Raw genomic sequence first — 57,671 nt, 5'->3', positions numbered from 1 at the left:
GCGGGCGCGAATCCGGGCTTTTGCAGGTGCGTGCCCGCGTGCGTACGGCAGCCGATACGGATTCGCCCATTACGGACAATCCCGTTGCCGATTTGCCCGTCACCGCCGAGTCGCGCGGCATGGCCGGGAATTTTGCGCAGTTGCGGCCCAAGGGGCCCAGCAGCGATCCGCTGTTTTACTTCGTCGCGCGCCGGTGGGAGCTGATGGCCCCGGCGATGGTATGCGTGCTGGCGATGACCGCGGTGCTTTCCGGCACTCGGCCGGGGCGGGCGACCATTCTGCTGGCGCTACTGGCGATGGCCGGCTGCCTTGCCGCGCCCTTGCTGGCGCGAATCGAGGAGCGACGCCGACACGACAGCCCGATGCGCTATCCGTTGATGCTGCTGGCGATCGGCGTGCCGATGGCGCTGTTCGGCCTTGCCACCTCGCTTTGGGCGCCGGCGGTCGATGCGGGCTACACGGTCAAGGCGCACGTCCTGCTGGTGCTGCTGGCGACAGTGCTGCTCAACGGGCGGATGACCTCCATCGTGGCGGCCACGGTGGCGCTGTGGTTTGGCGCCTCGCTGCCATCGGCCTCTGTCTATTCGTTCGGCCTGCTGGCGGCGGGCTGCGGCTTGGGACTGGTGGTGGCCATGCGGCAAGTGCGCGAGGCTGCCGCCGAATCGGCGCACCGGGCCGAGCAGGACATGCGCCAGCACCGCGCCGAGGAACTTCTGGGTGAGTACGAGGATACCGGGCAGGGCTGGTTCTGGGAAAGCGACCGGCGCGGCATGGTCACTTATGTCTCGCCGCGCATTGCACAACTGCTGGGCTGCACGCAGGACGAAGTGGCGGGCCGCGCGTTCACCAGCCTGTTCCATGTCGAAGCGGACGGGCAGCCCGAAAGCGAACGCACGCTGGCCTTCCATCTCGCCACACGGTCTTCGTTTCAGGACCTGACGGTGCGGGCGGCCACGGGTGAGGCGGATGAGCGCTGGTGGTCGATCTCCGGCCGGCCGGTGCTGGACCAGTTCCATAATTTCCTGGGTTTTCGCGGTTCGGGCACGGACCTGACCGAAACCCGCAAGTCGCAGCAGCATGTTACCTTGCTGGCGCGGTTCGATTCGCTGACCTCGCTCGCCAACCGATTCCAGATGGCGGAATGGCTGGAGAAGATCCTGACCTCTCCGCGGCTGGAAAGCCGGGCCTGCGCGGTGTTCCTGCTCGATCTCGACCGTTTCAAGCAGGTCAATGACACGATGGGCCACCCGGCCGGTGACGCCCTGCTGAAGCAAGTGGCCGAACGCCTGACCACCACGGTGGGCGCGATGGGCCGCGTGGGGCGCCTGGGCGGGGACGAGTTCAAAGTGCTGCTACCCGGCCATCACCAGCACGAGGGCCTTGCCCATATCGCGCGCCGGATCATCGAAAACCTGTCGCAGCCTTACGAAATCGACGGCGTGCGGGTGACCATCGGTGCCTCCATCGGCATATCGCTCTGCCCGGAAAACGGCAGCACGGCCGAAGAGATCATCCGCAACGCCGACCTTGCGCTCTATGCCGCCAAGGGCAGCGGGCGCGGGCGGCATTACTTCTACGATGACGATCTGCATTCGGACGCCAAGGAGCGCCAGCAGCTGGAGCAGGACCTGCGCGATGCTATCGTGCTGGGAACGCTGGAACTGCACTACCAGCCGCAAATCCACACGACGACCGAGCGGATCACCGGGTTCGAGGCGCTGCTGCGCTGGAACCATCCGCGCCACGGCTACCTGTCGCCCGCCAAGTTCGTGCCGGTGGCGGAAGAGACCGGCTTGGTCGCCCAGATCGGCGAATGGGCGCTGCGCACGGCCTGTCGCGATCTTGCCGCCTGGCCGGAAGATGTGCGCGTGGCGGTCAACGTCTCGCCGTTGCAGTTCTCCAACCCGGCGCTGCCGGAGATCGTCACGCGGGCCATCGCCGATGCGGGGATTGCGGCCGGCCGGCTGGAACTGGAGATCACGGAGAGTGTGTTCCTGGGCGAAGACAAGTCCACCGAAGGCATGTTCGCGGCACTGAAGTCGGTGGGCGTGCGTCTGGCGCTGGACGATTTCGGCACCGGCTATTCCTCGCTCGGCTATCTGAAGCGCGCGCCGTTCGACAAGATCAAGATCGACCAGAGCTTCGTGCGCGGCGCTACGATCGAAGGCAGCCGCAACGGGGCGATCATCTCGTCGATCGTCAGCCTGGCCGAAGCGCTGAACATGGAAACCACGGCCGAAGGCGTGGAGACGCTTGACGAGCTGGATCTGGTGCGCCTGCTGGGATGCAGCCACATTCAGGGCTATATCTATGAAAAGCCGCTCACCGCCATCGGCGCGGCGGCAAGGCTGGCGCAGGGATTGAGCGCCGTGGCGCAAGGGCCGCGTTCGGCGCGCGCACCGCGTCAGACGATGCTGCGCAAGGTCGTGCTGGAACACGATGGCCACATCTACCACGCCACCATCCGCAACGTTTCGCAGACCGGGGCGCTGGTGGAAGGGCTGTGGAACGTGCCGGTGGAGACCTGCTTTGCGCTCCATCTGGCCGAGGATAACGTGGTTCTCGCCACCGCACGCTGGTGCCGGGACGATCACATGGGCGTGGAATTCGGCACGCCGCTGGAACTCGATGCCCACGGCGCGGTGCTGTTCACACCGTCGCGGACCCTGTTCGAGGCGAGCGAGGACGGGCCGCTGCGCAAGGTCGGCTGATAGCCGTGTGACGGGCGCCCGGAATGGCGGGCCTGAAAATGCGCGCACACCGCATTTTCAAATGGCCCAAGCGCTGCTAACGGCGCATCCATGACCGAACTCGCCCAGATCCGTAATTTCTCGATCATTGCCCACATCGACCATGGCAAGTCGACGCTTGCCGACCGTCTTATCCAGCGCACCGGGGGCCTCTCCGACCGCGAGATGAGCGCGCAGGTGCTCGATAACATGGATATCGAGAAGGAACGCGGGATCACCATCAAGGCGCAGACCGTGCGCCTGAACTATACGGCGTCCGACGGGCTCACTTATGAGCTGAACCTGATGGACACGCCGGGCCACGTCGACTTCGCCTACGAAGTCAGCCGCAGCCTTGCCGCCTGTGAAGGCGCGCTGCTGGTCGTCGACGCTGCGCAGGGCGTGGAGGCGCAGACGCTGGCCAACGTCTATCAGTCGATCGAGCATGACCACGAGATCGTGCCCGTGATCAACAAGATCGACCTGCCCGCCGCCGAACCGGAAAAGGTGCGCAACGAGATCGAGGAAGTGATCGGCATCGATGCTTCCGAAGCCGTGCTGGCCTCCGCCAAGTCCGGCATCGGCATTGACGAGATTCTCGAAGCCGTCGTCGCCAAGATCCCGGCGCCTTCGGGGGACCGCACCGCGCCGCTGAAGGCGATGCTGGTCGATTCCTGGTACGATCCGTACCTTGGCGTCGTCATTCTGGTGCGCGTGATCGACGGCGTCATCAAGAAGGGCCTCAACGTCAAGTTCATGCAGGGCGGCACCGATCACCTGGTCGACCGCGTCGGCTGCTTCACGCCCAAGCGGATCGATCTGCCCGAACTCGGCCCCGGCGAAATCGGCTTCATCACCGCGCAGATCAAGGAAGTGGAGCAGGCCAAGGTCGGTGACACGATCACCACCGTGAAGCAGGGCGCCACGCAGGCGCTGCCGGGCTACAAGGAAGTGCAGTCCGTGGTGTTCTGCGGCCTCTTCCCCGTCGACGCCAACGACTTCGAGAAGCTGCGCGAATCGATCGGCAAGCTGCGCCTGAACGACGCCTCTTTCAGCTTCGAAATGGAATCGAGCGCGGCGCTGGGCTTCGGCTTCCGCTGCGGCTTCCTGGGCCTGCTGCATCTGGAAATCATCCAGGAGCGTCTGAGCCGCGAATACGACCTCGACCTCATCACCACGGCGCCTTCGGTGGTCTATCGCCTGACGATGACCGACGGCACCGTGAAGGAACTGCACAACCCGGCCGACATGCCCGATCCGGTGAAGATCGATTTCATGGAAGAGCCGTGGATCAAGGCGGTGATCTACACGCCGGACGAATACCTCGGCTCGATCCTGAAGCTCTGTCAGGATCGTCGCGGTATCCAGAAGGACCTTACTTACGTCGGCGGCCGTGCGCAGGTGACGTACGAACTGCCGCTCAACGAAGTGGTGTTCGACTTCTACGACCGCCTCAAGTCGATCAGCCGCGGCTATGCCAGCTTCGACTACGAGCAGATCGGGCTTCAGGAGGGTGACCTCGTGATGATGAACATCCTCGTGAACAACGAGCCGGTCGATGCGCTGTCGATGGTGGTCCACCGCAGCCAGGCCGAACCGCGCGGCCGTGCACTGGTGGAGCGTTTGAAGGACTTGATCCCGCGGCACATGTTCAAGATCCCGATTCAGGCGGCGATTGGCGCCAAGGTGATCGCGCGCGAGACGATTTCGGCCATGCGCAAGGACGTTACCGCCAAGTGCTATGGTGGCGACATCACGCGTAAGAAGAAGCTTCTGGAAAAGCAGAAGGAAGGCAAGAAGCGCATGCGCGAGTACGGCAACGTGCAGATCCCGCAGGAAGCCTTCATCGCCGCGCTTCGCATGGGCGAGGAGTGAGGTTTTAGCCTCGCTGCTTTCTGGCAGATTGAGAAAAGGGCAGGGGAGCCGTGGCTCTCCTGCCCTTTTTCTTTGCTGTGTGCGTGGGAGGAAGGAAGCGGGATCCCCGCCTTCGCGGGGATGACGAAAATTGAGGTTGCTGGCGGGTGTTGAGCACCCCCGCCCCCACCACATCGTCATCCCCGCGAAGGCGGGGATCCCGCTTGTTCTTAAGCCAAGCGCGACGGCCGAAGAGCGCAAACCACTTCCCCGGCAATCACATCGTCAGAAAATCCGCCGCACAGAAAGCAGCACTGTGCGCCCCATCGGGTCCAGATAGTCCTTCTGATAGGAATAGGGCGTCGCCCCGGTGGCATCGGTCACCGTCTGACGCGTGTCGAACAGGTTCTCGATCGACAGACTGACGCGCGTACCACGCGCCCATGCCTTGCCGCGGAACCGGTTCTGCAGGTTCGCAAACAGCCGAAGGTCCAGCGTCGCCAAAGACGAGAAGTGCAAGTCCCCGGTCGAACTCGACATGGCATCGCCGGTGACCTTGGTTGCGCTCTGCCAGTTGCCTTCAAGCCGCATACCGACGCCATTGTCCACGACGCCAAGGCTGGCGGTGATCTTGTGCTGCGGCGTGGTGCTGCCGGTGACGGTGCCGCCGTGGAGCAGGTCGATCGTCTCGCCATCCTCGGTAAGCTGCACGTCCGAACGCAGCACCCAGGTGTGATAGACCGACGCCAGCAGACGCGCGCCATTGTCGCTGCCGCCGGAAAACCCGCGTCCGCCGCGTCCACCGCCGAAGCCGCCGCCCGGGCCACCAGGTCCACCACCGGGACCACCCGGTCCGCCGGGGCCACCCCCGGGAGGCGGGCCGAAGCCATCGGGTGGCGGGCCGTCGCGGAAACCTTCCGGCGGAGAGCCGTCTGGCGGGAAACCGCCGGGGGGTGGGCCGAAGCCGCCAGGGCCTTCCTGCTCGCGCTGGCCGTTGACGGTGATCTCGCCATCCGCGCCGGGCTGACCGGGCGGAGTCTGGGCGCCGGGTGCCTGCGCACCTTGTTCGCCGCCCGGTTGGCCGCCTTGCTCTCCGGTACGGCGACCGCGCCACTGCCCATTCTCACCGGGGCGCGCCCATGGCGGCCGCTCGGGACGCTTGGGCTTGCGCAACAGGGCGGAGAAATTGAAGCCCCAGCGCACTTGCTCGGTGCGCTGCATATAAACGTTCACCGGGCGCGCATCGACGCCGACCAGCGTGCCCGTGGCATCGCGAACGAAGCGATCGGGGAAGGCATCCTCCATTTCCTCGGTCACGCCGCCGATGCTCATCACGGCGTTGCGATTGCGGCTGTTGACGTAGTTGGCGCTGAAATTGAGCTTCGGCTCGTCCAGAATCTTGGCGGTCAGGCCCAGCTTGAAACTGTGCCGGTCATCCGCCTTCAGGTCGGGATTGCCGCCCGTCACCGTCGTCACCAGCACGGACTGGCCGGTCACATAGTCGTAGACGCGCTGGTTGGTGGTGGTGATCACCGGGCCGCTCAGCTGCGATACGGTGGGCGCGCTGCGGTCCTCGTTCACCGCGGCGATCACGGTCACGCCGTCCACCGGCGTCCAGGTCAGGCCATAGCCGAAGGTGCCCAGCGTGCCGTAGTCGGAGACCTGGGTGATGCCGCCGTTGAGGTTCAGGCTCAGCGATCCGATGGCGCCCAGGAAATGCTTGCTGCGGCTGGTCAGCGGAATGTCGACGGAAAGCTTGGCGTTGCCGTTGGTGCGGTTGGCGTCGCTGTCCGTCACCAGTCCATTGCGGGTAGTGCTTGACGATTGCGCAGTGAAATCACCGCCCAGCTTCAAACTGACGCCCATGTCGCCGGCCGGCAGCTTCAGCAGCTTGCCGAAGATCAGCGCGCTGGCGCTGCCGGTATCGGTGTTGGACTTCGCCCGGTTGGTCAGCATCTGGCCCAGCAGATCAGACGAAAGCGGGCCGTAAGGATCGACGGAGGGGGTGTTGGCGTCCAGCGCGGCCTGAAGCGCGTCGGTATCGTAGCCGGTCTCCGTGCGGGTGTCCGATTCGCTGTGCTCGTAACTGCCGACCACCGACAGCTTCCAGCGGCTGGACAGGTCCATGTTGAAGGTGGACCCCGCCGAAACGTCCGCCGAATTCAGCGACTTGTTCAGCGGATCGGTGGACAGGTAGCGGGTGAAGGCCGCCTCGGTTCCGTCCGAATAGGGATTGTCGGCCGGAACCGTCAGATCGCCGGTGGCCAGACCGTCCAGTGAGCGGCTGGTCTTGTAGGTGCCCTTGAGGTTGAATGAGAGGTTCGCCGATCCGCCCAGATCGTGCGCAAGGCTGGCGCCCAGCGCGTAATTGCGCGTCGATGCCTGCAGGGTGCGGTAGGCGCGATCGTCGGCGATACCGTCTGCCGGCGTGATGCCGCTGTCCGGATCGGGCACGATGTCGCGGTCGCTCTCCAGTATGGAGGCCTGGCCCGAAACTTTGCCGGTTACGTTCAGGCGGTCGTTGTCATGAATCCTGGTGTAGGCGAATGCGCCGTTGCCCTGGCCACCGCCGCCCTTGGTGGACATGCCGCCCTCCAGATTGGCGACGCGCGACTGGAAGCGACGCTTCAGGATGATGTTCACCACCTTCTGCTGTGCGTCGTAGCCGTACTTGATGGCCACTTCCTCGGGCAGGATATCGACGCGCAGCACCGATTCCACGGGCAGGTCGCCCACTTCGTTGACGCCGGAAACGCGTTTGCCGTTCACCAGAACGACCGGCCCGCTGGACGAATCGCGGCCCGAGATGCTGGCGGTCTGGTCGGCGATCTCGCTGAGCAGGTCGCTGATCGAATCGACGCCGTAGGAGGCGATCTCACCCTGATTGATCTGGTTCTCGGGCGGGATGTCGCCGATCACTGCGCCCGGCACGGCTTGCCCACGGACGACGATCTCGTCCGTACTGCCGCTGTCTTCGGCGGTGTCGGGCTGGCTGGTGGTTTTGGCCGCCGTGCCCTTTGCACTGGTTGTGGCGGCGGGCGAAGCCTGCTGCGCGCGGGCCTCTATCGGTGCGGTAATCGCCGTTGAGGCGAGTATCAGGCACAGTACGCCGTGGCAGCCCCCGGCGGAACGGGGGCTGGGCCGAGAGGCGTAAAGGGGGGCGACAGCTTCGGGCATCCTCATGATTCCCGGCTAGATCGCGGGGCGCCCGGCGGAAATCCTCGAATAGTAAGAAATTGTAATGAGCCGGGCAGAGTTGTCGCGGACGCTCCCAATTCGGCCTCAACGCGGCAGGCCATCTCCGCTAAGGTATTGGGTTTTCAAGGATAGTTAAAGCCATTGCAGGAAATGCCGGTGATCGGCAGAGCAACCATCCGAAATGAACGATTCGTGCGTGAGGAAAGCGCTCTGTCGATAGTATATGACTGGAGCGCGGGTTGATCACGAATTGGTTACCGACATATATGTAGCAATAACGACTGGCAGGGTGGAGGGTACCCTGTCGGAACGGGGATAAACGGGTCCGATGGAAATCGATTGTTGGGCACATGAACAGACACCGGCGCAGTTCCGGCGGGTTCTGGAGGTTCTGCCATCGTTGACGGAAAAGCAGCACGAAGTGCTTCGCCTCGTCGCCGAGAATCGGACGAGCAAGGAAATCGCCTGGGAACTGGGCATTTCCGAAAGCGCGGTGAACCAGCGCATCGAAGGTGTTCGCAACCGCACCGGCGCCCCGCCGCGTGCCGAACTTGCACGCGCTTACAGGCATTACCTGCGCCCCGCAGATACAGCCTATAATCCTCTACCAGACAAGAATCCTCAGGTTCCTACTGCCGCCGATGCGACCGAAGAGTGGGAGCAGGACGAGCCGGGCGATCGGCTGCGACTGTCGGATGGGGTGACCTTCAGGATTGAAGCGCCCTGGCAGGCAGAACCGGCAGACCGGCTCGTCCCCGAGGTGCTCGATGGCAACGATGCCGGTCTCAACCGCATGGCAGCCATGGTCCTGATCGCCGGCGGGCTGCTGCTCGTGGCGGTGTTCGGCCTGGATCTTGCCACGGCGTTGGGTCGGCTCTCGTGAGCCAGCCTCGATCCTGGTCATGCTTGGGCTCCCCGTTCGTGCCGGGGACGTCGAAGGAGGGTCTACATGTCGATGACGATTTCCGCAGCAACCGCCCGCATCACCCGCCAGCTTCCCGAGGCCGAAGGCTCGCTGGATTCGGCGCTGCTTGCTTCCGCCCGTCTCATGGAATCGATGCTTCTGGCACGCCAGGTGGAAGGCATTGCCAACTTCACTGGCCAGAGCGCGCTGCTGCGCCTTGCCAAATCGCAGCGGTCGCTGCTGGAATGCCAGAACGACATGATCCGTGTGCATCGCGCGCTGCTGGATGCCGGGCGCGACGTGAACGCGATCATCGACGAGCCCGAAGCCTGCCCGCCCTCCGCGGCATTGATCGAGGAAACGGGGATGGCGCTCTCCGCCTGAACCGTACGGCGGGCGCTGCGGCGCCCGCGCGTGGGACGGCATGGTACCGGGGGGTGGCCATGCCGATCCCGGCCGATCGGGGCCTGTCATGCTGATCGTCCTGGCAGCCCGGGCCTATCTGCTTCACGTCGTGCTCATTGTGCTGTTCGTTCAGGCGCTGCGTCGCGGCGCGGCGCCCGAACGCATCCTGACCACTACACTTCTGGCCATGCTGGTCGTCGATCGGATCTATCATTTGATCACCAGCCAGCACGGCGTGATCGTCATGGGAGTGAACGTTGGCCACTTTGCGATCGACACTATCGCTCTTGGTGTATTCCTCACCGTGGCGCTCTGCGCGAACCGGAGCTATCCGCTGTGGATAGGGGCGGCACAGTTGATCGCTTTTTCAAGCCATATCTATCCGATGCTGGCGCAGGATCTGCGCGGTCCGGCCTATCTGGCGATGAGCATAATGCCTTCTTACGTGCAGGCCACCGCGATGGGGCTTGGCCTGATCGCTCACATGCGGCGGCAGAAGACGCCGGGCAACTATCGGTCCTGGCGCGCGTGCTTCATCCCTACGCCGGCGAACAATCGAGAGAGGTTGCGCTCCGCCTGATCCGCGCCTTCGGCTCTTTGCGCGGTATCTACACCGCGTCATCTGATGCCCTGGCCGAAGTCATCAGTGGAGAACCCTGCAGCCAGAACCTGCTGGCCGCCGCGATCGCCGTCGCTCGCGACATCGCCATGCTGGCAGCCCGCGAAGCGCTTTATGGCGAGCCGACCGAACCCGGCAATCCACGCCTGCGCCGATACCTTGTGCGCCGGTTAAGCGCCTTGCGGGAAGAGTGCGTGCTGGTGCTGTTCCTCACCGCCGAAGGGCTGTTCATTGCTGAGGACTTCTACGCGGGGACACAGTGCAGCGTGGTCACGCTGCCGCTGCGCAGCACGGTGCGCCGTGCGTTCGATCTGAATGCGCGGCGGTTGGTGATCGCGCACAACCACCCCTCCGGCAATCCGGAGCCCAGCGCATCCGACATTCGCGCGACGCGCCATTTCATCGATGTGACCTCGGCCCTCGACTTTTCGGTGGACGACCACGTCGTCGTTGGTGCCAGCAGCGTGGTAAGCATGCGGGACAGAGGACTGATCTGACACGAAAAATCGTGTAACTGGTCCCAAAGGGGGCACAGTTGCACCGAATTGACCCGTTCGCGCATTTGACATTGGGTGCCGTGTCACCAGACTGTCGCCAGTCGCTTCCACACATCTAATGCGACGGGGAGCCGTTCCGGAGATTCCACAATCACTGGAACAGCTTGGCACTTCGTCGATTGCACACCTTCCTTCCCCACCGCTTATGGAGACCCGCGCTTTGACCCGGATCGTGACCGTTCCCACAACACCCTATGAAGGTCAGGCGCCCGGTACTTCGGGCTTGCGCAAGAAAGTCCGGGTTTTCCAACAGCCGAACTATGCCGCAAACTTCATCCAGGCCGTGTTCGATGCCGTGAAACCCGCGCCGGGTGCGGTGCTGGTGATCGGCGGGGATGGACGGTTCCATAACCGCGAGGTGATCCAGCTGGCGATTCGCATGGCGGCGGCCAATGGCTATGCGCGCGTGCTGGTGGGGCAGGGCGGTATCCTGTCGACCCCGGCGGCCAGCAACGTGATCCGCAAGTACGGCGCCAGTGGCGGGCTGATCCTTTCGGCCAGCCACAATCCCGGCGGCCCGGACGAGGATTTCGGGATCAAGTACAACATCGCCAACGGCGGGCCGGCACCCGAAACGGTGACAGCGGCGATCCACCATCGCACTACAGAGATCGACCGCCTGCTTACGGTGGAGACGCCCGACATAGAACTAGACGCGCTGGGCGAGGTCATGGTCGGGGATATGGCGGTTCAGGTGATCGATCCGGTGGCAGACTATGCCGACCTGATGGAAACGCTGTTCGATTTCGACGAGATCCGCCGCATCGTCTCCTCCGGCTTCACGATGCGCTTCGATGCGATGAGCGCGGTAACGGGCCCCTATGCGCATGAGATTCTGGAGCGCCGGCTTGGCTTCGCGCCCGGCACGGTGATCAACGGCGTGCCGCTGGAGGATTTCGGCGGCCACCATCCCGATCCCAACCTGATCCACGCCCGCGCGCTCTATGACGTGATGATGGGGCCGGACGCGCCCGATCTCGGCGCCGCGTCGGACGGGGATGGGGACCGCAACCTGATCATCGGCCGCGGCCGCTATGTTACCCCATCGGATTCGCTGGCGATGCTGGCGGCCAACATCGAGATCGCGCCCGCCTATCGCGGACGGCTGACGGGAATTGCCCGTTCGATGCCGACCAGCGGCGCGGCCGATCGCGTGGCCGAGGCTTTCGGCATTCCCTGCTATGAAACGCCCACTGGCTGGAAGTTTTTCGGCAACTTGCTGGATAGCGGCCAGGTGACGATCTGCGGAGAGGAAAGCGCGGGCACCGGATCCGACCATGTGCGGGAAAAGGATGGCCTGTGGGCCGTGCTGCTCTGGCTGAACATCCTGGCCGTGCGCGGGATCAGCGTGGACGATCTTGCCAAGGCGCACTGGGCACGTTTCGGCCGCAACTATTACGCCCGGCACGACTACGAGGCGATCGACAAGTCTGCTGCCGATGCGCTGATGGCCGAACTCAAGGCATCGCTGCCCGGCCTTGCCGGCAAGGCGTTCGGCCCGCTGACCGTCGCTCATGCCGACAACTTCGCCTACACCGACCCGGTCGACCATTCGCTGAGCGAGAACCAGGGCGTGCGCGTGCTGTTCGAGGATGGCAGCCGGGTGGTCTTCCGCCTTTCCGGCACGGGCACGCAAGGGGCGACGCTGCGGGTCTATTTGGAGCGTTACGAGCTGCCTTCCGGGCATATTCTCGCCAATACGGAAGCGATGCTGCAATCGCAGATCGATGCCGTCGATGCCATCGCCGGCATCGCCCGTCATACAGGCCGGACCTCGCCTGACGTGATTACCTGAACGTCATTCTTTGCGCGGCTTTCCACGGCAGTTCATAGGTTTTGCGCACTATTCGCACAGAATATCCACAGGGTAGTCACCAGGGCGTGCCGGCGTAACGCGGGGGCGGTATCGCCCTCGCGGCGCTGCCCGCCGCCTTGCGCGAATGTCGCTTGCGGTCGAGCATCTCCGCCACGACGCCCCGAAGGGCGCTTTGGGGAGAACGCGGATGCCTCGGATCGACGTGGGTGGAATCGGCATTGCCTTTGAGTTGCTGGGCAAGGAGGGCGATCCGGCGGTGGCCCTGACGCCGGGTGGACGTTTCACGATGGACGTGCCGGGGCTGCGCGAAATGGCGGAAGGCTTTGTGAAAGCCGGCCGCCGCGTGCTCATCTATGATCGGCCCAACTGCGGCGCATCCGATGCATGCCTGCTGGGCGAGAGCGAATCCGAAATGCAGGCGGAGGCGCTGGCCGGCCTGATCCGCAAGCTGGACCTTGGGCCAACGGTGATCGCCGGCGGATCGGGCGGCAGCCGCGTATCGATGCTGGCGGCAGCGCGCGATCCGGAGATTTGTTCGCACCTCGCGTTGTGGTGGATTTCGGGCGATCCGATCGGCCTCATGCAGCTTGCCACTTACTATTGCGGAGAGGCGGGGACGCTGGCCAGCCGGGGCGGCATGGAGGCGGTGCTGCAGGCGACCAGTTGGGCCGAGAACCTCGCCAAGAGCCCCCAAGCGCGCGACTACATATTGGCGCAGGATCCGGATCGGTTCATCGCCGTCATGCAGAAATGGGCGGCGGCTTATGTTCCCTCGCCGGTGAGCCCGGTACCGGGCATGAGCCAGCGCGATTTTGCGCGGCTGACGATGCCAACGCTAGTGTTCCGGTCGGGCACCAGCGATCTTTCGCATACCCGCGCGACATCGGAGTGGGTGCACCGCCTGATCCCGCATTCGCGCTTCATCGATCCGCCATGGGGCAACGATGAGTGGAACGATCGTTCGGTCGAGACGCATTCGGGCCAGAGTGGGCATACGCTTTTCCGTTCATGGCCGAAGCTGGTGCCGCATATCCTCGACCTCGCAGCGCAGTAAGGCCAGCGTGAGCGGCGAGAACCGCGATTAGCCGTGAGGCGAGGAGGGGGTGCTGCCGTTCCCGTCATCCCCGCGAAGGCGGGGATCCCGCTTTCTTGCGCCACTCACAGCGGCAAGCGGCCGGGCCTGCTGCTGTGGTTCCACAGGATACCCACGGGAAGTGCACAGTTCGTCCACCGGCTGTACAACATTTATCAACAGGGATGCAGCCAGTTATCCAGAAATACCCAATCCATTTCGACAGTTTCCGAACACCATATCCCATCATTACGCACAATCTTATCAACAGGCTTGCCCGCTGGTGGGCGGGAGTGCTCTAGAGCGAGAATGGACCTCTCGCGCTACTTCGCCCGCATCGGCCTGACGGCCGCGCCCGCTCTCGATCCGGAAGGGCTTGCCGCGATGCAACTGGCGCATCGGCGCGCGATCGGCTTTGAAAATCTTGCGATCCCGCTGGGCGAGGGCATCCATATCGATAGCGGCAGCGTCTTCGACAAACTCGTCGTGCGCGGGCGCGGGGGCTATTGCTTCGAGCAAAACCGCCTGTTCTCCGATGCCCTTAGCGCACTCGGGCTGGTCAATCGGCCTTTGCTGGCGCGGGTGCTGCTTGGGCTGCCGGAGCACGCTGCGCCGCCGCGCACGCATACACTGCTGCTGGTGAACATGGACGGCGCGGCGTGGATCGCTGACGCCGGTTTCGGCGGCAGTTACGTCCCGCCGCTGCCGTTGGAAGACGGCGCGCAAGTGCAGACGACGGATGGCGCGTGGCACCGGCTGTTGCGCAGCGGCGAACGCGGATCGCTGGGCGGCGAATGGCGCATCGAACGCGCAGGCCCGGCCAGCGCCACCGACGGGCGCCGCGCACCGCATGGCGACTGGCAGCCGCAATATTGCTTCGATCTGGCCGAAGTGGCGCAGGACGATCTGGAGATGGGCAATCACTGGACCTCCACGCGGCCCGACACGCGGTTCACCACGCTTTGCGTCGCCAGCGTGGCCCTCGATGGCGGTTTCGCGGCGATGACCGGTCGCCAACTGACGATCTACCGCAACGGCGCGAGCGAGACGCGCGAGATCGCCAACGCTGCCGACTACGCCCGCACTCTGCGTGGTTTCATGGGCATAGCGCTTTCGGACGAAGATGCCGCGCGCCTGCCGCTGTTCGACTGAAAGATTGGCGATGCCCGATTTGCCACCACCTCCTCTCCCCGCTCAGGAGCAGGTTGCTACGGCGCTGGTCGATTGCGGACTGAACCCCGCTGGCGTTTCTATCGTTTATGACGACGATGTCCGGTCCGATGTGGTGCGCATCAAGGTGACGGCTAAAGCGAATCAGGGGTAATTTGCCTGCATAAGCGCCGCTGCGGACAAGGATATTGTCACCTTCGAAGACGAGGCGCTGGGATTAGCTTATCGGACGTATCTTGGGGATACGATGCGTCTGGAAATGGTTGCATCCGCGCGCAAGGATCTGGCTGAAAAAGGAATGCTGGCGGGGCTGCCGCTGCTTGAGCGGTTCTCCGATCCATCGGATTTCTTGAGGGCGGTGGAGACTCATTGCGGTTGGAAAGCGGGTTCTGTTTTCGTCAAAACCGCGGAGAACGACTGGACGATAGATCCGCACGCCTTTGGGAATGGCGGAAAGTGGACGATCAAATCGAAGAGATTTGATAATCTCCAATGTCTGTTTGGGGCCCTGATGGCGCAGGATCAAAGCCTTGACACACTTGGCCTAAAAATAGGATTCATTGGTAACGCGGCGCCTGACGCGAACTGACGCCGTCCCCTTAGACTTCCCGCAGCCTCGGCATCAGTTCCACGAAATTGCAGGGGCGATTCCGGCTGTCGAGCTGTTCGGCAAGGATGCCGTCCCAGCCATCCTGCACCGCGCCGTTGGAGCCGGGCAGGGCGAAAATGTAAGTGCCCCGCGCCACTGCCGCGCAGGCGCGGGACTGGACGGTGGAGGTGCCGATCGTCTTGTAGGAGATCCAGCGGAACAGTTCGCCGAAGCCGGGAATGTCCTTGTCCTTCACCCGGTCGATCGCTTCCGGCGTCACATCTCGGCCGGTCAGGCCGGTGCCGCCGGTGACGACGATGGCGTCGATCTCGCGGTCATCGATCCAGTTGTTGAAGCGGCTGGCGAGGCGCGCCGCATCGTCCTTCTCGATCGCGCGGACGACAAGGTTGTGGCCCGCCTTGCGGATGCGGTCTTCGAGAATGTCGCCCGAGGTATCGTTCTCGGCCGTGCGGGTGTCGGAAACTGTCAGCAGGGCAATGTTGATGGGCTTGAATTGACGTTCTCGATCAATGGCCACGCACTATTGCTCCATTCGCTGCCATGCGCACGCCCTGCGAACCGGTGAGGCCCGGGAAGGTCGGCCACATGTCCTGTGCAAGCGCCATGCGGCTTTCCGAAGGGCCGCCGGCCTGACGTTCGTACATCCAGTAGTTGCGCAGCACTATGTTCACGTAGCCGCGCGTTTCCCAGTAGGGCAGCGATTCCATCCACAGCAGCGGATCGCCGCCGCAGTTCACTTCGGTGTTCCAGCGCGAGATCGGCACCAGCCCGGCGTTGTAGGCCGCCATCACCTTCAGCAGCAGGCCCTGCGTGCCCGACGAATCGCGCAGCGTCTGCAAATGCTGCTGGCCGAACGCCAGATTCACTTCAGGCTTGTTGAGATCGCTGGCGGTGCCGGAAACGCCCAAAAGCGAGGCATGGTCGCGCGCGGCGGCGGGCATGATCTGCATCAGCCCGCGCGCACCGGCAGGGCTGACGACACTGGTCTGGAAGATCGATTCCTGCAGCGTGTGCGCATAGACCAACGCCGGGTCCACCTTCCAGCCACCGGCCGGAGTCCACTTGGGCGTCGGGAAGCGGCTGGCCGGTTCAGGCCGTCCGCCCGCAGGCGCGTTGTAGGCCATCCACAACTGGGTGGAGGGCAGGCCCAGATCGCGCGCCAGACGGCTGATCGAGGCATATTGAGAAGCCGTGCCAATGCGCGCCTGATGGCGCAGCACTTCGTCGGCCAACCCGTCCTCACCGATTTCGGAAAGCTCCACGGCGGCGCGAATGTTCGGCGTGTCGCGCAGCGTCTGCCAGTCGGACGCGGTGAAGTCCGCCCCCGAATGCTGCTCGGGCAAGCGCATGCCAAGTTGCTCGGCCGCGAGCATGCCGTACAGCGTCTCATCCCGGGCGGCGGCGAGGCGCAGTTCGGTGGCGGCGGCTTCCGGCTTGCGGCAGCGCACCAGCGCGCGGCTGCGCCAATAATGCGCGGCGCTGGTTAGTTCGCTGTTCTCGGAATTCTTCGCCGTCTTGTCGAACGCGTCGGCGGCGCCGTCGCAATCGCCCAGGCGCCATGCGGCAAGCCCGGCGGTCCACCACGATTCGCCCACCCACGGGCCGCCACCCATCGCGCCCAGCTGGGCCATCTGGTAGGCGGATGCGTCCTGGTTCTCGATATAGAATGCCCAGGCGACCTTCTGGCGCCATTCGGCCTGCGAAGAGGCGCTGAGCCCGGAATCGATACCGTCCAGCAGCAGGCGCGCGCCCATCGGATCGTCGTTCTTGATGCGATCGTTGATGCCGGAGGCGATCGCGGCGGGCATCGTGCCATCGTCGATCGAGGCGGGGCGCACGCGCTTGGCCATCGTCGGCAAGCGGGCGAAAGCCTGTTCGCTGGGAACGCTGGGCACCGAAAGGGCGCCACGCTTCAGCGCCAGACGGCTGATCTGGTCCGCGCCGGGAAGCTCCGTCCCCTGCGAAAGCCAGGTCTGCAGGTCGGTAAGTTCGATCTTCGGCGATCCCGACGCCAGATAGTATTCGGCGCGAAGCTGCTGGTGCAGCGGGCCATCCGGCCGGTCCGACAGCATCTTCTGGACCGTGGCCCAGTCTTTTGCGTCGATCGCGGCGAAGGCCTGTTTGTAGTACGATCGGTCGTCCTGGCTGAGCAGCGAAGGGACCGCCGTGCTGTCTGCACGGGTGCGGAAATATTCCACCGCCGCGCTGTTGGCGAATGCCGGCGTCGTGGCCAGCGTGGCTACAGCAAGCGCTGCCACCCCCGCGGCGCGCGCTGCCATGGCAAAGTTTTTCACGTCAAAATTCCCCGCATCGTGCGACCTAACCCCGCATTTTGGTGGCCGTCCGGATGCGCCCGTCAGGGGTTCGTCCAGTCCAGCCAAGCCCTCCAGATGCCTGCCTTCGCGCGCGGATTCTGCAGCAGCGCGGCAAGCCCCCATCCGGCCAACAGAGGTATCCTCACTCCTTCATGATCAAATTGTCTTAAAACGGCAGTGCGTTGCGGCACGTCGTGGCCGATCAGCGACAGAACGTTGCCGCCGAGCACAATCAGCCGCTCCGGAGCCACCAATTTCACGTGCCGGGCGAGCGCATCGCCCACCCCGCGTTCCGCCGCGGCGCGCCAATCGGGCACCGGATCAGGGCGGGGCAGGGCACTGGCGAGGTAAATATCCTCTCGCACGATCCCGAAGGCGCTAAGCATGGCGTCCAGCAGTTTGCCTTGCGGTCCGCTCAGCAGCCGGTCGCGGTCTCCCGCCTCCGGCGTTTCCACCACCACCATCAGCTTCGCGCCGGCTTGGCCTTCGGGCGAGAGGCGGCCGATGGGGCCGCCATCATCGAGCAAGGTCTCGGTCAGCCACCAGGCGCGGAATGCATCGAGATCGGCGGGCAGCAGGGCGGGATCGATGCGCGTGGGCACCACCGGCGCCTCCACCACCACCGGCACGCGGCGCGGGGGCAGGCGATCGCCGTTTTCGTCCTGCTCGTCTTCCGGCACGATCCATTCGCGCGGTTCGTCCTGGAAGTCGCAATCGACGCCTGCATCGCGCCACCAGTCGAGCGCGGCGGTGATATCGGATTTGATATCGTCCAGAAATTGCCGATTTGGGGCCTGATCCATCGCGTGGGTCTTGACCTGTCGCATTCCACCAATCAAGGCACAACACGAATTAATCGCGCGCTTAAGTGTGTGAATCGCAATTTTTGGGGCAAAAAGGCCCACATTAGGGTCGATGACAGGGGCCAGGAGTCGGGACTGCCATGATTGAACGTGAAGAGATGCCTTACGACGTGGTGATCGTCGGTGGTGGGCCTGCCGGCCTGTCCACGGCGATCCGGCTCAAGCAGGTCGATCCCGAACTGGCTGTCTGCGTGCTGGAAAAGGGCTCGGAAGTGGGCGCGCACATCCTTTCGGGTGCGACCATCGATCCCAAGGCACTTGACGAACTGCTGCCCACCTGGCGCGAAGACGGTTGCCCGCTGGCGGAAACGCCGGTGACGGACAACCTGCACTGGCATCTGACCAAGAAGAAGAAGTTCGCGCTGCCGCACTTCATCCAGCCGCCTTTCATGTCGAACGACGGCAACTACACCGGATCGCTGGGCAACCTCTGCCGCTGGCTGGCCGAACAGGCCGAGGCGCTGGAGATCGAGATCTTCCCGGGCTTCCCCGCTGCCGAGATCCTTTACGACGACAAAGGCGCCGTGATCGGCGTGCAGACCGGCGACATGGGTGTCGACCGTGAAGGTAACCCGAAGGGTGATTTCCAGCCGGGCATGAACCTGCTGGGCAAGTACACCGTGTTCTGCGAAGGCGCGCGCGGCCACCTGACCAAGCGGCTCAAGGAAAAGTACGACCTTGAGGCGGATTGCCAGCCGCAGATCTACGGTCTGGGCATCAAGGAACTGTGGGACATCGATCCCGCCAAGCACGTTCCGGGCCGCGTGATCCACACGCAGGGCTGGCCGCTGAGCGAGAACAACGCCTGGGGTGGCGGTTTCCTCTACCATCAGGCGAACAATCAGGTCGCGCTCGGCTTCGTGACCGCGCTCGATTACAAGAATCCCTACGTCTATCCGTTCGAGGAATTCCAGCGCTGGAAGCAGCACCCGGAAATCCGCGCGATCCTGGAAGGCGGCAAGCGCGTCGCTTACGGTGCGCGTGCGATCAACGAGGGTGGCTGGCAGTCGGTGCCGCAGCTGGCCTTCCCGGGCGGCGTGCTGGCGGGTTGCTCGGCCGGTTTCGTCAACGTGCCGCGCATCAAGGGCACGCATACCGCGATGAAGAGCGGCATGCTGGCGGCCGAGGCGATTGCCGCCGCGATCAAGGCGGGCCGCGAGCAGGATGCGCTGACCGAATACGATAGTGCCGTGCGCGAAAGCTGGATCGCCAAGGAACTGAAGCTGGTCCAGAATGCCGAGCCGATGGTGGCGAAGTGGGGCGGCGAACTGGGCACGATCCTTGCCGGCGCCGACATGTGGCTGCGCACGCTGTTCGGCTTTGGCCTCGCCAAGCCGATGAAGCATCACACCGATGCCTCGTGCACCCAGCGCGCCGATCTCTATCAGCCGATTGCTTATCCCAAGCCGGATGGCGTGATCAGCTTCGATCGCCTGACCAGCGTATCCTACTCGTTCACCAATCACGAGGAAGACCAGCCCTGCCATTTGCGGCTCAAGGATCCGACGGTTCCCACGCGGGTCAACCTGCCGGTCTATGCCGGGCCTGAGGCGCGGTACTGCCCGGCGGGGGTCTACGAATTCGTCGATCCGGACGGCGCCGGCCCGCGCCTGCAGATCAACGCGCAGAACTGCGTCCATTGCAAGACTTGCGACATCAAGGATCCGACGCAGAATATCGAATGGGTCACGCCCGAAGGCGGCGGCGGTCCGAACTACCCGAATATGTAATGCAATCCTCCCCGGAACGGGGAGGGGGACCATGCGAAGCATGGTGGAGGGGATTCTCGCCACGGCGCGACGCCAGCGCAGGCAGAAAATCCCCTCCGTCAGTCCTGCGGACTGCCACCTCCCCATGCCGGGGAGGACACTTGCGCCGATGGCTCTGGCATCGCATGGACGGTGCGATGATTTCGGAAACCGCCTACGCCAAGATCAATCTCGCGCTCCATGTCCGCAAACGGCGCGAGGATGGCTATCACGAGCTGGAAACGCTGTTCGCCTTCGTCGACGCGGGGGATGAACTGACGGCGACACCCGCCCACGCGGATCGCCTGACGACTCACGGCGAGTTCGCCGCGAAGATCGACGATCCCTTCGGCAACATCGTCGCCAAGGCGCTCATCGCCTTGCCGCATGGCAAAGGCCCGGATGCGGGCTGGGCCGTCGACCTCGAAAAGCGCCTGCCGGTGGCGGCAGGGCTGGGCGGAGGCTCTGCCGACGCGGGCGCGGTATTCCGCATGGTCGAGCGCACGCACGGTTTGCCGGATGACTGGCACGCCCGCGCGGCCAAGCTTGGCGCGGACGTCCCGGCCTGCGTGCTGTCGCGGCCCTGCATCGGCACCGGAACCGGCACCGACCTTGCCGAAGTGGCCGAGAACGACCTCGCCGATTGTCCGGTCCTGCTGGTCAACCCGCGCCTGCCGGTGCCGACCGGCCCGGTGTTCAAGGCCTGGGACCGGATCGACCGTGGCCCGATGCTCACCGGAAGCTTGCGCGAAATCGCGCTGACCGGCCGCAACGACCTTGAAACGCCCGCCATCGAAATCTGCCCGGCCGTGGCCGATGTTCTGGCAGCGCTGCGCGAAACCGCACCGTTCCTCGCCCGCATGTCCGGCTCCGGCGCGACGTGCTTTGCGCTTTACGACAGTCAGCAAGCCTTAAGCGAAGCGGCGGCAAGGATCGCCGCAACCCGCCCCGACTGGTGGCAATTGTCCGGGAAACTGCGTTGATTACCGAATCTTATCAACTGCTTGGCACGCCGCGCGCCGGCGGCATCCTGATCGTCGCCGATCACGCCTCCAACCGCGTGCCCGATGGCGTGGATCTTGGCATCGACGGCGAACTGCTGAACCGCCACATCGCCATCGACATCGGCGTTGCCGGTGTTGCGGAGCGCATGGTTGATGGCGACATCGGCGCATGGCTCGCCAACGTCAGCCGCCTCGTCTGCGACTTCAACCGTGATCTCGACGCGCCCGGCCTGCTGCCCGAAGTGTCGGACGGCCACGAAATCCCCGGCAATGTGCTTTGCGCAGAAGGCCGTTCGACGCGCCTTGCCCAGTACTTCCACGCCTATCACGATGATCTGGAAGCCCAGCTTACCTCTGCCGAACCGGGACTGATTCTCTCGCTCCACAGCTTCACGCCCGCGCTGGCGACGTGCGACAAGCCGCGCCCGTGGCATGTCGGCGTGCTTTATAACGAGGACGACCGCGCCGCGCGCATCGCGATTCCGCTGTTGGAGGCGGAGGGTCTCGTTGTCGGCGACCAGCTTCCCTATTCGGGCAAAGTGCTGAACGCGACGATGAACCGCCACGCCGAAGCGCATGGCCGCCCCTACCTCGGCATCGAGATCCGGCAGGACCAGATCGGCGACGCCGCAGGGCAGGCGCTTTGGGCCGAACGCATGGCGCGTATCTGCCGCGAGGTTGCGGTCGCATTCACCTGACTTGTGAAGCAATTGCCGCAAGGATAGTCTCCCGGCCTTAAATCCGGGGGGCATCATGATCGGCTATCACTCTGTACGACTGGCGAAATTCTCTGGCCGGGAGGCGCGTGCGAAGTTCTGGCCCTGGGCCGGGATCGTCATCGGCCTGATATTTCTCGCCAGCTTCGCCGCGATCGGGCCGATGATGGCGAGCAGCATGGCGAAGATGCAGCAGTTCGCCCGCGACCACCCGGAACAGTCCACGGTGTCTGCGGGGCCGGGCCATTACGAGATCAGCATTCAAGGGCATCACCCCGAACTCATGCCCGATTTTTCGGCCGTGACCGGGGCGATGGAGGCAGTGATCGCCGTCGCTATCGTCCTGCTTGCCGCCGCCGTCACAAGGCGTCTGCACGACACGGGCAGGGCCGGCGCATGGGGGATTTTGCCGCTGCCGTTCCTGCTCATCGGCTTCACCCAGATGCCCACCCTCTTTGCCGCGCCGGATCCGGACATGCGGCTGTTCGGCCTGCTGTTCCTCAACAACCTTTGTTATCTCGGCGCTCTTGGCGTGCTCGCGCTGTTGCTCGCCCGTTCGGGAAGCAAGGGTGAGAACCGCTACGGAGCCTCACCGGAAGATTGATCTCGCACGATCCGAAAAGCAAAAAGCGCATTTCCGGAAATTTTATGCCTCGCAAAAGCCCGGCACATCGCGTAGGGGCGCGGCAAGACGGTCGCCATCGCGCACCGCACCCATGACCAATCCCGGAGTTCGCACAATGCCCGCCTATCGTTCCCGCACTTCCACCCACGGCCGCAACATGGCGGGCGCGCGTGGCCTTTGGCGCGCGACGGGCATGAAGGATGCGGACTTCGGCAAGCCGATCATCGCGGTGGTGAACTCGTTCACGCAGTTCGTGCCCGGCCACGTCCACCTCAAGGACCTGGGCCAGATGGTCGCGCGCGAGATCGAGGCGGCGGGCGGCGTCGCCAAGGAATTCAACACCATCGCGGTCGATGACGGCATCGCCATGGGCCACGACGGCATGCTCTATTCGCTGCCCAGCCGCGACCTGATCGCGGACAGCGTCGAATACATGGTCAACGCCCACTGCGCCGACGCCATGGTCTGCATCTCCAACTGCGACAAGATCACGCCGGGCATGCTGATGGCCGCGCTGCGTATCAATATTCCGGTGGTCTTCGTCTCGGGCGGACCGATGGAAGCGGGCAAGGTCGTGCTGCGCGGCAAGGAGCAGGCGCTCGATCTGGTCGACGCCATGGTCGCCGCCGCCGACGAGAGCTACACCGATGAAGAAGTGAAGGCGATCGAGCGTTCGGCCTGCCCGACCTGCGGGTCGTGCTCGGGCATGTTCACCGCCAACTCGATGAACTGCCTGACCGAAGCGCTGGGCCTCTCGCTGCCGGGCAATGGCTCGACCTTGGCGACGCACTCGGACCGCCAGCGCCTGTTCCTCGAAGCGGGCCGCCTCGCGGTTGATCTCTGCCGCCGCTATTACGAGCAGGAAGACGAGACCGCGCTGCCGCGCAATATCGCCAGCTTCAAGGCGTTCGAGAACGCCATGAGCCTGGACATCGCCATGGGCGGCTCCACCAACACCGTGCTCCACCTGCTGGCCGCCGCTGTCGAAGCCGGCGTGGACTTCACGATGGAGGATATCGACCGCCTCAGCCGCAAGGTGCCGTGCCTCTCCAAGGTCGCGCCCGCGAAGAACGACGTCCACATGGAAGACGTGCACCGCGCCGGCGGCATCATGGCGATCCTCGGCCAGCTCGACCGTGCCGGCCTGCTGCATACCGATCTGCCGACCGTTCACGCGCGCACGCTGGGCGATGCCCTGAACCACTGGGACATCTCGCGCACCAACGCGCCTTCGGTGCAGGAATTCTTCAAGGCCGCACCGGGCGGCGTGCCGACGCAGACCGCGTTCAGCCAGAGCCGCCGCTGGGAAGAACTCGATCTCGACCGCGAGAACGGCGTGATCCGCAGCAAGGAACATGCGTTCAGCCAGGATGGCGGTCTGGCCGTGCTCTACGGCAATATCGCGCAGGACGGCTGCATCGTGAAGACGGCGGGCGTGGACGATTCCATCCTGAAGTTCACCGGCACTGCGCGCGTCTACGAATCGCAGGATGCTGCCGTTGCCGGCATCCTCGGCGGGCAGGTTGGCGCGGGTGACGTCGTGGTCATCCGCTACGAAGGACCGCGCGGCGGGCCGGGCATGCAGGAAATGCTCTACCCGACCAGCTACCTGAAGTCGAAGGGCCTCGGAAAGGCCTGCGCGCTGCTGACCGACGGCCGTTTCTCGGGCGGCACCTCGGGGCTCTCGATCGGCCACGCCTCGCCGGAAGCGGCCGAGGGCGGCGCCATCGGCCTTGTCGAGAACGGCGACACGATCGAGATCGACATCCCCGGCCGCACCATCAACCTGATGGTTTCGGACGAAGTGCTGGCCCATCGCCGCGCCCAGCAGGAAGCGCGCGGTGCCGATGCATGGTCGCCGGTCCACCCGCGCCCGCGCAAGGTTTCGGCGGCGCTGCAGGCCTATGCGGCAATGACCACCAGCGCCGCCAAGGGCGCTGTGCGCGACGTGACGCAGCTCAAGCGCAAGTGATAGAAGGGGCAGGGGGGCTCGCCCCTGCCACCGGATTAGGCGTGCGAACGCCGGGCAAGGATCATGGCGGCATCGGTGCCGCCATGGTTTTCATAACGCACCAGCATTTCGGGAAAGCCGCTTTCGTCGAACAGGCGTAGCACTTGATCGAGCGGATACTCGTTCATTTGCATGACCGGCGTATCGGCCGCGCGGCCGCCCAGCAGGTTCATCACCGCTTGCCCGCCGGGAAGAGCATGGCGAACATGGTAGCCCAGCTTGCCCCAGCGGCTGTGGTTGCGCTTCGTCGAAAGCTGGATGATTGTGCCGCCGCCCGGCCGCACCCGGTCCAGCAATTGCTTCAGGATGGCCATTCCGCGCGCCACCGGGATGTGCTGCAGCACGATGCAGCTGATGACGAAATCGAACGATCCCTCAACCCGCGAAAGCGTGTCATCGGAAAGCAGGTAGTCGATCTCCCTCCCTTCACTATTGCGCCGGGCTTCCTCCAGCATGGCCGGAGCGATATCGAGCCCGACTGCGCTCTGGAAATGATCGACCAGCGGAATGGTCAGCCGCCCCACACCGCATCCGAAATCCAGCGCGCGTCCGCGCGGCAAGCCGCCGAAATGCCGCTCGACTTGCCCGAGCCAGTGCGCAACGAAAGCCTCGCCGCTTTCGAAAAAAGTCTGCCGGTTGGCTGCGATGCTCTCGCTGCGAAACTGCGCTTGGGTGAGCACGGCATAGTAAGGGTCGCGCTCGCCCCAGACACGCCAATTATGATCGCTGTCAGCCATTGCGCACGCTTAGTCCCGTTCGCTCTCCCTGCCAACGGATGTGATTGTTTTTGGAGCTTTCCGCCGGACGTTAATCCCCTTTGCCAGTGTGTCCCATTCTCGGGCTGGGCGAGGTGAGCGCTTGTCGGCGGCGGGAAAGTCCTTGTAGCCAAGGGGTATGGCTCGCTTTCTGATCGGCATCATCCCTGCTCTCGCGCTTGGCGCCTGCTCCTCGCATCAGGAGGCGCCCAAGGTGGCCGAGGGGGACGAGCATATCCCCTGCGCGGTTTCCGGCTCCGGCGATCTCAAGCCCATCTGCGCGGTGGAGCGACACCAGGGCGGCGACGGCCTAACCTTGCTGGTCCGTCATCCGGACGGCGGCTTCCGCCGGTTCGCCGTGGTTGGCGATGGACGCGGGCTGGTGGTTGCCGATGGGGCGCAAGTGGCGGTAACAAGGCTGGAAGGCGACAGGCTTGACGTTTCGGTCGGGCCGGACCGCTACCTGTTCCCGGCAACGAGGAAGTCCCATGCCCCACAGGCTGCTCCCCCCCAATGACCAGATCCTGACCGTTGCGCAGATGCGCGCCGCGGAAGACGCGCTGATTGCGGCGGGTTCCTCTGTAGAGGCGCTGATGCGGATCGCCGGACTGGGCGCGGCGGAATGGGTTTGGCGGGTTTCGGCGGGGCGGCCGGTCACGGTGCTATGCGGCCCCGGCAACAACGGCGGCGACGGCTATGTTATTGCCGAGGCCATTCGCGAGCGGGGCGGTCCGGCAACGGTGGTGGCTCCAGCGGAGCCCCGGACCGATGCGGCGCGCGATGCCCGCGCGCGCTATCACGGCGCGGTGCTGGGGGCGGATGCGGAAGTGCATGGCGATGTTTTCGTCGATTGCCTCTACGGCAGCGGGCTGACGCGGCCGCTTTCCGAACAGGACCTAGCTTTGCTTGTGCGGCTGGCAAAGGCGCATCACCATCGCATCGCGCTGGACCTGCCGAGCGGTGTGCAGTCGGATAGCGGAATGCTGCTCAATCAGGGGCTGCCGTGCTATGACGCGACGCTGGCGCTGGGCGCCTGGAAATTTGCCCATTTCCTGATGCCGGCCACGACCACAATGGGCGCGCTGCGGCAGGTCCCCATCGGCGTCGCGGCAGTGGAGGGGGCGGCGGTTGCGCTCGCCAAGCCCCGGATCACCGCGCCTTTGGCGGACGCGCACAAGTATCGGCGCGGGCTGCTGGCGGTGGTCGGCGGCGCGATGCCCGGGGCGGCGGTGTTGGCCAGCCTCGCCGCGCAGGGGGCAGGGGCGGGCTATGTGAAGCTCTTTGCTGACAGCAGCCGCAATGTGCCCGCCGATCTGGTGGTGGACCAGAGCGCGCTGATCGATGTGCTGACCGATGGCCGCAATACCGCGGTACTGGTCGGGCCCGGGCTCGGCCGCGACACCACCGCGCGGGAGCGACTGACGATCGCGCTCGCGGATCGGGTTCCGGCGGTGGTCGATGCCGATGGGCTGGTGCTGCTGGGGCCGCGTCATCTCACTGAACGCGGCGGCGCGACGGTGGTGACGCCGCACGAGGGCGAGTTGATGACGCTGGAACGCGCCTTCGATTGCGAAGGCACTGGCAGCAAGGCGGAACGTGCGCTCGCGCTGGCGAAGGCGGGCGGCATGATCATCGTGGCCAAGGGGCCGGACACGGTGATCGCCGCGCCCGATGGGCGGATCGCCTGCGCGCCGCGTGCGACTTCGTGGCTATCGACGGCGGGGACGGGCGATGTGCTGGCGGGCTGCATCGCCAGCCGCCTCGCCGCTGGCGTGGAAGGATTCGCCGCCGCTTGCGAAGGCGTCTGGCTTCATGGAGAGGCGGCGCGGCTCGCTCCGCCCGCATTTACCGCCGGTCAGCTTGGACAAATGGTGCCGGCTGCGCTAGCGGCCTGCCTGTGACTGACGAAATCGAAGAAATTCTCCGCATCGCCACCAAGGGCGATGGCGTAACCGCATCCGGCCGCTTCGCTTGGGGCGCGGCGCCCGGCGACCGGCTGCATGAAGACGGCACCCTGGAATGGGGCCCGCATCATATCCAGCCGGTCTGCACCCATTTCGGGCGCTGCGGCGGTTGCCAGCTTCAGCAGTTGGATGAGGAAACGCTGGCGGCCTTCGTGGAAGGGCGCGTGGCCAATGCCTCGGCATCGCAGGAACTGGGCGCCGAAACGATCGCGCCGCCCTACCTTTCGCCGCCGCATGCGCGCCGCCGCGTATCCTTGCGCGCGGAAAGCTCGGGCGGGCGCGTGGGGATCGGCTTCCGGGAGGCGAAGTCGCACCGGCTGGTCGAGCTGGAAGAGTGCCCGGTCATGGCGCCGGAACTGTTCGCGGTGCTGGGTCCGCTCCGCAAGCTGCTCATCACCATGGGCAAGGCCGCGCCGGCCAAGAAAGGCCGTCACGGCAAGCCGGGTAAGCACCAGCAGACCCGCATGGCCGCCGATATCGAGATGACGCTGACCGATCAGGGTGTCGATCTGGGCGTCAAGGGCCTCACCGCGAAGGGGCTTTCGGCGACCGAGGCGATGCTCGATTTTGCACGTGAGCATGGTCTTGCCCGCCTGACGATGGACGGCGGCTACGGGTTCGAGACTGTGTGGGAGCCGGTGCCGGTTACGGTCACTCTAGGTGGCGTTCAGGTACTGCTGCCGCCGGGCTCGTTCCTGCAAGCAACCGTCGATGGCGAGGAAGCGCTGGTAGATGCGACCAAGGCATGGCTGGAAGGTGCGGCGACCGTGGCGGACCTGTTCTCCGGCCTCGGCACCTTTGCGCTGGCGCTTGCCGGGCCGCAGACCCGTGTGCTGGCGGCCGAAGCGGCACGCGATGCGCATCTGGCCTGCAAGTCCGCCGCCGACCGCGCGCAATTGCCGGTTTTCAGCGCCCACCGCGACTTGTTCCGCAATCCGCTGCAGCCTGATGAACTGAGCAAGTTCGAGGCGGTCGTGCTGGATCCGCCGCGGGCGGGTGCACGCGAACAGGTGGACTGCATCGCCGATTCCACCGTGGGCCGGGTGGTCTATATCTCGTGCAACCCGTCCAGCTGGTCGCGCGATGCGGCGCGACTGGTGGAGGCCGGCTTCCGGCTGGTGGAACTGCGCCCGGTGGGCCAGTTCCGCTGGTCAACCCATGTGGAACTGGCGAGCTATTTCGAACGCGGCTGAGGTTTTCGCCTCAGTCGCTCAGGCTCAGTCGGATTCCTGCGCCTTCGCCATCATGTCCATGAAGTCCCGCGCGGCGTTGCGGTCATCCTCGTTGTCGAACGCAACGTCCAGATCGGGCGAGGCGCCGAACATGTAGAGCAGGGACCACAGCGCGAAACGCCGCGCGCGGTCCTTCTCCATGCCAAGGTCCACGCGCATCCGGTCCAGCCCGGTTTCCAGCGTGGTCGGCGCGATGGTCGCAAGGTCGTCGGTGCCGAAGTAGCGGCGCAGCTGATCGTCGAAGTCCATGGCGGCGCCTTAGCAGCGATCAGGGCGAAACGTCACGCGTTCCCGTCACTCTCGGTATCCTCGGCGTTGCACGAGAGCAGTTGGTAGATCACTGCGCCCCAGGCACTGCCGATCACGCCAACGAAGAACAGCGACCAACTGAGGTTCCAGCTGGTTCCCAGCGCCTTGGTGACCACCACGGCCAGCGTCAGCACAAGAAAGCCGACCTCCATCACAAGAACGGCCCAACACACCGGCGGACTGGCCAATTGCCGACGCACTGTTTTCACGCAGCACCTCCCGAACTACGCACTCCCGACGTGGAGAGTACTCCCGCCGGAGAGCTTCGTCTAGAACATCACAATGGCTGCGCGGGCCACCAGGAACATCAGGCAGAAGCTGGAAAGCGCGTAAAGCGTGAAGCGCGGAACCATCTGGTTGAAGGTGGTCTGCACGAGCGAATGGAGCACCCGGAATACGACGTAGGCCCAGGCCACCTGCGTATTCAGTCCGTCCCCCAGTCGAAGCAGCGCCAGAGTGAGCGAGACCGCGTAGAATATCACCGGATCCTGCAGCAGATGGCGGTAATTGTGGGCTTTCCACTCCACCTGCGGGGGCAGGACATGATCGAGCGAGACATGGGGATCGTCGATCAGTTCCTCTGGATCGACCTTGCCGAACGAGGAAATGCGCGAGCCGTAAAGCCAGAACCACATGACCATGGTCCAGGCCGCCAGCGCGACCACCGGTTGCAGGATTGCCATTCCAGTCATTGGACGCTCCCTTGCTTGCCAAGGGAGCGTCCGCCGCGCCGGCCCTCTTGTCAATCCAGTACTTAGGCGTTTCCGGCCAATACCTTGGCGAAGGCTTCGGCGTCTGTATTGCCGCCCGAAAGCACAACGGCGGTGCGGTCGGTCAGTTCCACCTTGCCGGCCAGCACGGCGGCCAGCGCTGCTGCGCCGCCGGGCTCCAGCACGAGGCGCAGCTTGGCGAAAGCCAGCCGCTGCGCCGCGCGCACTTCGGCGGGCGTGGCGATCAGGCCGAAGGGGCAGCGCGCCTTCAGCACGTCGAAATTCACCGGCCATGTGGCCGGTGTCTGCAGCGCGTCGCAGGCGGTGGGCGGCGCATCGGCGGCGACGCGCTGGATCTCCCCGCTGGCAAGGCTGCGGCAGACATCGTCCCACCCCTCGGGCTCGACGGGGATCACGGCGGCATCGGGCAGGGCGAGCGCAAGGCCCGCGGTCAGTCCGCCGCCGCCGCAGGGCGTCACGATAAGGTCGGGACTGCCAAGGCCAAGCTCTGCCATCTGCGCGGCGATTTCGATGGCGACGCTGCCTTGGCCCTCGATGATCCACGGATCGCCGAAAGCATGGACCAGCGTTGCGCCGCGCTCTGCGCAGAGGCGCTGCGAAACCTCGTCGCGGTCCTCGCCGCCGGGGCGGTCATAAAGCACGACTTCTGCGCCCAAGGCGCGGGTATTGGCCAGTTTAACTGCCGGCGCATCGGTGGGCATGACGATGGCGGCGGTGATGGCCAGCCTCTGCGCGGCCCAGGCAACGCCCTGCGCATGGTTGCCGCTGGAGACGCCGACGACGCCGCGCTGGCGTTCGTCTTCGGAAAGCGCGGTAAGGCGGTGCCACGCGCCGCGAATCTTGAAGGCGCCGACCGGCTGAAGGCTTTCCGCCTTGCACCAGATGGTGCGGCCGTCGACCTCCAGCGGCAGCAACGGCGTGCGCGGCAGGATCGCTGCGACTTTGGCGGCGGCTTCGATGACCCCTTCATGGGTCGGGCGGCGCTGAAGATTCGTACTCATGCCCCGCGGCATAGCCGCAACTATGTCGATCGGCATAGCCTCAGCGAGCGAGGCGCACCATCTGGTAATAGCCGAGCGGGCCACGCGTGAATTCCACCGACATCCCGCGATCCCCGGCAATGCGCGCTGCCATGATCGGCAGATCGAGCCGAGGCGTGACATGAAACTTCGCCAGCCAGCCCCGCAGGCCCGCCCGCAAGGGGGAAGGCAGGCCCGCGAGGTCGCCGAAATCGACGACGTGGACTACGCCGCCGGGGGAAAGCGCCGCCACCGCGCGCGACAGGGCATCCTGCCAGCCGGGGATCATGGAGAGCGTGTAGGAGAGGAAAATTCGGTCGAACCCCTCGCGCCCGAACAGCGCCTTGGGATCGAAGCGGGTGGCGTCTCCGGGGGCGAGGTGGGCATCCGCGCCCAGCCGCTTGCTGGCGTTCTTCAGCATCTCGCTGGAAATGTCGAAGCCGTGCAGCGCCACGCCGGGCCATGCCTTGCCCACCAGTTCCAGATTGCGCCCGGTGCCGCAGCCCACTTCCAGCACGGATATGCCCGGCGCGGCGTCGAGTTCGCGGATCAGCCGGTCCCGGCCGAACAGGTAATACTTGCGCGTCAGGTCGTAGATGTGGCGCTGGCCGCGATAGACGCGGTCCATCAGCGCGGCGTGATCGGCGGGAAAGGCGGTTTCGGGCACCGTCAGTCCTTCAGGACGTAGAGGTGGACGCCGCCGTAGATCGAGGAGCGATCGTCCTCGGTCGCCACCCGCGATTCTTCCTCGCGATAATCCCAGCGCGACAGGATTTCCTCGGGCACGCGGCCGGGCAGCAACGTGGGTTCGGCGGCGGTGCGAAACAGCACGCGCGATCCGGGGCGGGCGGTGCGGGTGATCTCGCTCCACAGCTGCGTAAGCTGGGCGTCGCTCATCCAGTCCTGCGCGTCGAGCAGGATGTAGCGGTCGAGCGAGGCGTCCGCGTTTTCCTGAAGCACCTGCGTGAAGCTGGCATGGCGCAGCGTGAGGCGGCCGAGCCGTTCGCGCACGTTCGCCACGTTGGCTTCCTGAAGGTAGGGCGGCAGCGGGGCCTTGTCCTGACGGCCATAGCCGCGCCCGAAGGCCTGCCATGCGAAGTAGTTGTCGTTCAGGGGGAAGTGGCAGGCCAGCTTTTCAAGGCGCGCGCGCAGCACGTCCGCCATGCGCTGGCCCCCGGCAAGCGCGTCGTACTGCGCCGGCGGAATGCCAAGGCCGAACAGCGATGCGGGCTGGTCGGTCAGCCAGCGCACCAGCTTGCGCTCGAAGATCGGGGCAAAGCGCTCATCGAACACGCGGCGCTGTTCTTCCAGCGTCTCGGCGCCGAGAATCTCGCTGGGGTCGATCTTGTAGAGCTTGGCCAGCACATGCGCCGCGCCGATGAAGTGGCCCAGCAACCCGCGCTTGTAGATGCCGCGCGTGAAGCCCCGGATGCGCTGGCGGCCGACGAGATCGCGGCCTTCCCAATAGCGGCGCGTCGCTTCGTCTAGGTGCGGGGCCAGCTTCTCACGATAGATCGCGGCGTTTTCCGGCTTGTCGGCTTCGGCGATGAAGCTGCGCAGATCGGCGTAATCGAGGTTGCGGATCGCCGCGATCTTCAGGCGGCCGAGCGCGATATGCGCGGTGTTGAGATCGACGCAGGTGATCGCGGCCGGATTCGCGGTGAGGTAGGAGAGGGCGTTGCAGCTGCCGCTAGCGATCGTCAGCACGCGGCTGTCCGGCCCGATCTGCAGCGCGGCCATGTCCGCCACCGGGTCTTCCCAGATCTGCGCATAGACCAGGCCCTTGAACGCCAGCGCGAAAGCCTTGTCCAGCAGGCGCGCGGCGCGCGAGGATTCCGAGCGGACGACCGCTCCCTCGATCAGATCGGAAGCAGGGCGTGCGTGCGGCATGGTAGTGGTCCCCCGGTGCCAGGTCGGCGTGTCGTGGCGGCAATGCCTCCGCAGGGTGACCGCGTGATGACGGGACGATGGCGGTTTATGACAGTCCTTGTTTAGGTGCGCTCGTCACATCCGTGACGAGCTTGCGGTACCGGCCCACTCCCCCACCCGACCACCCACGAGTGTATCCTGATGGGTGGTCGGGTGGGGGAGTGGGCCGGTGCCGCTTCCGGACGTCAGTCCGGACAAAGGACTCTGCCGCAAGCCTTCGACGGATGTCGAAGGCGCACCAACAAAAACCTCTTGTGCGGGGCTTGGCCCGCACAAGAGTTGAGTTGTCACACAGGGGCACTATATGCGGCCCTTTCGCGGCTTGCGCGTTCAAGGAGATAGATTGGTGAGCAAGGTTCTGGTGATCGGCGCAGGCGGCGTCGGTTCGGTCGCGGTCCACAAGATGGCGATGAATCCGGATATCTTTTCCGACATTCATCTCGCCAGCCGCACGGTTTCCAAGTGCGAAGCGATCGCCGAATCGGTGAAGCAGCGCACGGGCGTGACGATCGGCACGTATGCGATCGACGCTGACGATGTTGAGGCGACCTCGGCGCTGATCCGCTCGATCGGTCCGAAGCTGGTCGTCAATCTGGCGCTGCCTTATCAGGACCTCGCGATCATGGACGCGTGCCTGGCAACCGGCACCCACTACATGGACACCGCGAACTATGAGCCCAAGGACGTGGCCAAGTTCGAATACCACTGGCAGTGGGCCTATCAGGAGCGCTTCAAGCAGGCCGGCCTGATGGCGCTGCTGGGTTCGGGCTTCGATCCGGGCGTCACCTCGGTCTTCGCGATGTGGCTGAAGAAGCACAAGCTGAAGACCATCCGCACGCTGGACATTCTGGACTGCAACGGCGGCGACCACGGCCAGGCTTTCGCGACGAACTTCAACCCGGAAATCAACATCCGCGAAGTCACCGCGCCGGCCCGCCACTGGGAAAACGGCGCGTTCGTCGAAACCCCGGCGATGGGCGTGAAGCAGAGCTTCGACTTCGAAGCCGTCGGCCCCAAGAACATGTACATGATGTACCACGAGGAGCTGGAAAGCCTCGCCAAGTTCATCCCGGAAATGGAGCGCGCGCGCTTCTGGATGACCTTCGGTGACGAGTACATCAAGCACCTCACCGTGCTGCAGAACGTGGGCATGACCCGCATCGATCCGGTGATCTACAACGGCGTGGAAATCATTCCGCTCCAGTTCCTGAAGGCCGTGCTGCCCGAGCCCAGCTCGCTCGGTTCGACCACCAAGGGCAAGACCAACATCGGCGACATCGCGACCGGCGAAGCGCTCGATGGTTCGGGTGAGAAGACGTTCTACATCAAGAATATCTGCGATCACGAAGACGCCTATGCCGAAACCGGCAACCAGGCCGTCAGCTACACTACGGGCGTTCCGGCGATGATCGGCGCGGCCATGGTGCTGACCGGCGCATGGTCGGGTGAGGGCGTGTTCAACATGGAGCAGTTCGATCCCGATCCCTACATGGACATGCTGAACAAGCACGGCCTGCCCTGGACGGTCGAGGAACTCGACGGACCGCTGACGTTCTGATGCGCGGGCTGTGGACCGTTCTTGCGGGCGCATTGGCGCTTGCCGCCTGCGCGCCGCAGGACGGTCCGCAGCCGCCTGTTACCCCAACAGGCGAAACTTCACAGCCCGGCGGTTTGACGCGCGAGATGAGCGCGGCCGACCGCGCGGCGTGCGAGCAATCCGGCGGCACCGTGCAGCGGCGCGGCCGGATGGGCATGGAGCAATGCGTCCACCGCTTCGCCGATGCCGGCAAGACTTGCACCGACAAGGCGCAGTGCGAAGGCAAGTGCGTGGCCAGCGCCGGTGACGTCTCACCCGACAAGCCGGCGGTCGGACAATGTCAGGCCGACGACAAGCTCTACGGCTGCTATGCCGAACTGCGCGACGGCAAAGCGCCCGCCGCGATCTGCGTCGACTGAGAAATTACCGATGAACTGGAATTTCGTGGCGCCGGTTGCTCTGCTGGCGGGCTCCAACCTGTTCATGAACACGGCGTGGTACCTGCATCTCAAGATGCCGGGCAAGGCGCTGTGGGTGGCGATCGCGATGAGCTGGGGCATCGCCTTCTTCGAATATTGCCTCGCTGTCCCAGCCAACCGCATCGGCAGTCAGGTCTATTCGCTGGGGCAACTGAAAGTGCTGCAGGAGGCGTTCTCCCTCACCGCTTTCGTGCTGGTGGCCTGGGCCTTGTTCGGCCAGAAACCGGGGCTTAACGAAGTCATCGGATTTTCACTGGTGGGGGCAGGGGCTTGGTTCATCTTCAAGGGGCCGTTCGGATGAAGCGCCCATTGGCGGCCATGCTGGCCTGCTGCGCGCTGACATCGCCGGTTCATGCACAGCAGGCCGACGTTTACGCGCCCGGCCGCGCGGTGCTCGCGGATATCGACCGCATCGTTACCGCCAAGGGCGTGGATGAGACGCAAGTCGTCACGCTTGGCGGGGCGAAGCAGGTCGTGAACATCCGCGGTGCGGATCGCGACAATCCGATCCTGCTGTTCATTCACGGCGGCCCCGGCGCGGTGGAAATGCCGATCGCCTGGGCCTTCCAGCGGCCCTGGGAAGATTACTTCACCGTGGTACAGTGGGACCAGCGTGGGGCCGGGCGTTCCTATCCGCTCAACGATCCTGAGGCGCTGGCGCCGACCCTCACGCTCGAACGCTATCGCGACGATGCCATCGAACTGATCGAGTGGCTGCAAAAGCGCTATGGCAAGCGCAAGGTCGTGGTGCTGGGCCATAGCTGGGGTTCGGCCGTGGGCATGGCGGTGGCGGCGAAGCGGCCCGACCTGCTTCACGCCTATGTCGGCCTTGGCCAGATCATCGATTTCAAGGAAAGCGAACGGCGCGGCATGGCCTGGACCATTGCCGAGGCGAAGAAGCGCGGCGATGCCAAGGCCGCTGCCGCCGTGGAAGCGCTGCGCCCTTATCCCAATCAGGGCTTCACGATCGAAAAGGCCGATGGCTGGCGCCAGTTCGCCATCCCTTACGGCTCGCTCGCCTGGGGCCGTGAGAATGCCGATTTCTATCTGAAGGCACCGCGCCTTTCCCCGCTCTACACGCCGGATGACGTGAAGGCCTGGGGGCAAGGCTCCGAGTACACGATTAGCCGACTCTGGCCGAAACTGGCCGATGTCAGCTATACCGCGCTCACCCGCATGAAAGTGCCGGTGGTCATGATGATCGGTCGCCACGACCATACCACCGACGCTGCATTGGCGGGCGAGTGGATGGACCACTTGCAGGCGCCGTCGAAGAAGACCATCTGGCTGGAAAATTCGGCCCACCTCGGAATGATCGAGGAGCCGGGCAAGGTCTTCGCCGTTTTGTTGCGCGATGTCCTGCCTTTGACCGAAAAGGACTGAACCCGTCATGGAAACCCGCGCCGGCGATCCGGGAGCCTTCGTTCACTTCGACCTGTCGCGCGTCGACAGCCCCAGTTTCGTGGTCGATGCCGCGAAACTGCGGGATAACCTGCGTGTGCTGAGCGACATTGGCGAGCGTGCAGGCGTCAAGGTGCTCTCCGCGCTCAAGGCCTTCTCGATGTGGTCCACCGCGCCGATCGTCGGCGAGTATCTGGACGGCGTCTGCACGTCGGGCCTATGGGAAGCGCGCCTTGCCAGCGAGTTCTACGATGGCGAGATCGCGACCTATTGCGCTGCCTACAAGGCCGAGGACCTAGACGAGATCCTGCGCCTGTCGGACCATGTGATCTTCAATTCGCCGATGCAGATCGAGCGTTTCTGGTCGCAGATCGAGGCTGCCCGCGCGCGCGGGGAGGACTTCGATATCGGCCTGCGCGTCAACCCGCTGCACCCCGAAGGCGAAGTGCCGAAGTATGACCCCTGCGCGCCGCATTCGCGCCTGGGCTTCCCGATCGATCAGCTGACCGAAGATCATATCGAGATGATCGATGGCATCCACATGCACACCCTATGCGAGCAGGACTTCGAACCGCTGCGCCGCACGTGGGACAAGGCGTTCGACTACCTCGAACCCTTCTTCGGCCAGTTCAAGTGGATCAACCTGGGGGGCGGCCACCACATCACCCGCGCCGATTACCAGCGCGAGGAGCTGGTGGAGTTCCTGATCGACCTTCAGGAAGATACCGGCGCCGAAGTCTATCTGGAACCCGGAGAGGCCGTGGCGCTGGATGCCGGCATCCTTGTCGGTTCGGTGCTCGACATCGGCCACAACGGCATGCCGGTGGCGGTGGTGGACATTTCCGCCACCTGCCACATGCCCGACGTGATCGAGGCACCCTATCGCCCGGCGATGCTGGGGGAGCGCGAGGATGGCGATGGCCAGCCGGTGCGCCTTGGCGGGCCGTCCTGCCTCGCAGGGGATGTGATCGGCGATTATGTTCTGCCCGAACGTCCGGAGCCGGGCATGCGCTTCGCGTTCCTCGATCAGGCGCACTATTCGATGGTGAAGACCACGACCTTCAACGGCGTGCCGCTGCCGTCGATCTGGCTCTGGGATTCCGAGACGGACTCGCTCGAATGCATTCGCCGTTTCGATTACGAGGATTTCCGCAGCCGTCTCAGCTGACGGCATCCGAATGGAAATGGGGCAGGGCGGCTCTGTCCGTCTTGTCCCTGCCACGATCGAGGCACCGATTGATCCCCTGCAAGGGCGAGTCGTGTGAACCCTTGATCCCCGGGCGCGTTTTAACCGTGAATCGCGACGCCTATTGCAGCCTGCCGGAGTGATGCTCCGGTTGCTGCGATAGGTCGTTTAACCACTTGTATTTGAACGCCTAAATTCGGGTCCAGGGTGCCACTTCCGGCACGTCATGTTTGTTATGTGACGTTTTCGTGAAGGGGGTGTTTTTTCACTTGCGATTCATCCGCTCAGCCCTATATCCGGCCCCTCGCTGCCCCATGGGGACTTCCAAACCGCAAGGCAGCTTTTCGCTAACAATTCCGTTTGGGGGTCCCTTGAGTTGCTCGAACATCTTGATGCATCGGTCGTAGCGCGCACCATCGCGCCTGACGAACCCGTTATTCTCAATCGCCCGCATGCTGCTGCGCGCGCTGCCCGTTTCTTCGCCACGAAGTTTCCGGGCAAGTCGCTCTATGCCGTGAAGGCGAATCCCTCGCCGGATCTCATCCAGATCCTGTGGGACAATGGGATCACGCATTTCGACGTTGCCTCGATCGGTGAAGTCCGCATGGTTCGCAAGACCCTGCCGGCCGCGACCCTGTGCTTCATGCACCCGGTCAAGACCGCGAGCGCGATCCGCGAAGCCTATTTCGAGCATGGCGTCCGCACTTTCAGCCTCGACACCATCGAGGAAGTCGAAAAGATCCTCGAAGCGACCACCGATGCCGAAGGCAATGCGGCCACGGACCTGCGTCTTTGCGTGCGTCTGCGCGTTTCCTCGGAATATTCGGAACTGAGCCTCGCCTCGAAGTTCGGCATCGATCTGGCCGACGCCGGTCCGCTGCTGCAGGCAACCCGTCAGGTTGCCGACTGGCTGGGCGTGTGCTTCCACGTCGGTTCGCAGGCGATGACGCCGTTTGCCTATGTGCAGGCGCTGGAACGTGCGCGTGCGGCGATTGCCGACGCGGGCGTTGTCATCGACATGATCGACGTCGGTGGTGGCTTCCCCTCGGTCTATCCGGGCATGGAACCGCCGCCGTTGGAAGACTTCTTCCAGGTCATCCACCGCCACTTCGAAGCGATGCCGATCGCGTACAACGCCGAACTGTGGTGCGAGCCGGGCCGTGCGCTCTCCGCCGAATACAGCTCGATGATCGTCAAGGTCGAGAAGCGTCGCGGTGACGAGCTTTACATCAACGAGGGTGCCTATGGCGCGCTCTACGACGCGGCGCACGTGGCGTGGCGTTTCCCGGTGAAGTGCATCGCGCGTGACGGTGAGCGTTCGGAGGACCTTCAGGAGTTCTCGTTCTATGGCCCGACCTGCGACGATGCCGACTACATGGAAGGCCCGTTCATGCTCCCCGCCGACATCAAGGCGGGCGACTGGATCGAAGTGGGCATGCTGGGCGCCTATGGCGCAGCCATGCGCACCGCGTTCAACGGCTTCGGCACCGGCGACGTGGTGACCGTCTCGGACGAACCGATGGCGAGCCTTTACACCGGCGAGCGCAAGGATCCGCGCGTTTCGGACAACGTCGTCTCGCTGCGCTAAGCCGCCGAGCTACGAACAGAGAAAAGGCCCCCGGTCAGCGATGACCGGGGGCCTTTTTCTTTGGGCGCCGAGCCTGTTCAGTTCGCGGTGAACAGGTCCTTCAGCCCATGCGGCTGGCAGCGCAGGAACTGCGGCGATACCTTGACCCGCGCGCCCAGAGCGGCGGCGGCATGCCAGGGCCAGCGCGGATCGTAGAGCACGGCGCGGGCAATCGCGATCATGTCCGCCTCACCATTGGCAAGGATCGCCTCGGCCTGCTCCGGCTCGGTGATGAGGCCCACGGCGATCACCGGCATGGTCTCCACCGCTTCCTTCACCTTCCGGGCGAGCGGCACCTGATAGTTCGGGCCGACCGGGATCTTCTGGTCGGCATGAAGGCCGCCGCTGGAAACGTGGAAGCCGTCACAGCCGCGCGCTTCCAGCGCCTTGGCAAACGCGACGGTCTGTTCGATGTCCCAACCGCCCTCGACCCAGTCGGTGCCAGAGACGCGCATGGTGACCGGTTTGTCGGCCGGGAAAGCGGCGCGCACGGCGTCGTAGACCTCCAGCGGGAAGCGCATGCGGTTTTCCAGGCTGCCGCCGTATTCGTCGGTGCGCTTGTTGGAGAGCGGCGAGAGGAACTGGTGCAGAAGATAGCCGTGGGCGCCGTGAAGCTGCACGGCCTCGATGCCCAGACGGGCGGCGCGGCGGGCGGCATCGGCAAAAGCGTCGCGGATGCGGGCGAGACCGGCCTTGTCGAGCGCCTCAGGCGCGTTCTCATGCGGAAGGAAGGGGATGTCCGATGCGGAGACCGTTTGCCAGCCGTTCGCGTCCTGAGGGGCGATCTGGCCGCCTCCGTCCCAAGGTTTGGCGGTGCTGGCCTTCCGGCCCGCATGCGCAAGCTGGATGGCGATCGGCATGTCCGACCAGCGGCGCACGGATTCGAGAACCTTGGCCATGGCTGCCTCGGTCTCGTCATCCCACAGGCCGACATCGGCGTAGGAGATGCGGCCTTCGGGGCTGACGGCGGTCGCCTCGATGGTGAGGATGGCGGCGCCCGACTGGGACAGGTTGCCCAGATGCTGGACGTGCCAGTCGGTCATCTTGCCGTCTTGCGCGGAATATTGGCACATCGGCGCGATGACGATGCGGTTTGCGAGAGGGAGCTTGCCGAGGGAAGTCGGTTCGAAAAGCTTGGCCATGCGGGTCCTTCCGGTCATGTCGTCGCAGTTGGGGGGAGAGAGCGCGCCGAGCGGCACCTGCGACGGCAGGCAACTTGGGGTGCCTTGCCCAAATGAAAAGGGCTCCGACCTTGCGGTGGAGCCCTTCGATGCAAAGAATATATTGCAGGCGCGAAAGCGTCAGGCCGCCAGTCGCATTTCCAACCGTTCCCAGATCTCGACGAGCGCGTCGGTCAGGTCGCGCATCATCGCTCCGGTATGCGTCGGCCCAGGCGTGAAGCGCAGGCGTTCGGTGCCGCGCGGCACGGTGGGAAAATTGATCGGCTGCACATAGGCGCCATATTCGGCCAGCAGAATGTCGCTGATCTTCTTGGCCTTGACCGGATCGCCCACCATCAGCGGCACGATGTGCGTGGTGGAATTCATCACCGGCAGACCCGCGTCACGGAACATCTGCTTTAGCGTGGAGGCCGAGTGCTGCTGCGCCTCACGCTCCGCGCTGGAGCTCTTGAGGTGCTTCACCGAAGCCAGAACGCCCGCCACCAGTACTGGCGAGAGCGAGGTGGTGAAGATGAAGCCGGGGGCATAACTGCGGATGCAGTCGATCACCTTCTGGTCGGCCGCGATATAGCCGCCCATCACGCCGAATGCCTTGCCCAGCGTACCTTCGATGATGTTGATGCGGTGCGCCGCCTCGTCCCGATCGGTAATGCCGCCGCCGCGCGGGCCGTACATGCCGACCGCGTGGACTTCGTCGATATAGGTGAGCGCGTTGTACTTTTCGGCCAGATCGCAGATCGCGTGGATCGGCGCGATATCGCCGTCCATCGAATAGACCGACTCGAAGGCCACCAGCTTGGGCAGGTTCGGGTCCGTGGCGGCCAGCAGTTCCTCAAGATGTTCGAGGTCGTTGTGGCGCCAGACCTTCTTTTCGCAGCCCGAATTGCGGATGCCGGCGATCATCGATGCGTGGTTCAGCTCGTCCGAGAAGATCACGCAGCCCGGTAGCAGCTTGGCCAGCGTGGAGAGCGTGGCGTCGTTCGAGACATAGCCCGAGGTGAACAGCAGCGCGCCTTCCTTGCCATGAAGGTCCGCCAGTTCCTGCTCGAGTTCGATGTGATAGTGCGTGTTACCGCCGATGTTGCGGGTGCCGCCGGAGCCGGCGCCGACGTCGTGCAGCGCCTCTTCCATCGCCTCGATCACCTTGGGGTGCTGGCCCATCGAAAGGTAGTCGTTGGAGCACCAGACGGTGATCGGCTTGGGCCCATTGTGGCCGGCGAAGCAGCGGGCGTTGGGATAGGCGCCCTTGTTGCGCAGGATATCGATGAAGACGCGGTAGCGACCTTCGGAATGCAGGCGTTCGATCGCCTGTTCGAAAATATGCTCGTAGTTCACCTGGGCTCTATCCTGCACTGGCCGTAAGAGGCTTCTACCTGTTGTTGCGCGCCAATACCGCATCGCTGGAAGCCTGACCAGCCGCTTGTATCAGTTACTGTGATCGATATCGCCCCGGGACCAGCTTGAAATAAACGGTCGCCCAGCCGAATTTTTCGCATCCTGCCTGCCGGCCCGATCGTCAGGAACGCACGAAACCCCGAGGGATGCCCTGGGGCGCCGCCGGATCGTACCCGCTGACGATCACCATATGCGGCGCCGCGCCATGCAGCGCCTTGATCGTCATCAACCACGACGCGATTTCCGTGCGTTTCTCCGGATGACCGATATCGGCAAGACGGCGTGCGGGGGGGCGGATAAACTGCCAGCTTTCCGGCACTTGCGCGGTGTCGCCGGTGAACAGGAATTCGCGGCCATCGGCCAGTTGCACGAAGACCATCATCGGCGCGTCGGGCAGCCCGGGCTGAGGTATCGCAACGACGCCAGGCGCGACTGCGTGCGGGAGGCCGTCGGAAAAGTCCGGCAAGGGTATGGCGCGAAGCGACCGGATCGCCGGGTTGCCGCTGTGGATTGGGTGGTTCAGCAGGTGCAGTCGCACGGCAGCTTGCGCAACCTCATGATCGACGCGGGCTTGCGCGGCCTCATCGAAATCGCGGACGCCGGCCTCCTCAGCCAGTTCGCGCGTCGTGCCGGCGTCGATAAGGATGGGCGGCGAACCGGGCACAAGCAATTGATAGGCCCGCAGCCCGGTGCGCATCGGCCGCAATCCGGTGCCTGCGGCCAATCGGTTGTGCAGCGAAATGCGCGTGCCGATCAGTTCGTGGCGGATTTCGCTCGGGTGCTGCCCCTTTTCCGTATTGGCCAGCGTGCGGAGTTGCTCGATATCCAGCGGCTTGGGCCGGGCGCCGGGCGCGCTGGCATCGAACTGGAACCAGTAGAGCGGCAGCCCGAACAGCACGAGAAGGAAAAGCAGGAAGACGTTCAGGCGCGGCGTCAAAACCGGCCGCCTTGCTCCAGCCCATAGCCAGCGAGGGCCGCTGCATAGGCGGCCGCCTGATCCGCCGGGCCGGTGAACAGCGCACGGTCGGGAACGCGGCGGGCATAGGGCTGCCCGTCGGTCAACCGGGCGACCTGACGGGCGATGCCCTGCGCGCCGTGGACGAAGGAGACGCCGGGCCCGAATGCCTCGGCCAGTTCGTCCTCCAGCAGCGGGAAGTGGGTGCAGGCCAGCACCACGGTATCGATATCGCCGCCGCCGGGCATCGATCGCAGCGTCTCTGCGGCGCGGCGGATGGCGGCGGGATCGACGCGCTCGCCGCGCAGCTTGGCCTCGGCGGCTTCCACCAGTTCGGGTGCGCCGTGGCGTAGCAGGCGCTTGTCGGCGGCGAATTCCTGTTCCAGCCGGTCCACATAGGCCTGCCGGATGGTGGCCTGCGTGCCCAGCAGGCCGATCGTGCCGGTGCGGGTCATCGCCGCGGCAGGCTTGATCGCGGGAACGGTGCCGACGATGGGCACCTCCAGCACTTCACGCACCATGCCCAGCGCGATGGTGGAGGCGGTGTTGCAGGCAATGCAGACAAGGCGCGGGGCGAAGCGTTCGGTCATCCGGCCCAGCAGCCCGGCCACGCGCGCGGCGATCTGCGCCTCGGTCTTGGTGCCATAGGGCAGCCCCGCCGTATCCGCCGCATAGATCACGGGCGCCTGCGGCAGCACATCGCGCAAGGCGGAAAGCACGGTAAGCCCGCCAACGCCCGAATCGAAGACCAGGATCGGCGCGGCGGGGTCGACCTGATGGGCGGTCAACACGGCGGAATTTTCGGAAGGCATCGTTTTTCCCTGTACCTTGCACACTGTTAACCGTGTCTGGGCGGGAAGGGCAATGTCGAATGCTGCAAGTCCCTTCGCCTTGCCTGCCGGAGCGGCTAAGAGACCGCGCATGAATTGGATTCTTCCCCTCGTTATCGGCTACGCGCTCGGTTCCATCCCCTTCGGCCTCCTCCTCACGCGAATCGCGGGGGGCGGTGATTTGCGCTCGATCGGCTCCGGCAACATCGGCGCCACCAACGTTCTGCGCACCGGCCGCAAGGGGCTGGCTGCGGCGACGTTGCTGCTGGATCTGCTGAAGGGCCTGGCCGCCGTGCTGATCGCCGCACATTTCTGGCCGGGTTTCGCTTGGCTGGGCGCTCTGGGCGCTTTCCTTGGCCACTGCTTCCCGATCTGGCTGCGCTTCAAGGGCGGCAAGGGTGTCGCGACGATGGCCGGCGTGGCGTTCGGCCTCGCCTGGCCGGTGGGGCTGGCTTACGCGCTGACGTGGATCGGGCTGCTGCTGATCGTGCGGATCAGCTCGGTCGCCGGCATGACCGCGGCCGTGATCGCGCCGATCACCGCATTCCTGTTGGGTGAGACGCAGGCGGCAGGCGTGCTGGCGGTGATCGCCGTGATTGTGATCTTCCTGCATCGCGAAAATATCGCCCGCCTGCGCGCCGGCACCGAGCCCCGGATCGGGAGCGGCAAGAAACCGTGAGTCTGGCGGAGGGGGACAGCCAAGCCAAAATCTCGCAGGACGAGGCTTTCGCGCGCATTCGCCTGCTGCGCTCGCCCAATGTCGGGCCTGTCACCTACCGCCAGTTGCTGGCCCGCTGCGGCAACGCAGTGGCCGCGATCGAGGCCTTGCCCGAACTGGCTGGACGCGCCGGGCGCCGTTACCAGCCCGCTGCGGAGCGGGTGGTGGAGGCCGAAGTGGCCCGCATCCGCAAGGCCGGCGCCAGTTATCTGTTCCACGATTCGCCCGATTATCCGCGCCTGCTCGCGCAGAGCGAGGGCGCTCCACCGATTCTGACGCTGCGCGGCGATACGGCGCTGCTGGCCAAGCCCTGCGTCGCCATGGTGGGCGCGCGCAATGCCTCTGCAGGGGCGGTGCGGCTGGCGCGCACGCTGTCGCAAGAACTGGCCGAGGCTGGCTACGTCGTCGTTTCGGGCCTTGCCCGTGGGATCGACGGAGCCGCGCATCAGGGCGCGCTGGCCGGGGGCGCGACCATCGGCGTGATCGCCAGCGGGATCGACGTGACATACCCGCCCGAACATGGCGAATTGCAGGAACGCATCGCCGCCGAGGGGCTGCTGCTGGCCGAACAGCCGCCCGGTACCGAGCCGCTGGCCCGCCACTTTCCCACCCGCAACCGCATCATCGCCGGGCTTTCGGCCGGCACCGTGGTGGTGGAGGCAGCGCCCAAGTCCGGCTCGCTGATCACCGCGCGGCTTGCCGGGGAGATGGGGCGAGAGGTCATGGCCGTGCCTGGTTCCCCGCTCGATCCGCGCTCGCGCGGGTGCAACCAGTTGATCCGCGACGGGGCGGTGTTGGTGCAGTCGGTGGAGGACGTGATCGAGCTAATCACCCATTTCGATGGCGTGCCGCGCTCTACCTTTCGGGAAGAGCCGGCCGGCTGGGCACCGCTGATGGAAGAAGCGGAGGCATCTTCCGCCATCGCGGAAATGCTCTCCACCGCGCCCATCGCGGTCGATGAACTGATCCGCCAGTCGGGGGCGAGTCCGTCTGCGGTGCAAATGGAACTACTCGAACTGGAGATCGCGGGTCGACTTTTGCGCCATGCGGGCGGCAGGGTGAGCCTATCCTGAGGTTCGGGGCGAGGGCGATTACAAAATAGTAGCAGGCTTGCTGCAGATGCGATTGTTCAGCACGCATCAGCGTTAAATACACAGGGGGAAGTCTTGAGCATCTACGCACGCGCCTTTTCGGTGGGCGATCTTTTCACCGAAACTTTCGCAATTTTTACTGCAAACTGGAGGCCTGTGGTCATTTACGCCGTGATCCTCGCAGTTGTGGCGAGCCCGATGCAGTGGGCAGTTTGGGTCAACGCAGCCGATACGAGCAAGGTGTTCGGGAGCGGGGCGGTCTATACTTGGTTGATCGTACTGGTTACGAATGTAGTCAATTATTTTCTGATGTGGCAGGTGCTTGCCAATCTTGGTCTTGCGACGACGGAGCGATCGGCAAAGCTCATCATCATCAATATCGTAGCCGCCATCGTGATGACTCTGGGCATGATCTTTGGACTTGTCCTTTTGATCGTGCCGGGGTTGATCCTCATGGCGCGCTGGTCCGTTGCCCCTCAACTGATCGTCGGACGCGGAGCCGGACTGATCGACGCAATGCGCGAAAGCTGGGGACTGACCGGATCGCGCCAGTGGACCATCGTGGGGTTCTACTTTCTTTTCGGCTTGGCGATGGTTGCGATCCTGGGGTCGCTTTCGTTCGGCGCCCTGGCGCTGAAGCTGAACGCGGGTGTGGATAGCGGTACCGCGGCGGGCATTGCGGTTCAGTTCGTCCAATCCGCGGTCCAATACGTTGTTACGGGCGTGGGTCTTTGCGCCAACGTGGCGCTTTTCGCTCTGCTGCTGGAGCGTTCGGGCGCCGAAGAGGAAATTTTTGCCTGAGAGGTATGGCGGCAAGCGATCCGGCTGGATCGTTTCTCCCTGACTTGCCTTTGTCGCATTGGGGTGCTTGACGAAGCCCCCCAAAGCTTCCCACCCTATGCGTGTACACACATGCGCCCGCGTGGGAGCGCGCGCGTAGGGGCTATAAGAGTAACGAATGCAGCTAGTCATCGTAGAATCGCCGGCCAAGGCGAAGACCATCGAGAAGTACCTGGGCAAGGACTACAAGGTCCTCGCCAGCTATGGCCACGTCCGCGACCTGCCGCCGAAAGACGGATCGGTCCGCCCGGACGAGGGTTTCGAGATGGATTGGGAACTCTATGGCGACAAGCAGCGCCAGGTGAAGGCCATCACCGACGCGGCCAAGGAAGCCGACCGTCTGATCCTCGCGACTGACCCTGATCGCGAGGGTGAGGCGATTTCGTGGCACGTGAAGGAACTTCTGGCCAAGCGCCGGGCGCTGCCCAAGGACGTGCAGCGCGTTACCTTCAACGCCATCACCAAGGAAACCGTCACCAAGGCGATGACCCAGCCGCGCGAGCTGGATCAGGATCTGATCGACGCCTATCTGGCCCGCCGCGCGCTGGACTATCTGTTCGGCTTCACGCTCTCGCCGGTGCTCTGGCGCAAGCTGCCGGGCGCCAAGTCGGCCGGCCGCGTGCAGTCCGTGGCGCTGCGCCTGATCGTCGACCGCGAGCGTGAGATCGAGGCGTTCACGCCGCAGGAATACTGGTCCGTCACCGCGCAGATGGCGCATGACGGCACCGACTTCACCACCCGTCTGGTGACGTTTGACGGCCAGAAGCTGGACCGCCTGAGCATCGGCGACGAAGGCACGGCCCTTCGCGCCAAGGCCGCTGTCGAGAACGGCGCCTTCCGCGTCGAGACGGTGGAGACCAAGCCGCACCGTCGCAACCCACAGCCGCCGTTCACCACCTCGACCTTGCAGCAGGAAGCCTCGCGCAAGCTCGGCTTCTCGGCCAGCCAGACGATGCGCGTGGCGCAGACGCTCTACGAAGCGGGCGCGATCACCTACATGCGTACCGACGGCGTGCAGATGGACCCAAGTGCCATCTCGGCGGCACGCGCGGCGATCACCGAGCGTTTTTCGGGCCACTACCTGCCCGAAAAGCCGCGCCACTACGAAACCAAGGCGAAGAACGCGCAGGAAGCGCACGAAGCGATCCGCCCGACCGACTTCACCAAGGACCGCTACGGTTCGGGTGACGAGGCGCGCCTCTACGACCTGATCTTCAAGCGCGCGATGGCCAGCCAGATGGCCTCCGCCGCGCTGGAACGCACCACCGTCACCCTGCGCGACGGCACCGGCCAGCACGAACTGCGCGCCACCGGCCAGGTCGTGAAGTTCCCCGGCTTCCTCGCGGTGTACGAGGAAGGTCAGGACAACAAATCGGATGACGACGATTCGGGCCTGCTGCCCTTCATGAAGTCGGGCGACATGCCCGCGAAGAAGGACGTGAACGCCGAACAGCACTTCACCCAGCCGCCGCCGCGCTATTCGGAAGCGAGTCTGGTCAAGCGTCTGGAAGAACTCGGCATCGGTCGCCCGTCGACCTACGCCGCGACGATCCAGGTCATCAAGGACCGCAACTACGTCCGCACCGAGAAGAACCGCTTCTTCGCGGAGGAATCGGGCCGTCTGCTGACCTCGTTCCTCGAACGCTTCTTCCAGCGCTATGTCGCCTACGAATTCACGGCGGGCATGGAGGACGAGCTCGACGACGTTTCGGGTGGCCGTCAGGAGTGGAAGGCGCTGCTCGAAGCCTTCTGGCGCGATTTCAAGCCGAAATCGGACGAGGTGATGGAGAAGAAGCCCTCGGAAGTGACCGAGGCGCTGGACGAGTTCCTGTCCGACTACCTGTTCCCGCCCAAGGCCGACGGCAGCGATCCGCGCCTTTGCCCGAAGTGCGGTGAGGGCCGCCTGTCGCTGCGCGGTGGCCGCTATGGCGCGTTCGTCGCCTGCTCGAACTATCCGGAGTGCAAGTACACGCGCAAGTTCGCGCAGCCCGGCGGCAGCGCCGATGGCGGCGGCGAGGATGAGGCGCTGGGCAAGGATCCGGAAACCGGGCTGGAAATCGTGCGCCGCACCGGCCGCTTCGGTCCCTACATCCAGCTGGGTGAAGGCAAGGAGGCCAAGCGCGCGTCGATCCCGAAGGACATCGATGAGCTGACGCTGGAATGGGGCATCAAATTGCTCAGCCTGCCGCGCACGATCGGTCCGCACCCGGAAACGGGCAACGATATCACCGCCAGTATCGGCCGCTACGGCCCCTATCTGGCGCATGATGGCAAGTATGCCCGCCTGCGCAACACTGCTGAAGTGTTCGAGACGGGCATGAATGCCGCCGTGTCGATGCTGGCCGATGCCGCCAACCGTGGCGGCGCCGGCGCGCGGACCAAGGCGGAACCGATCAAGGTGCTGGGCGCTCACCCGACTTCGGCCGGGGAGATTAAGGTCATGGCGGGCCGCTATGGCCCCTATGTGACCGACGGCACCACCAACGCTACGCTGCCGCGCGACCAGAAGCCGGAGGACCTGACGGCCGAGCAGGCAATTGCCCTGATTGACGCCAAGGCCGCCAAGGGCCCGGCGAAGGGCAAGAAGAAGGCCCCCGCCAAGAAGGCGGCGCCGAAGAAGGCTGCTGCGAAGAAGGACGGCGCTGCCAAGACGGTGGAGAAGAAGCCCGCCGCCAAGAAGGCTCCGGCCAAGAAGGCGGCGAAGAAGGAGGCGGCCGAATGAGCGACAAGATCGCCAAGCACAAGCAGCCTTGGAAGCCGGAAGAGCTGCAGAAGCTTCAGACCCTTGCCGGAAAGGGCAAGGGCCTGAAGGAGATCGCCAAGGCCCTGAACCGTACCGAGGAATCGACGAAGGACGCCGCGCGCCAGCACGGCTTCTCCATCGCCAAGGCGCGCTGAAAACGCCGCCCGGCAAGTGCGTCACGGAACTCAGTTCTTGAGGCGATAGACCGTATTTGCGAGTGCCGAGAGTTACGCCATGCACCGTGGCAATAACCTCTCGGCCAGGCGCTTCCTTCGCGGCCGGTCTGCCCGTCCGGGCCCAGCGCCTGCCTTGCTCATCGCTGCTTGCATCCAGCGGCATTGCCGGGCCGCCACATCATCGGCTTGCTTTCACGCGATGCCCTGCGACAATTTCTTACCATGCCGGACTTGCGACGAATCCGGCTGAGGGGTGTTGGTCGATTGATGTTGCAAGCGCGAGATGATGAGCCGGCCGCCATGGCCAATACCCCAGCCGGAACCGGCCATGCGGCAGAGATCGATCCCGGCCTGCCGATGCCGCGGCGCCTCTGGGCCATCGTCGCGATCTCATTCGGCACCGCGCTGTTCGTGCTGGACGGCACGATCGCCAATGTCGCGCTGCCTACCATCGCCCGCGACTTGGGCGTGGAGCAGGGCATGGTGGTCAATGTCGTCACCGTCTACCAGCTGGTCATGGTCATGGCGCTTCTGCCATTCGCCAATCTGGGCGAGCGGCTGGGGCTGCGGCGCGTCTACCAGTTCGGCCAGCTGATCTTCATGGCTGCATCGGCACTGGCCTTTCTGGCCCATTCGCTGCCGGTGCTGCTGATTGTCCGCGCCGGGCAGGCATTCGGCGCCGGCATGGCGATGAGCGTTTCGGCGGCACTGATCCGCCAGATCTATTCGAAAGCCAGCTTGGGCAGCGGGCTGGGCATCAACTCGGTGATCGTGGCCAGTTCCAACGCCGTGGCGCCGGTGCTGGGCGGGCTGATCGTGGCCGATGCCGACTGGCGCTGGGTCTTCGTGGCGGCAGTGCCGCTGGCGGCGATTTCGCTATTGATCGGGCGCTTCCTGCCCGATCCCCAGCCGGGCAAGACCCCGTTCGACTGGCGTTCCGGCCTGTGGAGCGCGGCCAGCTTTGCCATGTTGATCGGCGGGATCGAGATGGCCGCACATGGCGGCAGGGTGGCCGTGGGCATTGCAATCGCACTCGCCGGGCTGGGCTCGGCGCTGGCCTTGGCGTGGCGGGAGCGGCGGCAGGCCAGCCCGGTGTTTCCGGTGGACCTCTTGGCGATGCCGTCCATCGGGCTGTCTACGGTCGCGGCGGTGGCGGCGTTCGTCGGGTCGGCGGCGTTGATCGTGGCGCTGCCGTTCCGGCTGGAGCAGGGCATGGGTTACACACCGCAGGAAGTGGGGCTGATGGTGCTGCCGTTCCCGCTGACGATGCTGGTGGTGGCGCCGATTGCCGGTTGGCTGTCCGACCATGCCTCACCCTCGATCATGGGGCTGGTGGGCATGGCCATCGCGGTTGCCGGCCTGTGCTTCATGGCCTTCCTGCCAAGCCATGCGGGTGCATTCGACGTGGCATGGCGGCTGGTGGTCGCCGCGCTGGGCTTTTCGCTGTTCTTCTCCCCCAACGCACGCATGATCGTGGGCAATTCGCCGCGAGAACGCGCGGCGGCAGCAGGAGGATTGCTGGCGACGGGGCGGCTGTTCGGGCAGACGCTGGGCGCGGCGCTGGTGGGGGTTACCCTGTCGCTGGGGCTGGGAGAGGGGCCGGTGCCGATGCTGGCCTGCGCGGTGCTGGCCGGTGTGGCGGCTCTCGCCAGCCTCGCACGGTGGAGGCTGGCGGAGCAGGCGCCGAAGGTGGCTTAACGGCGGTTACGCGTTCCGGTGCCGGTCGGCGTGGGAACGGGCTTGGCAACCGGCTTGGTCGTGGGTGCAGGAACCGGCGGCGGCGTGACCAGCGGGGCAGGCGGCGGGGCCACGACTTGCGGCAGATTGGGCTTCACCGGCTTGACCCCGGTGCGCGTCAGCCACCAGGCGATGTCGTTGGCGGTCGCTTCCATGCCCGCGAAATTGAGGTGCCACTGCAGGCCCAGCCGGCCGTCGTAACCCTCCGGAGAGCCGATCAGCCACGGCACGGTATCGCAGGGCGTATGCGTGGCGGAGCTTTGGTTCATGCTCACCACCAAGGCCCCGTTCGCCGATGCGACGCGGGTGGTGATGTCGGCAAGCCGCACGCCGATCTGGCGGATGATCGCGGCATGATCCTCGCTGATCGGGGTATCCGCGCAGAGCTTGCCCGGCGCCGGCAGCGGCGTCAGGTACTGGACGAAGACGATGCGGGCGCGCGGTGCCTGCGTGCGGATGCGCCGCGCGATCTCCATCAGCTGCATCTCGTCGCGCGCGTAGTCGTATTCGGTCGGCACCTTCACCGCCGCGCAGGGGTGTGGTTTCCCGCCGGCCGCCAGCGACTGCTTCGCGCGGTAGGCGCAAGTGGCGTTGAACAGGTTGCCGACGTAGTTGAGGTCGTTGCCGCCGATGGTGAGCGTGACGAGGCGCGTCTGCGACGTTACCGCGTTGATCTGCGGCGGAATGTCGCCCCACGGGCCTAGCACATTGTCCGTCGTCGCGCCCGAGCAGGAGCGGTCCGTCAACACCATGCCGAAGTATTCGGACAGCAGCGTGGGATAATTGCTCATGCTCTGGCCGCAGCGGGCCGGGCCGCCGGGCTTGGCGGGCGGCAGCATCGGCCCCGCTGCGAACGAGGAGCCGATGGCGACGTAGCGCTGGCCGGCCAGCGTATCGTCTACGGACGAGACGACATCCGCATCCGCGCGTGCCTGCGTGACAGGCGCCGCGCAGCAGAGTGCGATCGCCGTCGCGGCGAGCGTGGAAAACCGGGTGCTGGGCATTACTTCACCCAGTCCAACCCGATTTCTTCGTAGAGATCGCGCGCGTCGGCCCAGTTTTCCTCAACCTTCACGTGCAAGAACAAGTGCACCTTCTGGCCCAGCACTTCGGTCAGTTCCTTGCGTGCAGCCTCGCCGATGGCCTTGATCTTGGCGCCGCCCTTGCCCAGCACGATGGCGCGCTGGTTGTCGCGGGTGACGACGATTTGCTGGCGGATCTCCACCGAACCGTCCTTGCGCTGCTCGTAAGCCTCCGGCCGCACGGCGGCGTCGTAAGGCAGTTCCTCGTGCAGCTGGCGGTAGAGCTGCTCGCGCGTGATCTCGCAAGCCAGCAGACGTTCGCTGGCGTCGGAAACCTGATCCTCGGGATAATGCCAGGGGCCTTCGGGCATCAGCTTGGCCAGATGGGCCTTCAATTCGGGCACGCCGTCACCGGAAAGGGCGGAGACGAAGAACACTTCGTCGAACTGGACCTTGCCGGTCAGTTCCTGCGCCAGCACCAGCAGCGGTTCCTTGGCGCCGGCATCGACCTTGTTGATCACCAGGATCTTGCGTTCGGGGCGGGTGGCCAGCGTTTCCAGCAGCGGTTCCAGCTCATGCCGGCGCTTCTTGATGGGGTCCACCACCAGCAGCACCGCATCGGCCTCCTGCGCGCCTTCCCAGGCGGCGGAGACCATTGCGCGGTCAAGCCGGCGCCGGGGTGCGAAGATGCCCGGCGTGTCCGCCAGGATGATCTGCGTGGTGCCTTCCAGCGCGATGCCCAGCAGGCGTGCGCGGGTGGTCTGGGCCTTGGCGGAGGTGATCGCCACCTTCTGCCCGACCAGTGCGTTGACCAGTGTCGACTTGCCCGCATTGGGCGCACCGATCACGGCGACGAGACCGCATGCCTCTGTCATCCGAATTTCCTCATGAATTCCTCGGCGGCGCGCGTTTCGGCATCCTGCTTGGAATTCGCGATTGCCCGCGCCGAGCCGACGTTGTGAATGGTCACCTCTACAGTGAACTGAGAGGCATGGTCGGGGCCGGAGCGCTCGACCAGCTTGTATTCGGGCATCCGGCGACGATTGCCGGCAGCCCATTCCTGAAGGGCGGACTTGGGATGCTTGCGCTTGCCGGCCTTGCCCTGCATCGCCTCGGCCCAGAGCGTGCGCACCATGGCGCGCGCCGCTTCGAAGCCGTGTTCGATGAAGCAGGCGCCGATCAGCGCTTCCATCACGTCACCCAGAATATTGTCGCTGTCCTGGCCACCATCGTCGCGCGCCTGCTTGCCCAGCCGCATGCGCGGGCCAAGGTCGATCCCGCGCGCCACTTGCGCGCAGGTGGTGCGGGCGACCAGCGCGTTCAGGCGCTGCGAAAGGCGGCCTTCGGCTTCCTCGCTGTTCTGATAGAGCCATTCGGCGACCGAGAGCCCAAGCACCCGGTCGCCGAGGAATTCCAGTCGTTCGTAATTGCGCTTCTCGCCGGTGCTGCCGTGGGTAAGTGCGGCGGCCCACAGGGCTTCATCGGCGGGCTCTGCCCCCGATACTGCGGCGATGAAGGCGCGATCCTGCGCGTCAATCACTCAGATAACGCTCCCGATACGGCTCCAGCGCGCGGCGGTAAACCACGTCCACGGCAGGAACCAGTTCGCCGAACCGTCGGTGGAGAACATCATCACCGCCGCCTTGCCGACGAGGTTGTCTTGCGGGACGATGCCGATGCCCGCGCCTTCGACGGCGGGGAAGCGGCTGTCCAGCGAGTTGTCGCGGTTGTCGCCCATCATGAACATGTGGCCTTCGGGCACGACGTAGACGCCGGTATCGTCCTGCGGCGTGTGGCCCAGGTCGAGCACGTTGTAGCTCTTACCGTTCGGCAGCGTCTCGCGGTACTGCGGATAGTTGCAGACCGGGGCGCCCTTGGCGTCGGTGCGTTCGAATTCGGGCGCATAGCAATGGGTGTTGGGCGTTACCGGCAGCACGAAATCCGGCTGCTTCACGCGAGGCACGGGCTTGCCGTTCAGCCAGACCTGTCCGCCCTTCACCTGGATCTCGTCACCCGGCAGGCCGATCACGCGCTTGATGTAGTCCACATCGTTGCCCGGCGGCGCCTTGAAGATCGCCACGTCGCCGCGCTCGGGCTGGCTTGCGAAGATGCGGCCCGGGATCAGCGGCACGCTGAAGGGCAGCGAGTACTTCGAATAGCCGTAGGACCACTTCGACGCGAACAGATAGTCCCCGTTCAGCAGGCGCGGCAGCATCGATTCGCTGGGAATGTTGAACGGCGAAATGATGAAGCTGCGCAGCACCACCACGCCCAGCACCAGCCAGAACAGGAAAGCGATGAAGCTTTCGTCCTTCTTGGCGGGCTTGCCGGAGTGTTTGTCGCGCGCGGTCGGTGGAGACTGGCCGGTGCTGTTTGCCGGGGTTGCGGATGACGGGGCCGGAGCCGCAGTGTCGGTTTCGCTCATGAGGCGAACCCTTGTTGTGCGCGCACGCTTCCGTCAAGCGCAATCCCGCTGGATATGCCATCCGGATCGACCAAAATCGTCATCTTTCGGGCAGGATTGGTCTGCAACAATGGGCCTTGGCCAAGCCGTGCCCGCGATGCATAACGCGCCGCGCGATTTCGGCCGCACATCGGGCCGGTACAAAATGAAGGAATCAAAGGCATGAGCAAAGCGTTGTGGACCAAGCTGGAAGGCCTTCCCAAGCCCACGCTGGCGCAGCTTTTTGCCGCCGATCCCGACCGCCTTGCCACTTTCGCCACCCATTTCGAGGCTAGCGATATCGAAGCCGATTGCGGCATGCGTTTCGACTGGTCGAAGACGCACCTTGATGCTGCGCACGTTGCCGCGTTCGAGGAACTGGCCGCCGCGATGGACTTCGACGGCCGCCGCGCCGCGCTGTTCAACGGCGACATCGTGAACACCACCGAGGGCCGCGCCGCAGAGCACACCGCCCAGCGCGGCGTCGGCAATGAGGAAAGCGTTGCTCTCGCCGCCGAATACCACCACCGCATGGCCGCCATCGTGGAAGCCATCCACCGCGGCGCCATGGGTGAGGTGAAACACCTGATCCACATCGGCATCGGCGGTTCCGCGCTGGGCCCGGCACTGGCTATCGACGCTCTTGCGCGCGATGGCGCCATGGTGAACGTGCAGGTCGTCTCCAACATCGATGGCTGCGCGCTGGAAGCGGCCTTTGCAAAGTGCGATCCGGCGACGACGATGCTGGCGGTCGCGTCCAAGACCTTCACCACGATCGAGACGATGACCAACGCCGAAAGCGCCATCGCCTGGCTGCGCGAGAACGGCGTGGAGGATCCCTACGGCCGCGTCGTCGCGCTGACCGCCGCGCCGGACAAGGCGATCGAATGGGGCGTGGACGAAACCCGCATCCTGCCGTTCTCGGAAAGCGTGGGCGGCCGCTATTCGCTGTGGTCCTCGATCGGGTTCCCGGTCGCCATGGCGCTGGGCTGGCCGGATTTTGCCGAGTTCCTGGACGGTGCCGCCGCGATGGACGCGCATTTCCGCGATACCGATGGGCTGGCTAACCTGCCGCTGCGCGCCGCCTTCGCCGACCAGTACTACACCCGTCTGCGCGGCTGCCAGACGCGCGCCGTCTTCGCCTATGACGAGCGGCTGAAGCTGCTGCCGGACTATCTCCAGCAGCTGGAAATGGAATCGAACGGCAAGAGCGTGAAGGTGGACGGCTCGCCGGTCGATGGACCGACCGCGCCGATCACTTGGGGCGGCGTGGGCACCGATGCGCAGCACGCGGTGTTCCAGCTTCTCCATCAGGGCACCAACCTTGTACCCGTCGACTTCATTGCCGCGATCGGGCCGGGCGATGACCTGAACCCCGCGCACCACCGCATCCTGCTGTCGAACTGCTTCGCGCAGGGCGCCGCGCTGATGGCGGGCAAGCCGAGCGAGGATCCCGCGCGTGCCTATCCGGGCGACCGTCCTTCGGCGACGATCCTGCTGGACGAAGTGAGTCCCGCCACCTTCGGTGCGCTTGTCGCTTTCCATGAGCATCGCACTTTCGCCAATGCCGTGCTGCTGGGGATCAACCCCTTCGACCAGTTCGGCGTCGAACTGGGCAAGGAAATCGCCAAGCAGATCGAACAGGGCAGCACCGCGTTCGACCCGTCGACCGAGGCGCTGCTGGAACTTGCCGGTATCAAGTAAAGTCATGAAATAAGGCCCCAAAGTGAGGGCTTGAACCGAACCGCGCCTCCGCAGGAATACGGCGGAGGCGCGGTAGCCCGGATTAGGGCTTCCTGCGCTATAATGCCCCAATAGGGACAACGCCGGGCTGGCGTGCCGGCAAGGCATGGCCGCCCCGGATGTATCACGGGGAATGGCGGGCAATGGCGGGCGGAAACGCGGGTGCAGGAACGCAAGGCAGGCCGGCGCGCCCAAGCGTGCGGGCGTGGCACCGCGCAGCGGCGGCGAGCCTGCTGGCGCTTGCCGTGACGGGCTGCGGAGGCGGCGGCGGGGTCAGCTCGACGCCGACACCAACGCCCACTCCCACCCCGACACCCACTCCAACGCCTACCCCAACTCCGACGCCCACGCCCACGCCCACGCCCACGCCCACTCCGACGCCTTCATCCGGCAGCACGCCGCCGGCGGGTTACGTCATCACGCCGGCTTCGCAGCAGTCCAAGCGATCGGCCAACGACGACATGGAGTACCGGCGCAACTACGTCTCGTTCGAGTACGTGAACGCGCTCTATGCGCTGGATGCCGGCTATACCGGCCAGAACGTGCTGGTCGGCGTGCTGGACGATGGGGTGAAGACCGTTTCCGAACTGTCCGGCCAGATATCCTCGCTCAGTCGCGACTTCGGCACGGTCACGCAGAACGGGGTCACCACCACCCGCAATGTGGTGGGTGATGACTGGTCCGATCACGGCACCATGGTCGCCGGCGTGATCGCCGCGCGTAACGACGGTGCCGGCGTGCAGGGCATCGCGCCCGACGCGAAGATCGTGGCCTTGCGCATCAGCGCCGTCGATCTGGACGAAACCGATGTCGACAAGGCCGAGACGCTGGGCATCCACATGGCCGAAGCGCTGGATTACGCGGGCCAGAACGGGGTCAAGGTAGTCAATGCCTCGATCGCGAAGGCCGATTCCTCGGTGCCCAGCGCCTATTGGTCGCAGGCGGTGGCGCGGTACGTTGCCACGGGCGGATTGTTCGTGAATGCGGCCGGCAATGACAGCGAAGCCAATGCCGCGAATTATCTGGACGTCAACAGTGCTAACCGGGATGGCTGGCTCTTCGTGGTGGCGCTGGAAGGCACGCAGACCAGTTACGAACTGACCGATTATTCGAACCAGTGCGGCGCGACGGTGATGGATCACTGCGTCTCCGCAATGGGCACCAATGCGTCGCAGGCGGTGGACGGCAGCTACGTCTGGTTTTCCGGCACCAGCGCGGCGGCACCGCAGGTTTCCGGGCTGGCCGCGCTGATCCTTTCGAAGTGGCCGCAATTGACCGGCGTGCAGGCCGGGCAAGTGATCCTTTCGACGGCGCGCGATATTGGCGCTCCCGGTGTCGATCCGGTCTACGGGCACGGTCTGGTCGATGTCCAGGCGGCCCTGTCGCCGGTCAATCCCACCTTGTCGAACGGCACGGTGACGACGGCCGCGAGCACCGCGACACTGCTGGCGCCCGGCGCGATCGGCACGACCGGGATCAAGACCAAGGCCTTGTCGTCCGTCACCGTGCTGGACGCTTTCGGACGCGATTTCACCGGCGATCTTTCCGGCCTTGTCGGCAAGCTGAGCGAAGCACCGCGCAGCATGGAGCGGCAGGTCGATGTGCAGGCGCGCGCCGGCAGCAGCCATTTCGAGAGTGACGGGCTTCAGGCCAGCATGGGCTTTTCCGCGCTGCGCGAAGGGCCGGGCGCGGGGGAGGTGCGCGGGTTGCTGACCAGCGGCGAACTGGCCGTGCGCACCGGATCGACATGGCTGACCGCGTCCCTCCATTCCATCGATGCCGTCTCGCCCGAATTCATGGGGCTGGCACCCAGTTCGGACGCGGCCTTTGCCTATTCGCCGCTGGCGGACATGGCCTTTGGCGCCGAGCATCCGCTGGCCGGCGGCAGGCTGGGAATCTCCGTTGTGGGCGGATCCGAGCAGGTCAATCTGACCTCCGGCCGCGCCTCCCTGCGTGCCGCCGGAACCGTGGTGAGCTGGCGAAAGCACCGCACCAGCTTCAAGGCCGGCGTGATCGACGAGCAGGGTGCCGTTTTCGGCACGCCCACCGGCGATGGCGCGCTGCGTCTGGGCGACGGTGCGACGACAGCCTTCGTGGAGGCTGCGCATGATGTGGAACTGGGGGGAGGATGGGGCCTGTCCGGCTATGCCAGCCTTGGCGGAACGCAGCTAAAGCTGGCGCAGGATATGCTGCTGACTCACGCCGGCATGCTGGCGACCACGCGCTTCGGTCTCGCTGCCAGCCATCGCTTGCGCGGCGGCGGCGTGCTGCGGTTCGGTCTGGCACAGCCTTTGACGGTGATCGCCGGGCAGGGGACTTACACGCTGGCTACCGGCTACGACTTGCTGAGCCGTTCGCTGGTCTTCGGCGCCCGCAAAGTCGATTTTTCGGGCGGCATCAATCCGCTGCTGA

Annotated in this window: 51 protein-coding genes (2 of these 51 only partly in view); 32 read left to right on the top strand and 19 right to left on the bottom strand. The window is 65.0% G+C overall.

The window, feature by feature from the left end; genetic code table 11:
- Window positions 1–2,711, top strand: partial view of an EAL domain-containing protein gene (locus ACZ1JV_RS20470; RefSeq protein WP_465150283.1) — the 3' portion only. 49 nt of this gene lie to the left of the window's left edge; 2,711 of the gene's 2,760 nt are visible here — the last part of the coding sequence; its start codon lies beyond the left edge, outside the window; the stop codon is at window positions 2,709–2,711.
- A gap of 90 nt (window positions 2,712–2,801) precedes the next feature.
- Window positions 2,802–4,604, top strand: coding sequence for a translation elongation factor 4 (lepA, locus tag ACZ1JV_RS20465; protein ID WP_465150282.1), 1,803 nt, complete (start codon window positions 2,802–2,804; stop codon window positions 4,602–4,604).
- Window positions 4,605–4,868: 264 nt separating this feature from the next.
- On the opposite strand, the gene ACZ1JV_RS20460 is transcribed toward lepA, so the two are convergent.
- Window positions 4,869–7,760 carry a TonB-dependent receptor gene (locus tag ACZ1JV_RS20460; RefSeq protein WP_465150281.1) on the bottom strand — a complete coding sequence of 964 codons (2,892 nt, stop codon included), beginning with the start codon at window positions 7,758–7,760 and terminating at the stop codon, window positions 4,869–4,871.
- 349 nt (window positions 7,761–8,109) lie between these two features.
- Here ACZ1JV_RS20460 and ACZ1JV_RS20455 point away from each other — a divergent pair, with 349 nt between their 5' ends.
- The 8 genes from ACZ1JV_RS20455 to ACZ1JV_RS20420 all read left to right on the top strand — a co-directional run bounded on the left by ACZ1JV_RS20455 (window position 8,110) and on the right by ACZ1JV_RS20420 (window position 14,913).
- Entirely contained in the window at window positions 8,110–8,664 is a 555-nt protein-coding gene (locus ACZ1JV_RS20455) for a helix-turn-helix domain-containing protein (RefSeq protein WP_465150280.1), read from the top strand.
- Between the two features lie 66 nt (window positions 8,665–8,730).
- Entirely contained in the window at window positions 8,731–9,069 is a 339-nt protein-coding gene (locus ACZ1JV_RS20450; protein WP_465135567.1) for a hypothetical protein, read from the top strand.
- 88 nt (window positions 9,070–9,157) lie between these two features.
- A complete protein-coding gene (locus tag ACZ1JV_RS20445; protein WP_465150279.1) occupies window positions 9,158–9,670 on the top strand; it encodes a hypothetical protein in 513 nt (170 codons plus the stop codon).
- Window positions 9,619–10,206, top strand: a complete 588-nt coding sequence (locus tag ACZ1JV_RS20440) for a JAB domain-containing protein (RefSeq protein ID WP_465150278.1) — start codon at window positions 9,619–9,621, stop codon at window positions 10,204–10,206. Before ACZ1JV_RS20445 ends, ACZ1JV_RS20440 begins: the two co-directional genes overlap by 52 nt.
- Before the next feature lie 220 nt (window positions 10,207–10,426).
- On the top strand, window positions 10,427–12,061 hold the full coding sequence (locus tag ACZ1JV_RS20435; protein ID WP_465150277.1) for an alpha-D-glucose phosphate-specific phosphoglucomutase: 1,635 nt from the start codon (window positions 10,427–10,429) through the stop codon (window positions 12,059–12,061).
- Window positions 12,062–12,269: 208 nt separating this feature from the next.
- Entirely contained in the window at window positions 12,270–13,136 is an 867-nt protein-coding gene (locus tag ACZ1JV_RS20430; RefSeq protein ID WP_465150276.1) for an alpha/beta fold hydrolase, read from the top strand.
- Window positions 13,137–13,463: 327 nt separating this feature from the next.
- Entirely contained in the window at window positions 13,464–14,306 is an 843-nt protein-coding gene (locus ACZ1JV_RS20425) for an arylamine N-acetyltransferase family protein (RefSeq protein WP_465150275.1), read from the top strand.
- 265 nt (window positions 14,307–14,571) lie between these two features.
- Complete coding sequence (locus ACZ1JV_RS20420; protein ID WP_465150274.1) at window positions 14,572–14,913, top strand: hypothetical protein; 342 nt, start codon at window positions 14,572–14,574, stop codon at window positions 14,911–14,913.
- Between the two features lie 10 nt (window positions 14,914–14,923).
- Here the strand turns inward: ACZ1JV_RS20420 and moaB are convergent, their stop codons facing one another.
- The 3 genes from moaB to ACZ1JV_RS20405 form a co-directional block, all read right to left on the bottom strand.
- Window positions 14,924–15,451, bottom strand: a complete 528-nt coding sequence (gene moaB / locus ACZ1JV_RS20415) for a molybdenum cofactor biosynthesis protein B (protein ID WP_465150273.1) — start codon at window positions 15,449–15,451, stop codon at window positions 14,924–14,926.
- The gene (locus ACZ1JV_RS20410) at window positions 15,441–17,213 is read right to left on the bottom strand and encodes a lytic transglycosylase domain-containing protein (RefSeq protein ID WP_465152615.1); all 1,773 of its coding nucleotides are present in this window, start codon (window positions 17,211–17,213) and stop codon (window positions 15,441–15,443) included. The genes moaB and ACZ1JV_RS20410 overlap by 11 nt, the downstream gene beginning before the upstream one ends.
- A 77-nt stretch (window positions 17,214–17,290) precedes the next feature.
- Entirely contained in the window at window positions 17,291–18,076 is a 786-nt protein-coding gene (locus tag ACZ1JV_RS20405) for a uracil-DNA glycosylase family protein (RefSeq protein ID WP_465150272.1), read from the bottom strand.
- 116 nt (window positions 18,077–18,192) lie between these two features.
- Here ACZ1JV_RS20405 and ACZ1JV_RS20400 point away from each other — a divergent pair, with 116 nt between their 5' ends.
- From ACZ1JV_RS20400 to ilvD, 5 genes are all read left to right on the top strand, one after another.
- A complete protein-coding gene (locus tag ACZ1JV_RS20400) occupies window positions 18,193–19,842 on the top strand; it encodes an electron transfer flavoprotein-ubiquinone oxidoreductase (protein ID WP_465150271.1) in 1,650 nt (549 codons plus the stop codon).
- Window positions 19,843–20,006: 164 nt separating this feature from the next.
- Entirely contained in the window at window positions 20,007–20,843 is an 837-nt protein-coding gene (locus tag ACZ1JV_RS20395) for a 4-(cytidine 5'-diphospho)-2-C-methyl-D-erythritol kinase (RefSeq protein WP_465152614.1), read from the top strand.
- A complete protein-coding gene (locus ACZ1JV_RS20390) occupies window positions 20,840–21,562 on the top strand; it encodes an N-formylglutamate amidohydrolase (protein WP_465150270.1) in 723 nt (240 codons plus the stop codon). The genes ACZ1JV_RS20395 and ACZ1JV_RS20390 overlap by 4 nt, the downstream gene beginning before the upstream one ends.
- Before the next feature lie 55 nt (window positions 21,563–21,617).
- The gene (locus ACZ1JV_RS20385; protein ID WP_465150269.1) at window positions 21,618–22,184 is read left to right on the top strand and encodes a DUF805 domain-containing protein; all 567 of its coding nucleotides are present in this window, start codon (window positions 21,618–21,620) and stop codon (window positions 22,182–22,184) included.
- 136 nt (window positions 22,185–22,320) lie between these two features.
- Window positions 22,321–24,177 (top strand): dihydroxy-acid dehydratase, encoded by a 1,857-nt coding sequence (gene ilvD, locus ACZ1JV_RS20380; protein WP_132385630.1) that lies wholly within the window; start codon window positions 22,321–22,323, stop codon window positions 24,175–24,177.
- Window positions 24,178–24,212: 35 nt separating this feature from the next.
- Here the strand turns inward: ilvD and ACZ1JV_RS20375 are convergent, their stop codons facing one another.
- Window positions 24,213–24,953: a class I SAM-dependent methyltransferase gene (locus tag ACZ1JV_RS20375; protein WP_465150268.1), complete on the bottom strand. Its 741-nt coding sequence runs from the start codon at window positions 24,951–24,953 to the stop codon at window positions 24,213–24,215.
- Between the two features lie 157 nt (window positions 24,954–25,110).
- Here ACZ1JV_RS20375 and ACZ1JV_RS20370 point away from each other — a divergent pair, with 157 nt between their 5' ends.
- The 3 genes from ACZ1JV_RS20370 to ACZ1JV_RS20360 are packed head-to-tail and all read left to right on the top strand — an operon-like array spanning window position 25,111 to window position 28,128.
- On the top strand, window positions 25,111–25,488 hold the full coding sequence (locus tag ACZ1JV_RS20370) for a hypothetical protein (RefSeq protein WP_465150267.1): 378 nt from the start codon (window positions 25,111–25,113) through the stop codon (window positions 25,486–25,488).
- The gene (locus ACZ1JV_RS20365; RefSeq protein ID WP_465150266.1) at window positions 25,460–26,872 is read left to right on the top strand and encodes a bifunctional ADP-dependent NAD(P)H-hydrate dehydratase/NAD(P)H-hydrate epimerase; all 1,413 of its coding nucleotides are present in this window, start codon (window positions 25,460–25,462) and stop codon (window positions 26,870–26,872) included. The genes ACZ1JV_RS20370 and ACZ1JV_RS20365 overlap by 29 nt, the downstream gene beginning before the upstream one ends.
- Window positions 26,869–28,128 carry a class I SAM-dependent RNA methyltransferase gene (locus tag ACZ1JV_RS20360; RefSeq protein ID WP_465150265.1) on the top strand — a complete coding sequence of 420 codons (1,260 nt, stop codon included), beginning with the start codon at window positions 26,869–26,871 and terminating at the stop codon, window positions 28,126–28,128. Before ACZ1JV_RS20365 ends, ACZ1JV_RS20360 begins: the two co-directional genes overlap by 4 nt.
- 24 nt (window positions 28,129–28,152) lie before the next feature.
- On the opposite strand, the gene ACZ1JV_RS20355 is transcribed toward ACZ1JV_RS20360, so the two are convergent.
- The 6 genes from ACZ1JV_RS20355 to ACZ1JV_RS20330 all read right to left on the bottom strand — a co-directional run bounded on the left by ACZ1JV_RS20355 (window position 28,153) and on the right by ACZ1JV_RS20330 (window position 32,116).
- Window positions 28,153–28,416 (bottom strand): hypothetical protein, encoded by a 264-nt coding sequence (locus tag ACZ1JV_RS20355; protein ID WP_395333873.1) that lies wholly within the window; start codon window positions 28,414–28,416, stop codon window positions 28,153–28,155.
- 32 nt (window positions 28,417–28,448) lie between these two features.
- On the bottom strand, window positions 28,449–28,685 hold the full coding sequence (locus ACZ1JV_RS20350) for a hypothetical protein (RefSeq protein ID WP_465135550.1): 237 nt from the start codon (window positions 28,683–28,685) through the stop codon (window positions 28,449–28,451).
- A gap of 60 nt (window positions 28,686–28,745) precedes the next feature.
- A complete protein-coding gene (locus tag ACZ1JV_RS20345) occupies window positions 28,746–29,168 on the bottom strand; it encodes an MAPEG family protein (protein WP_465135549.1) in 423 nt (140 codons plus the stop codon).
- 62 nt (window positions 29,169–29,230) lie between these two features.
- Window positions 29,231–30,208 (bottom strand): threonine ammonia-lyase, encoded by a 978-nt coding sequence (locus ACZ1JV_RS20340; protein ID WP_465150264.1) that lies wholly within the window; start codon window positions 30,206–30,208, stop codon window positions 29,231–29,233.
- Between the two features lie 40 nt (window positions 30,209–30,248).
- Entirely contained in the window at window positions 30,249–30,854 is a 606-nt protein-coding gene (locus ACZ1JV_RS20335) for a class I SAM-dependent methyltransferase (RefSeq protein WP_465152613.1), read from the bottom strand.
- A gap of 41 nt (window positions 30,855–30,895) precedes the next feature.
- Window positions 30,896–32,116, bottom strand: a complete 1,221-nt coding sequence (locus ACZ1JV_RS20330) for a BtaA family protein (RefSeq protein ID WP_465150263.1) — start codon at window positions 32,114–32,116, stop codon at window positions 30,896–30,898.
- Between the two features lie 385 nt (window positions 32,117–32,501).
- Between ACZ1JV_RS20330 and ACZ1JV_RS20325 the strand changes: the two genes are divergently transcribed.
- The 6 genes from ACZ1JV_RS20325 to ACZ1JV_RS20300 all read left to right on the top strand — a co-directional run bounded on the left by ACZ1JV_RS20325 (window position 32,502) and on the right by ACZ1JV_RS20300 (window position 38,346).
- Complete coding sequence (locus tag ACZ1JV_RS20325) at window positions 32,502–33,713, top strand: saccharopine dehydrogenase family protein (protein WP_465150262.1); 1,212 nt, start codon at window positions 32,502–32,504, stop codon at window positions 33,711–33,713.
- On the top strand, window positions 33,713–34,111 hold the full coding sequence (locus ACZ1JV_RS20320; protein WP_465150261.1) for a hypothetical protein: 399 nt from the start codon (window positions 33,713–33,715) through the stop codon (window positions 34,109–34,111). The genes ACZ1JV_RS20325 and ACZ1JV_RS20320 overlap by 1 nt, the downstream gene beginning before the upstream one ends.
- Window positions 34,112–34,121: 10 nt before the next feature.
- Window positions 34,122–34,472 carry a DMT family protein gene (locus tag ACZ1JV_RS20315; protein WP_465135544.1) on the top strand — a complete coding sequence of 117 codons (351 nt, stop codon included), beginning with the start codon at window positions 34,122–34,124 and terminating at the stop codon, window positions 34,470–34,472.
- Complete coding sequence (locus ACZ1JV_RS20310; RefSeq protein WP_465150260.1) at window positions 34,469–35,554, top strand: alpha/beta fold hydrolase; 1,086 nt, start codon at window positions 34,469–34,471, stop codon at window positions 35,552–35,554. The genes ACZ1JV_RS20315 and ACZ1JV_RS20310 overlap by 4 nt, the downstream gene beginning before the upstream one ends.
- A 7-nt stretch (window positions 35,555–35,561) precedes the next feature.
- Window positions 35,562–36,740 (top strand): carboxynorspermidine decarboxylase, encoded by a 1,179-nt coding sequence (locus ACZ1JV_RS20305; protein WP_465150259.1) that lies wholly within the window; start codon window positions 35,562–35,564, stop codon window positions 36,738–36,740.
- Between the two features lie 394 nt (window positions 36,741–37,134).
- Complete coding sequence (locus tag ACZ1JV_RS20300; RefSeq protein ID WP_465150258.1) at window positions 37,135–38,346, top strand: type III PLP-dependent enzyme; 1,212 nt, start codon at window positions 37,135–37,137, stop codon at window positions 38,344–38,346.
- 77 nt (window positions 38,347–38,423) lie between these two features.
- On the opposite strand, the gene ACZ1JV_RS20295 is transcribed toward ACZ1JV_RS20300, so the two are convergent.
- From ACZ1JV_RS20295 to murI, 4 genes are all read right to left on the bottom strand, one after another.
- Window positions 38,424–39,527, bottom strand: coding sequence for an NADH:flavin oxidoreductase/NADH oxidase (locus tag ACZ1JV_RS20295; RefSeq protein ID WP_465150257.1), 1,104 nt, complete (start codon window positions 39,525–39,527; stop codon window positions 38,424–38,426).
- Between the two features lie 159 nt (window positions 39,528–39,686).
- Window positions 39,687–40,901, bottom strand: coding sequence for a 5-aminolevulinate synthase (gene hemA / locus ACZ1JV_RS20290; protein WP_465150256.1), 1,215 nt, complete (start codon window positions 40,899–40,901; stop codon window positions 39,687–39,689).
- A 181-nt stretch (window positions 40,902–41,082) separates the two neighbouring features.
- Window positions 41,083–41,898, bottom strand: coding sequence for a hypothetical protein (locus tag ACZ1JV_RS20285; RefSeq protein ID WP_465150255.1), 816 nt, complete (start codon window positions 41,896–41,898; stop codon window positions 41,083–41,085).
- Window positions 41,895–42,728, bottom strand: coding sequence for a glutamate racemase (gene murI / locus ACZ1JV_RS20280; RefSeq protein WP_465150254.1), 834 nt, complete (start codon window positions 42,726–42,728; stop codon window positions 41,895–41,897). The genes ACZ1JV_RS20285 and murI overlap by 4 nt, the downstream gene beginning before the upstream one ends.
- A 109-nt stretch (window positions 42,729–42,837) precedes the next feature.
- Between murI and plsY the strand changes: the two genes are divergently transcribed.
- The 6 genes from plsY (at window position 42,838) to ACZ1JV_RS20250 (ending at window position 50,012) form a co-directional block, all read left to right on the top strand.
- Complete coding sequence (plsY, locus tag ACZ1JV_RS20275; protein WP_465150253.1) at window positions 42,838–43,425, top strand: glycerol-3-phosphate 1-O-acyltransferase PlsY; 588 nt, start codon at window positions 42,838–42,840, stop codon at window positions 43,423–43,425.
- A complete protein-coding gene (gene dprA, locus ACZ1JV_RS20270) occupies window positions 43,422–44,537 on the top strand; it encodes a DNA-processing protein DprA (protein ID WP_465150252.1) in 1,116 nt (371 codons plus the stop codon). The genes plsY and dprA overlap by 4 nt, the downstream gene beginning before the upstream one ends.
- Before the next feature lie 93 nt (window positions 44,538–44,630).
- Entirely contained in the window at window positions 44,631–45,356 is a 726-nt protein-coding gene (locus ACZ1JV_RS20265) for a DUF7847 domain-containing protein (RefSeq protein WP_465150251.1), read from the top strand.
- A 157-nt stretch (window positions 45,357–45,513) separates the two neighbouring features.
- Entirely contained in the window at window positions 45,514–48,117 is a 2,604-nt protein-coding gene (gene topA / locus ACZ1JV_RS20260) for a type I DNA topoisomerase (protein WP_465150250.1), read from the top strand.
- Window positions 48,114–48,293, top strand: a complete 180-nt coding sequence (locus ACZ1JV_RS20255) for a hypothetical protein (protein WP_313440627.1) — start codon at window positions 48,114–48,116, stop codon at window positions 48,291–48,293. Before topA ends, ACZ1JV_RS20255 begins: the two co-directional genes overlap by 4 nt.
- A gap of 321 nt (window positions 48,294–48,614) precedes the next feature.
- Window positions 48,615–50,012: an MFS transporter gene (locus ACZ1JV_RS20250; protein WP_465150249.1), complete on the top strand. Its 1,398-nt coding sequence runs from the start codon at window positions 48,615–48,617 to the stop codon at window positions 50,010–50,012.
- Here the strand turns inward: ACZ1JV_RS20250 and ACZ1JV_RS20245 are convergent.
- Genes ACZ1JV_RS20245 through lepB form a run of 4 tightly spaced genes read right to left on the bottom strand, consistent with a single transcriptional unit; the run spans window position 50,009 to window position 53,498 of the window.
- On the bottom strand, window positions 50,009–51,055 hold the full coding sequence (locus ACZ1JV_RS20245) for an SGNH/GDSL hydrolase family protein (protein ID WP_465150248.1): 1,047 nt from the start codon (window positions 51,053–51,055) through the stop codon (window positions 50,009–50,011). The two genes, ACZ1JV_RS20250 and ACZ1JV_RS20245, sit on opposite strands and share 4 nt — an antisense overlap.
- Entirely contained in the window at window positions 51,055–51,948 is an 894-nt protein-coding gene (era, locus tag ACZ1JV_RS20240; RefSeq protein ID WP_465150247.1) for a GTPase Era, read from the bottom strand. The genes ACZ1JV_RS20245 and era overlap by 1 nt, the downstream gene beginning before the upstream one ends.
- A complete protein-coding gene (rnc, locus tag ACZ1JV_RS20235; protein WP_465135530.1) occupies window positions 51,945–52,613 on the bottom strand; it encodes a ribonuclease III in 669 nt (222 codons plus the stop codon). The genes era and rnc overlap by 4 nt, the downstream gene beginning before the upstream one ends.
- Window positions 52,614–53,498, bottom strand: a complete 885-nt coding sequence (gene lepB, locus ACZ1JV_RS20230) for a signal peptidase I (RefSeq protein WP_465150246.1) — start codon at window positions 53,496–53,498, stop codon at window positions 52,614–52,616.
- Between the two features lie 201 nt (window positions 53,499–53,699).
- On the opposite strand from lepB, the gene pgi reads away from it, so the two are divergent.
- Both pgi and ACZ1JV_RS20220 read left to right on the top strand, forming a co-directional pair.
- Window positions 53,700–55,220 (top strand): glucose-6-phosphate isomerase, encoded by a 1,521-nt coding sequence (gene pgi, locus ACZ1JV_RS20225; protein ID WP_465150245.1) that lies wholly within the window; start codon window positions 53,700–53,702, stop codon window positions 55,218–55,220.
- Window positions 55,221–55,402: 182 nt separating this feature from the next.
- A protein-coding gene (locus tag ACZ1JV_RS20220; RefSeq protein WP_465150244.1) for a S8 family peptidase crosses the window boundary here: on the top strand, window positions 55,403–57,671 show its 5' portion. 113 nt of this gene lie beyond the right edge of the window; only the first 2,269 of its 2,382 coding nucleotides appear in the window; it begins with the start codon at window positions 55,403–55,405; the stop codon falls past the right edge of the window.

Source organism: Novosphingobium sp. BL-S-19, assembly GCF_055521675.1.
This window is presented reverse-complemented; position numbering and strand designations above follow the sequence as displayed.

Bases quoted from the DNA above. Each gene is read 5' to 3' on its own strand.
- ACZ1JV_RS20345 (WP_465135549.1), bottom strand. From the start codon at position 29,168: ATGACTGGAATGGCAATCCTGCAACCGGTGGTCGCGCTGGCGGCCTGG.
- ACZ1JV_RS20370 (WP_465150267.1), top strand. From the start codon at position 25,111: ATGGCTCGCTTTCTGATCGGCATCATCCCTGCTCTCGCGCTTGGCGCC.
- ACZ1JV_RS20385 (WP_465150269.1), top strand. From the start codon at position 21,618: ATGATCGGCTATCACTCTGTACGACTGGCGAAATTCTCTGGCCGGGAG.
- ACZ1JV_RS20335 (WP_465152613.1), bottom strand. From the start codon at position 30,854: ATGGACCGCGTCTATCGCGGCCAGCGCCACATCTACGACCTGACGCGC.
- pgi (WP_465150245.1), top strand. From the start codon at position 53,700: ATGAGCAAAGCGTTGTGGACCAAGCTGGAAGGCCTTCCCAAGCCCACG.
- plsY (WP_465150253.1), top strand. From the start codon at position 42,838: ATGAATTGGATTCTTCCCCTCGTTATCGGCTACGCGCTCGGTTCCATC.
- ilvD (WP_132385630.1), top strand. From the start codon at position 22,321: ATGCCCGCCTATCGTTCCCGCACTTCCACCCACGGCCGCAACATGGCG.
- ACZ1JV_RS20245 (WP_465150248.1), bottom strand. From the start codon at position 51,055: ATGCCCAGCACCCGGTTTTCCACGCTCGCCGCGACGGCGATCGCACTC.
- ACZ1JV_RS20450 (WP_465135567.1), top strand. From the start codon at position 8,731: ATGTCGATGACGATTTCCGCAGCAACCGCCCGCATCACCCGCCAGCTT.
- ACZ1JV_RS20315 (WP_465135544.1), top strand. From the start codon at position 34,122: ATGAACTGGAATTTCGTGGCGCCGGTTGCTCTGCTGGCGGGCTCCAAC.
- ACZ1JV_RS20430 (WP_465150276.1), top strand. From the start codon at position 12,270: ATGCCTCGGATCGACGTGGGTGGAATCGGCATTGCCTTTGAGTTGCTG.
- ACZ1JV_RS20445 (WP_465150279.1), top strand. From the start codon at position 9,158: ATGCTGATCGTCCTGGCAGCCCGGGCCTATCTGCTTCACGTCGTGCTC.
- ACZ1JV_RS20410 (WP_465152615.1), bottom strand. From the start codon at position 17,213: ATGGCAGCGCGCGCCGCGGGGGTGGCAGCGCTTGCTGTAGCCACGCTG.
- ACZ1JV_RS20375 (WP_465150268.1), bottom strand. From the start codon at position 24,953: ATGGCTGACAGCGATCATAATTGGCGTGTCTGGGGCGAGCGCGACCCT.
- ACZ1JV_RS20340 (WP_465150264.1), bottom strand. From the start codon at position 30,208: ATGAGTACGAATCTTCAGCGCCGCCCGACCCATGAAGGGGTCATCGAA.
- ACZ1JV_RS20395 (WP_465152614.1), top strand. From the start codon at position 20,007: ATGGACGGTGCGATGATTTCGGAAACCGCCTACGCCAAGATCAATCTC.
- ACZ1JV_RS20365 (WP_465150266.1), top strand. From the start codon at position 25,460: ATGCCCCACAGGCTGCTCCCCCCCAATGACCAGATCCTGACCGTTGCG.
- ACZ1JV_RS20320 (WP_465150261.1), top strand. From the start codon at position 33,713: ATGCGCGGGCTGTGGACCGTTCTTGCGGGCGCATTGGCGCTTGCCGCC.
- ACZ1JV_RS20460 (WP_465150281.1), bottom strand. From the start codon at position 7,760: ATGCCCGAAGCTGTCGCCCCCCTTTACGCCTCTCGGCCCAGCCCCCGT.
- ACZ1JV_RS20295 (WP_465150257.1), bottom strand. From the start codon at position 39,527: ATGGCCAAGCTTTTCGAACCGACTTCCCTCGGCAAGCTCCCTCTCGCA.
- ACZ1JV_RS20400 (WP_465150271.1), top strand. From the start codon at position 18,193: ATGATTGAACGTGAAGAGATGCCTTACGACGTGGTGATCGTCGGTGGT.
- ACZ1JV_RS20255 (WP_313440627.1), top strand. From the start codon at position 48,114: ATGAGCGACAAGATCGCCAAGCACAAGCAGCCTTGGAAGCCGGAAGAG.
- ACZ1JV_RS20310 (WP_465150260.1), top strand. From the start codon at position 34,469: ATGAAGCGCCCATTGGCGGCCATGCTGGCCTGCTGCGCGCTGACATCG.
- ACZ1JV_RS20305 (WP_465150259.1), top strand. From the start codon at position 35,562: ATGGAAACCCGCGCCGGCGATCCGGGAGCCTTCGTTCACTTCGACCTG.
- lepB (WP_465150246.1), bottom strand. From the start codon at position 53,498: ATGAGCGAAACCGACACTGCGGCTCCGGCCCCGTCATCCGCAACCCCG.
- topA (WP_465150250.1), top strand. From the start codon at position 45,514: ATGCAGCTAGTCATCGTAGAATCGCCGGCCAAGGCGAAGACCATCGAG.
- ACZ1JV_RS20405 (WP_465150272.1), bottom strand. From the start codon at position 18,076: ATGCGACAGGTCAAGACCCACGCGATGGATCAGGCCCCAAATCGGCAA.
- murI (WP_465150254.1), bottom strand. From the start codon at position 42,728: ATGCCTTCCGAAAATTCCGCCGTGTTGACCGCCCATCAGGTCGACCCC.
- ACZ1JV_RS20330 (WP_465150263.1), bottom strand. From the start codon at position 32,116: ATGCCGCACGCACGCCCTGCTTCCGATCTGATCGAGGGAGCGGTCGTC.
- ACZ1JV_RS20425 (WP_465150275.1), top strand. From the start codon at position 13,464: ATGGACCTCTCGCGCTACTTCGCCCGCATCGGCCTGACGGCCGCGCCC.
- era (WP_465150247.1), bottom strand. From the start codon at position 51,948: ATGACAGAGGCATGCGGTCTCGTCGCCGTGATCGGTGCGCCCAATGCG.
- ACZ1JV_RS20420 (WP_465150274.1), top strand. From the start codon at position 14,572: ATGCGTCTGGAAATGGTTGCATCCGCGCGCAAGGATCTGGCTGAAAAA.
- ACZ1JV_RS20250 (WP_465150249.1), top strand. From the start codon at position 48,615: ATGGCCAATACCCCAGCCGGAACCGGCCATGCGGCAGAGATCGATCCC.
- ACZ1JV_RS20455 (WP_465150280.1), top strand. From the start codon at position 8,110: ATGGAAATCGATTGTTGGGCACATGAACAGACACCGGCGCAGTTCCGG.
- lepA (WP_465150282.1), top strand. From the start codon at position 2,802: ATGACCGAACTCGCCCAGATCCGTAATTTCTCGATCATTGCCCACATC.
- ACZ1JV_RS20355 (WP_395333873.1), bottom strand. From the start codon at position 28,416: ATGGACTTCGACGATCAGCTGCGCCGCTACTTCGGCACCGACGACCTT.